Raw genomic sequence first — 57,671 nt, forward strand, 5'->3', positions numbered from 1 at the left:
ACAAATGTTGTTATTGCATACTTCGTAAGTTTCACAATCAGGATTACTAAAGTCACATCCAGGTTTTAGTGTGCATTCGTTATTTGTGCATTCGTGATCATCAGCGCAGTTGTCGTCAGTATAGCACATGTTATTTTCTAATTCACAAATGTTGTTATTGCATACTTCGTAAGTTTCACAATCAGGATTACTAAAGTCACAACCTAGTTTCAAAGTACAAGCGTTATTTGTGCATTCGTGATCATCAGCGCAGTTGTCGTCTGTGTAGCACATGTTATTTTCTAATTCACAAACGTTGTTATTACATACTTCGTAAGTTTCACAATCAGGATTACTAAAGTCACAACCTAGTTTCAAAGTACAAGCGTTATTTGTGCATTCGTGATCATCAGCGCAGTTGTCGTCAGTATAGCACATGTTATTTTCTAACTCACAAACGTTATTATTACATACTTCGTAAGTTTCACAATCAGGATTGCTAAAGTCACAACCTAGTTTCAAAGTACAAGCGTTATTTGTGCATTCGTGATCCTCAGCGCAGTTGTCGTCTGTGTAACACATATTATTTTCTAACTCACAAACGTTATTATTACATACTTCGTAAGTTTCACAATCAGGATTACTAAAGTCACAACCTTCTTTCAAAGTACACTGGTTATCAACACACTCATTATCCGCAGCGCAATTATTATCAGCGTAACAACCATCCCCAAAAAGAACACAAGAATTATCAGCACATGATTCAAACCATAAACAACTAGGATTATTAAATTCACAACCATCATTTAAAACGCATTCGCCCTCACCACAGTGAAAATCAGAGTCACAAGTTTCAATTACTTGCACGTCCCCCGATTCAATACATTCTGCTTGTGCAGTTCCAGGATTAACACATTCAAAAGAAAAAAAAGTATCATAAACATTTTCAGAATCTAAATCATCACAAAATAATTGATTTTCAAAATAATCAATTCCACAATCTAAATCCACAGAACAAACCGGTTCTGATTCTAATAATAATTGAGATAAATCTAAAAATCCACTTCCGTATTGAACGTCTTTTCCAGGCGCACCTAAATCAAGTGAATTATTTTCAAGAATCTCTTTAACATCATAATGATTAAGTGTCGAATCTTGTTCAAGAATTAACGCAATTGCTCCTGCAACAAAAGGAGTTGAAAATGAAGTTCCAGTTTTTGATGCTAAACCGCCCGTATTTGATGCAGAGTTAACATTTTTACCAGGTGCGGAAATATCAGGTTTAATATATGTGCCAAAATCATCTCCAGAACTAGATGAATGCCAAACCATAGAATCATCTGTCGCACCAACACTAATTACTTCTTCAAAATGTCCAGGCAAGGTAACTCCCTCATAACCACCACAAAAAGAAGATGATGATCCTCCAGGACCACAATTTCCAACAGCAACAACTACAGGAATGCCATCATTAATTGCTTTGTTTAATACATTTCTTAAAACAGGATCATTATTTGATGTTGGAGCACCCAAACTTAAACTAATAACATCCGCAGAATCATCAGTATTAACATCATTATCAGGATTTCTAACCCAATTAATTGCCTTATAAATTTTTGATGTTGATGTTGAAAGTGAAGAATCCATAATTTTAGCATTAATAATATATGCTCCAGGTGCAACACCATCATAACCATATCCAGTTACGTCGTGTTGTTTTCCAGCAGCAATACCTGCAATCGCAGTTCCATGACCATTATTATCATGAGCTGAATCTTCAATATAATAATTTTCTAAAATAATTCTTCCTTCAAACATAGGATGATCATTATCAATCCCACTATCTAAAATTGCAATTCTCATTCCAGTACCATTAATTCCTTGATCCCACAAACTAGGCGCATTTACTGCAGGAATCGCAGCGTCAAGAAGACCAGTATATTCAACATTAGGATAAACTCTAACAACATTTCGATTTCTAGCAAAATTATTGATATCTGCAATATTCACAGTTCCAGAAAATAAATTATTTTCAAGCGAATCCACATTTCTAACTCTATAATCAGTTAATGATTTTGAGTTAAACTCAATTATAACATCAACCTCAGCAATTCCTTTTTTTTGATTATTAGTTATTGAGTCTAAAAGAGACTTATCAATTTTAGAATTAAATTTAATTTGATTTAATTGAATAATTTCATTTGAAACTTTAAAATTGGATTTTATTAAATTTGATTCTCTTTCAATAGAAAATTTTGGTGCAACTGGTAAAGCCAACACAGGTAAAGATACAATCAAAATACAAAGAAGCAAACTTAGAAAAAAATAACTAATCCGTTGAAATTTATTTTTAGTTTTTTTAAACATATTTCAGACCCTCAACACTTTTTAGGAACTTAAATGACAACACAATCAACCAAGCACCCATTTTTGAAAATGATTTAATTATTTAATAAATATTACTATTACCTAATGGTGTCGACCAACTCATCATTTATAAACTTTTCGGTTTATATAAATAGCAATAAATTAAAAACAATAAAACTTATATTGTTTCTTTCTTTAAATTATGAAAAATAGGTAAAAGAGAGGGTGCTAATTGTTTTAAAGTGCTCAAATAAACTCTTTAAACCAAACTTAAATGAGGTAATTATAAAATGGCTAAGAAAAAACCAGGTTTAATGGAAAAAATTGGAAGTTGGGCTTTTATTATTGGCGTAATCATTGCAATTGTTGCAGGATTTTTCAGTATTGGAGCGGTAATGACTTCAATCCTAATAGTATTAGGACTTATTGTAGGTTTCTTAAATGTTACATCAAACGAAACAAACAATTTTCTCTTTGCAGCATTAGTACTAGTTGTAGTCTCAGGATTTGGAGGCGGAATGCTTGGTAATGTTCAAACAGTTGGACCCTACCTACAAAGAATTTTCGCAGCATTATTAACATTTGTTGTTCCGGCAACAGTTATCGTTGCACTAAAATCAATCTATGCTTTAGCAAAAGATGATTAAAATTTAAATTTTTTATTTTTTTTTAAATTTTTTATTTTCTCATTTTTATCGTTTTAAGAAATTTAGTAATTATTTTTTCTAAGTGCGCCCTTAAAAAATAAACAATAATTCCTACAATTAAACTAATTCCTAAAATACCAAATGAAACCATAAAATTATCAGTTGCAACACCTGATCCTACCAGATTTAAAACAAAAAACCCCGGCAAACGTCCAAGAAATGCAATTAAAACAAGTCTTGAAATCCTAATTTTAGTAAGACCCCCAACAAAGCAAATTGCATCATCAGGAAGCGCAGGTAACAAAAAAATCAAAAATAAAGTAAAAAGCCCTTTTTTATGTGCTAATTGATCACATTTATGTAATGTTTCAGAATCAATAATTTTTTCAACAAATGGTCTTCCCAACCACCTTGCCAAACTAAATGCAATAAACGATCCAATAGTAAGACCAATCATACTGTATAATGTTCCAAACCAAGCCCCAAATAAATATCCACTAACAAGACCTGCCAATTGACCGGGAATTGGCGCAATTAATACTTGAAGAATAATAGTTCCAATCAAAATTAACGGAGCCCAAACCCCATAACCTTGAACAAAAAGTATCAACGATTCACGACTGTTAAACACACCAGATAATGGCTCCCAAAAAAATAAACATAGAATTATCAAACTAACTATAAGCAGAACAATTTTAGCTAAAGTTACGTCAAAATGTGATTTAATTGTTGCTTTACTCACCATATCACCCAAATTATAAAGATAAACTATTTAAACATTAGTATGTTTTCCCACATCGAAATAACATGAAAGTTAAATTTATTGAAGCAAAAACAAGTATTAACTTAACTAAGTTTAATACGTCTAAATTACCTAAAAAAATCGGATTACTTACAACAGTTCAATTTTTAGATGAAATAAATCAAATCAAAAAATATCTTGAATCTCAAGACAAAAAGGTATTTCTCGGAGGTCAAGTATTAGGTTGTGAATTTTGCAATGCTAACAAACTTGAATCAAAAGTTGATGCTTTTTTATATGTTGGTTCAGGGAGATTTCATCCAGTTGGTATTGGACTTAGCACTAAAAAACCAGTTTTTACATGGTATCCAGGAGACAATCAACTAAAAGTTATTTCCGCGCAAGATATTGAAAAAATTCAAAAAAAGAAAAATGGAATGCTTTCAAAATTTCTAGTAAGCAAAATAATTGGAGTATTAATTTCTACTAAAAATGGACAGATAGGAGTTCAAGCAACAATGAAGAAAATTTTTGAATTAAATAAAAAATATCCTAAAAAAGAATTTTACTTTTTTATGTGTAATACTCTTGAATTTAATGAATTAGAAAACTTTAATTTTATTGAGTGTTGGATTAATACTATGTGCCCTAGAATTAGTGAAGACATACGTGTTCTAAACTTCTCGGATCTAAAAGAAATAGAATAAATAAATATTAAAAAAATTTAATTTTAAAAAATAAAAAATATTTTAGTTTTCTTTTCTTCTAATTACTACAAATCCCCCAACAGTTAATGCTAACAATAACATTATTGCATAGTCAGAAAATTCAGGAACTTGAGCAGGAGGATCTTCACCTTGACCACCTAATTGTCCGTCAATACTATAATTAGAAAAACTACTAACATCAAAAATAGCATATGAACTACCCCAATCAACTATTTCACAATCAGGTGAAAAACAATAATCCAATTCATTCTTTAATAAATCAGGCTCAATAGACAAATCTAAACCCCAAAAAGTAATACGTGCCGAACCATTTAATTCTAAAGCATCAGAATCATCAATCAAACCAAGAAGATTCTGTTGAACAAAAACAGTATTATCAATACTTAAATTAATATCAGTAGTTAAATTCATACCAGTCCAGTTAATTTCACCATAAGAATTATTATAAATCAAAGTATTATTAAAAGATGAAGCATCCATCAAAGTATAATCCGCAGATGAAATATTATTATTTCGAATTACATTAGACGAGGTATTTTCATCTAATAATATCCCATATGCTCCCAGCGCACTTAAAGTAATAATTGAATTATTAAAAATATTTGATAAAGACCCCCCCGCTAAACCAATTCCTGCCGCAGCAGATCCTGATGTATTAATTGAATTATGCGCAATATAAAAATAAGATTCATTAGCAGGCAAACCAATCCAAATACCATCTCCAACATTACTTGAAGTAGTAATTATATTATTAGTTATGTTAATGTAACTTCCTCCTTGAACTGCTTTGATTCCCGGACCTGAAATTGTATTTACAATATTATTAAAAACTAAATGATTTATGCCCTCGTAAAGATATATTGCAGATCCACTATCATAATCAATTGTAAAAGAATTATCATTAATTTCTACATTATTGCCGTAATCAATATAAAAACCATAATCATTATTCTCAATTGAATTATTGTAAATTAAAGAATTATTAACTGAATCTAAATAAATTGTGCTTGCTTCTGATGAAGTTTCATTATAAAAATTACAACCTCGAACAGTTAAATTATTAATATTACTTGCAGTCATCGCACGTGATAAACCATTACCTGAATGAGTTATATTATAATTATCACAATTAATATCCACATTAGATATTAAAATGTTAAAACAAGAAGATCCATTTGTAGACCAAACTAAATTTTGAGATAAATGATATTCCCCATTTTTTGTCAAACCTGAACCAGGACAAGCTTCAATCGTAAAATAACCAACATCAAGAGTATCGTTCGCAAACAAAGTAGTAAATCCAGTTTTATCACAAGTAACATTCCAATCATATTGTCCTTGGTTTGAAAATCCTCCTGATTTATTATAATAATAATATTCTCCTGATTGTTCATTCATCACATAAGTATTATTTGAATCAGTTATATTACAACTTGCACTTGCAATATGCGCACCACCAGTTGCATTAATATAATAAGCATAATAAACAAAATCTGAATCAGCACTAACATAATTTTCTTCATCAGTATTGTTTATTGTTAAATTTGCATTTCCCTCATAAGCATACCCTGAGAAACTAGTTACATCAATGGTGCAGTTAGTTCCAGAACAAGACGGGTTAAAACATTTATTTTCTAAAATACAACTTTTACCCTCTGATTTAAGTTGATTTTTATTTGAATTGGATCCATAAATAACTTTATTAATATCAAAATTATTAATTCCTGAAAAAGTTAAATACGCAGGATTAGCAAAAGCATTACATTCAGAAGAAGTATTAACAAAAATAAAATCTTCTTCCATCACAAAACAATCATCTAAATCAGTTAGCCCGGATAAATTAACAGGTACACGAAATTTAACTTTTGAAACATTAAAATCATACGTGTATTCAGGAATAAAAGCTAATTGAGACTCATCAGAGGCATTAAATAAAAAAGATACTTGTAAATAAGGTGCTTTAGAAATATCTCGATATTCTTTTGAAGCTAATTCTGCAAATCCGTATCCTATCTGCGTTTCTGTAGCTCGTTTAAGAGCAAGAGTAATTCTTGAATTTGCCAAAGCAAGCTCAAGGTTTAGGGCCTCAGTTACATCCCAACAATGAACTCTATTCATCGATCTTGAAACCATATCAACACTATCTAAATTTGTTAAATTGCAATTAAAACTATTATCAAAACTAGTTCCACAAGGTTGATTATTCCAAGTTATATTTTCTTCAGAAACAAATGCTGCACCATAAACATGATATGCATTAACAGAAGATACAACATTACTTATTCTATGTTCATAAGCACACAATTGAGCTTCATTCGCAGTAATAGAAGAAGTTAATGAAGGAGGAAAATTAAATGTTAAATATGCTCTTGATCTCCGACTACCTCGTTCATAAAGTCGCATAAAATCCCTCGCGCCATAATTCGTATCAGGACTATACTCCCAAACAGACGCATCATCTGCCAAATCAGAATAAGTTAAATTAACAGTTCCATTATATGCAGAAGATAAATTTGTAGCACTACTTCCAATATTACTTGATTGATCTGGAGGAGAATAAGATGAAGCAGATACATGAGTAATATTCAAATAAGGTCTTAACGCAGCAGTTGCATATTCTGAACTTGCTACTGTTGCTCTACCAAAACCTAAATGAGATTCAGACGGTCTTTTTAAAACAAAAGAAACTCTATCATTTCCTGGAACATGTTCTGCATTTATTATATCAGTTACATTCCAACACCTCCATTCATTTATTTCTCCAGAAATAATATCTGTAGTATCTGACGCTGTTAAATTACAATTAGCACTCGCCGAAAAAGTAGTTCCACAAGGTTGATTATTCCAAGTTATGGAAGATTCAGAAACATAAGCATCATAATAAACATGATAAACCCCTACATCACCAACAACATTTCCAGTAGTATATTCGTATAAACAAAGTTGTGCATCTTCTGCAATATTACTATCCGAAACAGAACTAATATCAAAACTGATATAACTTCGAGAATATCTTGTACTTCTTTCGTAGAATGTTAACAATTCTGAAGAATAATAGTTAGCATCCTTACTATATTCCCAAACATAAGAATCTTCAACAATATCATTATAATCTAATTGAGTAAATTCTGCAGAAACAAGTGAAATCATAGAAACAATTAAAATAAACATCATAAATATTGTAGCAGAAATTTTTACTTTCATTTAATGCATCACCTTTTTTAATAATAATTTATTATAAATTATAATTTAATTTATAAACATTTCTAAAAAAAAATTAAATTTCAATTATTAATAATTATTTTAAAATTTACGATGAGTTTTAAAATTTTTTCAAATTATGCAACTTAAAATTTGTCAAAAAAAATATTCAATATTATTACTTTCAAAAAATTGATCAATCCCAATTCATATGTTTCAATCACAAAACATTTATAAACACTAGATCATTTCACTAAACTGAGCTGAGATACCGTTTAAAGGGTGTTGGATTACCAACTTTGGTCTCGGGAGGAAAATAAAATGGCTGAATTTAAAATAGTACTTTCTGACCCTAAAACAGGGAAATCATATCAAAAAGAAGCAAAAGATGACTCTGCTAAACTTCTAATAGGTAAAAAACTTCGTGAATCCATAAAAGGAGAAGTTTTAGACATGACTGGATACGAATTTCAAATTACTGGTGGTTCTGACAGTTGTGGATTTCCTATGAGAATTGACGTTGTAGGACCTGCTAGAAAAAAAATCCTTGCAGTTAAAGGAGTAGGAGTTAATAATGTTAAAGGACTTCCTAACAAAAACAAAAAAGGAAGACGTAAAATGAATGGTATGCGTTCTAAAAAAACTGTTGCAGGAAATGTAATTCATGAAAAAACTGCTCAAATTAATATGAAGATTCTTAAGTATGGTAAAGAACCTTTAGAAAAACCAGCAGAACCTGCAGAAGGCGACGCAAAACCTGAAGAAAAAAAATAATCTTAATTAATTTTTGATTAATTATTTTATCTAAATTTTTTATTTTTTTAAAATTTATTTCTATTCTTACAAAATTAAATCAGAATTAATACCAAATTCCATCTGCGTGAGTCCCGCATGCTTTACACTTCCCCATAAAAACATTATTCGATGTAATATTAAACAAATTTCTTCGAATTAATACACAATCACAGTTTTTACAAAAAGTAGTATCATACTTATCCGAAGGAATATTTCCAATGTATACATGTTTAAGCCCTGCATTTTTTGCTATATGATATGCTTCTTCTAATTTTTTTGGATCTGTGGGTGCAATATCAGTTAATTTATATCGAGGAAAAAATCTAGAAAAATGAATGGGTGTGTCGTCACCAACTTGTCTTACAATCCAATTACACATTTGTTTTAATTCTTGTAAATCATCATTAAGTCCAGGTATTAGTAAATGCGTAATCTCAATCCAAACTCCTCTTTTTTTCAACAAACGAATTGTTTCAAGTACTGGTTCTAAATCTCCACCACAATATTTTTTGTAAGAATCAGGATTAAAAAATTTTAAATCAATATTTGCACCATCAATATATTTGTAAATCTTTTTTAATGGTTTAGGATTAATATATCCATTAGTCACAAGTAAGTTTTTTATTCCTGCTTTTTTTGCGAGTCTCGCAACATCTAAAACATATTCATAAAATATAGTAGGTTCAGTATAAGTATATGAAATTGATTTAGATTTTGTTTGTTTTGCTTTTTTGATTACATCCGCAGGACTCACAAACTGAGTCTCATCTTTTGATTCTCCTTTTTGAGATATTTGCCAATTTTGACAAAATGAACAATGTAGATTACAACCAAATGTTGCAATTGATAGTGATTGAGTTCCAGGAATAATATGATAAAATGGTTTTTTTTCTATTGGATCTTGAGTAAATGAAATTAAATTACCATAAGATAAAGAATAAAGCGTTCCTTCTTTATTTTCTCGAACGTTACAACGCCCAAGTTTTCCAGGAAGAATTAAACAATAATTAGGGCATAATTCACACAAAACTATATTTTCTTCTTTTTTATAATAAAATTGTGCTTCTTTCACGTGTGATTCGTTCATTTGTGATTCTTCCATATATGAATATAAAAGAATTTAGTATTTAAATATTTTCGGGTAAAACCAGACAAATTAAGAAAAATAAAAAAAAATCAATAAACAAAAAAAATTAGTCATCTCCATTCATCATTCCTTTTGCAGCAATAATGCCAGTTGCCGCAGCTCCAACAATATTTCCTGCAACTCCTGCACCATCCCCAGTCATGAATAAATTTTTAACATCCAAAGATTCAAAATACTTATTCGTATTTACTTTACTACTCCTAAATTTTATTTCTGGAGCATATAATAAAGTATTATCACCGTCAAGTCCAGGCAGTGCCTTATCAAGTTTTGCGATTCCTTCTTTGATATTTTGAACTACTCTGTAAGGTAAAGCCATCGAAATATCTCCAGGAACTACATCCATAAGAGATGGCGTAATAAAACTTTTTTTGAGTCTTGCCCAAGTAGATCTTCTTCCTTGCTTTAAATCAACAAGTCTTTGAAGTATAGGTTTTCCCCCTCCAATTGTCGTCGATAATAATGCTATTGATTTCCCATAAAGAGTTGTGTTCTCAACAGGTTCTGTTAATTCAATTTCGGTTACAAACGCGAAATTAGAATTTTCTGACGCATGATCTGAATCCGAATGTCCATTAACACAAATAAATCCGTCATATTCTTCGGTTGCAACTTTTCCTCTTGGACACGGACAAAAAGTTCTAATAGGATCATCAAATGTTTTAGTATGCACCCTAAATATTGCTTCATACATAGCATCAGCATATTTTTTCATAATAATACTTGGGAATTCAACTCGCACTCCAACTTCTACTTTCTCATATGAAAAACTAATGTTATATTTTGAACAAACTTTTTGTAACCATCGTGCATTATAACGTCCTGGCGCAAGCATCACTTTTTTTGCATAAATTTTTTCTCCAGTGCCATTAATAATTACGCCTTTACAAGAATTATCTTCAACAATTATATCAGTTACTTCAGTTTCACATCTTAATTCAATATCTTCAGAGGTTAAATAATCTTGAAAGTTTTTAATAATACTTGGTAAAACGTCACTTCCAACATGTCTTGTTTTTCTTACAAATAGTTGTATTGAATTTTTTTTACATTCATTAACATAATAATTAACTTCATCCATATTTTTTGGATAGTAAGGGGCATTAACTCCAAATTCAGTAAATATTTTATCCACATAGTCTAAATATTCTTGACATTCATGAGGTTCGTATAAATGAAATATTTTTTCATGACTAAGAACTGGTGTAAAATGTAATTTTCCATCAGAAAATGTTCCTGCGCCACCAACACCACACATAACTTCAGATTTTGGCCTATGTTCTATTGATTTTCCTTTCTCAATTAAAAGAATTCTTTTTTTAATTCCTTTCTGTTTACAAATTTTTATGAGTTCATACGCTGCAAACAAACCAGCAGGTCCTGCTCCAACAAGAATTATATCATATAGTTCATGAGTTAAATTTGTTTGTATAGTGGAAGTTTCTTCAATAGCAGGTTTAATATCTGAGCTACCATTTTTAATAGCAGGCATAGAGTTCAACGTATTATTTTCTATTTGAGAATTTTGTTCACTTTCGCTTGGGAAATTCTGCAAAAGCATCACCTCTGATTAGTTAGTATCTGTTAAGTCCCAATAACTGTTCAGATCCTATAAATCAATAAGCGAGTACTATTTAAGAATTACTATAGTATACAATATTCAACTTACTTTGTTTAAAAATAAACAAATATACTAAATAGTGATAACTAAAAAAAGAAAAATACTTATAGATACAAAAAATTAAAGTTAAATTATGACAAGAAAAAGAAAGCAAAGTTGGATTTGGAAATCAATTAAATTTTTAGCTAAACTTATTTTTGTCTATCCTGTAAAATTCATTCTTTGGATCATTAAAAAAATTTGGGAATTACTACAAAAAATTAAAATTTTCAAAAATGATAGAAAAAAGACTAAATCATTAAATAAAACTGAAAAACCAACAAATGACTCTGATAACGCTGAAATCAAAAAAGAATCTACAATCAAAAAATTAAAAACAAAGTTTAACATAAAAAATGGTGAAGTAAATTTTGATCCATTTGATTTAGTTAAAACAAAAAAAGGAAATTTACAAAAATTCGAAAACAAACTTTTTTCAAATAAAAGCATGATAGGTTTAATTCTAGGCGCAAGAGGAACTGGTAAAAGTGCAATTGGCATGCGACTTCTTGAAAATTTTAAAGAAAAAAGTGAAAAAAATATTTATGCAATTGGATTTAAACAAGAATCACTCCCCGAGTGGATTACTGTAGTGCATGGAATTGATGATGTCCAAAATAATTCAGTTCTCTTAATTGATGAAGGCGGAATTGAATTTAGTAGTCGTAAAGCAATGACTACTGCAAATAAACTTCTTTCAGAACTTTTGCTTGTTGCAAGACATAAAGATCTAAGTGTCATGTTTATTACTCAAAATTCTTCAAATCTCGAAGTGAATGCTATTCGCCAAGCAGATTTTTTATTGTTAAAACCAAGTTCATTATTACAAAAAGATTTTGAAAGAAAAAAAATAAAACAAATTTATGAATCTATCGAGGAGGAGTTTGAAGAAATTAAACATACTCTCGGAATAACTTATCTTTTCTCAGACAGTTTTCAAGGTTTTGCAACTAATTCTCTTCCAAGTTTTTGGAGTGACAAAGTAAGCAAAGGATATGCAAAAAAATAGTGGGACTAAGCGAAATAATTAAGCGCAAGTCGAACTTCTTTGAATGATAAACTTTGTAAAGTTTATTAAGTGAAGGATATGCAAAAAAACACAAATATAACTAAGAATTTATCACAACTACCAAATAAAAAATATCATAAAACTACTAAGAACAATCAAAACATTGCAGTTTTTCCATTTCCGAACTTAACTATTCTTCTTGAACGCCCATTCAATACACGAGATTTTGTTCCAGCATATTTTACTGATTTTTGAGTTAGTGAAGGTGCATAAAATAATTTTGAGCCCCAATGAAATGCTTTACACTGAGGAGCACCAGAAGAATCTAAATAACAAGTACCATTTTCATAATCAGTTATTGAAGGAATTTTAGTCGTATATATGCCCGAACCTTTAGGCGGTTCAACAAAACTTCCCACTTTAGAAACATTCAACCAAGAAACTGGAGAAACTTTAGTTCCAACAGCAACATCTTTTACACACGGCTTATTATGATCATACCCCTTCGCAGTTCGATCTAACACGCACTGAGAAATAACTCCCATTATATCCCCAGTACCCATATCTACAACAACGCCACCACTATTACCATGATAACCTGGAACATCAATAAGAAATTTATGCGAATTAAATTTTCCCGAATCAGCATAAACTGAACCGTATCGTATTTCAACATTAGGTTTGTGATTACCCGTCATTCGAGAAGAAATCAATGCAACTTTCATGCCAGCATTAATTTTACCCTCATATAATTTCAATCTTTTTATTCCACTAACACTTTGAGGCAAAGTCAAAACTGCCAAATCTTTATTCCAATCAAAACTATAACTTCCACCCGCAATTTTTAATCTATTATTAAGATGCTCAACCTCACACCCTGCTAATTTTTTTTCATCATCTTTTTTAGTTACTACATGTTGCGCAGTTAATACTTGTTGAGGATTAATAAAAATTCCAGTTGCAGTGGCATTCCCAAATGAGCCACATTGATAAAAAACTAAATTATGCACGACATCCGAGTAAATTGAAAAAGTATCAGTAAATTCTTTAGGTAATTTAATACTTGCATTTTCTAATTCAGGATTTGCAGAAACTTTTAAATCCAGCCCATAGGGGTTAAAAAAAGGCAAAGTTGTGGGATGTTCAAGTCGTCTTTCTAAATCAGGAACTTTATTTGGAACAGGATTAGGTGTATGATTTGGCTCAGGTGCAGGAACTTGAGGAGCAGAATGTGAACTTAAATGATTCCACATATAAGCAAGTTTTCTTGTTGAATCTCCCCCAGTTAACATATTTGCACCCAAAAAAATAAGTGCTAAAGATCCTAATGTAGCAGCAGTTGCATTTAAAAAATTACCAACCCTGCTAGCACCTTTACCAACAGATTTAGCTTCGCGCACAACTGGCTTAGGAGCATAAACTGGCTTGGGAACAATAACTGGTTTTGAACGTCTTGGCAGCGGTTTAGATCTACGAACTGGTTTTGGTCGCATATGATCTGGCTCTTGAACTGGTGGCCTATAACCAAATTGAATTTCGTCAACAGGAGCTACAAGGTCCACAGGAGAATAATCAAAATTAGGTTTAACAGAAGGTTTTTTTTGTTTTTTTCTTTTCTTTCGTTTTTTTATAGGATCTGCAGATACAATTCCTTGCCTATCTAAATCAGCTAATAACGCAATAGATCTAGCTAATGGATCATCTACTGGCAATTCCTCAACACTAACTGGTTTATAATCAAACCTATTATCTTTTCCTTTACCCATATAAAAAATTCTAAAATCACTAGTATATAAAGGTTTCTATTAAGAACTACTACATAGTGGTTAAAATAAACAATTTGCAACTAAATTCTACATACAAACCATTAAATAAAACAAAATAACCCTAAAAATTAATGAGATTTAAACAAAAATTCAAAAAAGAGACAGTTCTAATTACTGGTGCTTCAAGCGGAATTGGCTTAGAACTCGCAAAAATATATGCCAAAAACAATCACGATTTAGTAATAGTATCCAGAAACAAACTTAAACTCAATGAAATTTGTAAAGAATTAAAAAAACAAAACAACATAAATTGCCACATCATTAGTGCAGACTTATCAAAAACACAAGAAATCACTCAACTTCACCAAAAAATTAAAAGACAAAAACTTCCAATATCAATTCTCATAAACAATGCAGGGTTTGGAACCTACGGATTATTTCACCAAACTAAACTAGAAAAAGAGCTTAACCTAATTGATCTTAACATAAAAGGATTAACTCATTTAACAAAACTTTTCACTCAAGATTTTTTAAAAAAGAAACGAGGCAGAATTTTAAATGTTGCATCAATGGCAGCATTCCAACCAGGACCTTACATGGCAGTTTATTATGCATCAAAAGCATACGTCCTAAACTTTAGTGAAGGAATCGCAGCAGAACTTGAAAATACTCAGGTTCAAATTTCAACTCTTTGTCCTGGAGCCACCAAATCAGGGTTTCAAAAAGCATCGCATTCAGAACGCGCAGGAGTCATGCAACAAAAAATTATGTCAGCTCGTACCGTTGCAAAATATGCATATAAAAAATTCATGAAAAAAAAAGCAACAAGAATTATAATTCCTGGATTCAAAAATAAACTTATGGCAATTGGTTCAAAACTAACTCCAAGAAAAATGATAACACGAATTATTAAAAAACTTCAAAAACCAACAAATAAAATAAAAAATAAATTTAATTAAAACCAAAATAATCAATATTCTTAAAGCTATATATTTCAATCAACTTAACTCAATCAACACATTAGAAAATGCTCATTCTTATAAATTAATAAAGCAATCTCCGCGACACTATGAATAAATTTTATGCAAAAATCAATTTATATCAAAAAGGTAGAAATGATCAGGTTCCACCAGGAATAATTAGAATTGCAGTAGCTCAAGCTAACGAAATTTATGTTGCCCAATTTGAAACACAATTAACAATTTCCGAAGATACAACTATCCAAGGAATTGCAAGTACTGGACCAATCGAACCATTAATTGAAGCAATGCGTCATGTAGAACTTGCAGAATATTATGAACGAGCTCAAGATCCAGAATATGATATGGACCTTAACCCATTAGAACGACTCATACATGTAGATGTTAATGTAGACCAATCATATTTGAATAGAAGAGGAATATCACTTGCTGAAGAAGCAAAATTCCAAGAGCGCCTTAAATATGTGAGTGAAGTATTATCTAAACCCGAAGATATGATGGTTTGTTTAATAATGAAAGGAACAAAATATGTATTTTAACTAATCATTTACTTACCCCAAATATTCTTGATAAATAACTTTACCACAAGCTTTGCAATGAGATGCATCTTCATCATGATATACTAAACCACATTTTTTACAAATTGCTTTTTTCTTTTTAGTTTGCAACCATTCTTTTATCACCTGACTTGCTTGCCAAGGAATTAACATAATTCCAGATATAATCATCAACACTGTTGCCCATTTTCCCGCATCAGAAACAGGAGTTATATCCCCAAAACCAACAGTTGTCAAGGTAACAACTATGAAATAAAAAGCATCACCAAAATTACTAACGTTTGGATTAACACCATTTTCTATTGTAAAAAATACGCCTGATGCAACAAAGAAAATTAAAAATATAGTAACTACCAATCTAATCACTTTAAGAACATGCCAAGTTATTTTTCCAAAGAAAAAATATGGGTCTGCAGTAAATCTCAAAAATCTAAATATTCTAAATGTTTTTATTATTCTTAAAATTCTCACAAAAGCTATATTAAAACTTTGTTCAGGATTAAACATAATCAATAATGTTGGTAAAATCGCAACAAAATCAATAATACTATACAAATCAGTTATTTGTTTAAATCGCTTTTGTGATGCATAAATTCTTGCAAAATATTCAACAATAAAAATTATTACTGTAATAACTTCAATTTTCCAAAGCAAAGCTCTCATTGCTTGAGAAATATCATATGTTTCTATGACAAATATAATACAAATTAATAAATTTAAGAATAAAATAAATGCGTCAATTGATTTTCCAATCCGAGTTTCACAATCGATTAAGTAGAATCTAAGTTTTTCTCTAAATGAATTAGGAATTTTAATCGAATCATCATTTTGATTAGATTCTCGATTAGATTTTTGTTTAGAAAACTTATTAATTCGCTTATGATTTAATCTGCGCTTAGATTTAGTTGCCATTTAACACTTAAAAATTAATTAACCAATTTAAATCTTTGCATATCTACTTCAAAACTTTTCCTGTTTCTAAAAACCAAAGGTAAAGATCAAGTTCTGCCATATTTAATTTGGATTTCTCACCCAACCTCAAAAGAACAGATTCAATTACTAAATAATTTTTTGGAGTGATGGTTTTTGGTCGTTTAATTAATTCTTCTCGCTCCAACAAATCAATTATGTGAAAATCAAGTATTGCTAAATTTTTATATCCAATATTTCTTAGAAAATGACTTGATTCTTTCATCCCCACACCTTTAACATTTTGTCGGATCCAATCACGAGCATCAATTTCAGAATCAAACTCCAATAACTTTTTTTTAATAACTTTCAGATATTTTCTTGCTTCAAAAATATATTTCGCTCGAGTATTTGGAAACCTATGCCCTAACTCTTTTAATTTTTTTGCAAGTTGAGTTTCTGATAAAGTCAAAAAACCTTTTCCAATTTCTTTTTGGATCTGAATGCTTTTCTCTGCTTGAAAATTTGCAGTCATCAAACAAAAACACAATTCTAAAAATATTTGTGAATCATTACCACGTCCAATTTGTTCAAATTCAGAAAGTCTAGTTTCAACTACGGTTTTAATATCTGAATTTTTCAACTCTTTTATTTTTTTTAGAACTTGTTTCATTTCAAAACACCAAAAATAAAAAAAACTTAAAACAACAAAAACTAAACAAACAAAAACAAACAAAAAAAATAAAATAAACAAAAAAAATAATCTCAATCAGGAAAGTTTAAACACTATTTTAAACATTTTAACAAAATATTTCCAATGCCAAGCGATATGAAATACAGAAATTATAGCCATCGCAATTCCCGTTTCAACATGCAACCACAATGCATTAAATGAAAAATTCATGGGCCAACCATAATTAATTCTAGTAACAAGTAAAATTCCAATCAATCCAGATATTAGAAAAGTTATTAACAATAAAAAATTCCAAATTCTTTGATGTGTTACTAAACGTATGAATTTTATTTTAACAAGAGATCTAGTCATACCATAAAAAACAACCAATAATAAAGTCAGAGGAATAAAATTATATTTGTTTCTAGTTGGAATAAATTGTTTCGGTTCTTCAGATCGTACTAATTCCACACTCGTTTCTTGAGATAATTCGCAAAGTCCATTATGATTTGAATCAACAAATGCACCGCATTTTCCCACACAGTCAACTTCACCGAACGGACAATCAACTGCAAAAACAAAACCTGTACAAAATAAAATAAGAAATAAAAATAAATTTAAAATAAAAATTTTTGTTTTCATAAAGTTCAACTCAAATTCAACTTAATTTTCTGTTTTCCAATGCCCATGTAAATTACAAAATTCTCTTGCAACCACTTTTTCAGCATCAACACAAAATTCAGCTACAGGCTTATCTCCAGGTTTTAAGTATTGTCTATAAACTTTCCCATCTGCAATAAGCTCTATCCATTCAATTAAATGTTCTTCTTGCATTGGATGTTCTACAGATCCAACAGTCACCCTATAGCCATTTTCAATTTTTTCAATTACAGGTACGTGTTTTTCTTGCGCTGCATCAACTGTATTTTCTGCAAGCATTTGCATTTGTTGTCCACAACAAACAAGTTCTCCTGCACCTTCATGTAAAACTTCAACAATATTTCCGCAAACATTACATTTGTATACTTGATTTCGTTCTGTCATTTTAAAAAAACCTCCATAAAAATTAATTTATCATCAATTCAAATCACATCTAAGACAAATAATAATCAATTAGTCCAATCTTTGTTCAGATAATTGTAAATGATCAGTTTCGATTTGAACTAATGCACCAAAAATTTGTCTTAACCGAGGATTATCTGATTCTTTTGCACACTCAGCATAAAATTTTATTGCCCTATCTTCTCGTTCGTGTGACTCTTGCAAACAATCTTGCGTTGAAACTTGACAAGTTTCTTCAACTTTTTTCAAATCTTCTTTTGAAAGTTTTAGAATTTTACGCCAAATCGATGCATGTTCTGATTCTACTTTTTTAAGTATTTTAAACAATTGCCTAGCTTCAGAATCATTTGCTTTTTCTGCAGCACAAGCATAAAACGCAGCATTTGATAATTCAATTTCAAGTGATTTTTCAACATTTGCTCGATCTTTAGAACTTAATTCTACATCAAAAGTTTCATCATAATCTTTTGCTTCAATCATAAATCCATGTACTGCACCGCAAAATGGACATCTTGAAGGAACTTCTTCGCCAATATAAGAATCTCCACATATTTTACATCTGAATAATTTTATCATAATTTTACCCCTTTATTCTTTTTTATCAAAAAATTTACTAAAAAACATATTAAAAAATATGAAAACAATATAAATACTAAATTTATTCTTTTTATAGTTTATTGTTTTAACTGAAAAGTAATTTAATCCATAAACAAGAGAATTATAGCACAATATTTATAAATAGGTCCGCAATTCTGTAGTAGTTATAATTAAACATATAATAGGTGGTCCCATGGAAATAAATATTCTTGAAGATTCAAAAAACAAACTAGCTTTTGAGATTATTGGAGAATCTCACTCATTGTGTAATTCTCTTAAAAGTGCATTATGGAAGGTTAAAGGCGTAAAAATCAGCGGATATAATATCAGCCATCCCTTAGTTGGACAACCCAAAGTAATTGTAGAAACTGAATCTGGAACAGCTCCAAAAAAAGCAGTTGCTGAAGCTTGTAAATTAATGAAAAAAGATAATGATGCATTCATCAAAGCATTCAACAAATCTTTTAAATAATTTTTAAAATGCTTTCTAAAGCAGAGGGTCAAGAATTAATTAAATCTGCACGTTCTGCCATTTTTTTTGAATTAAATTCAACAGATCCTTATCTAAAAGTTTATGAAACTAAATTTGAAGAAAAACAAGGTCTTTTTGTAACATTAAATAAAAATAATGAGCTTCGCGGATGCATAGGTTTTCCACAACCAATTCTTCCTCTAAATCAAGCAATCATTGAAGCTGCAACTGCCGCAGCATTTGAAGATCCACGATTTCCCCCAGTAACAAAAGAAGAACTTGACAAAATTCAAATCGAACTTAGTGTTCTTAGCGTTCCAGAACTAATTAAAGTTAACAGTCCAGAAGAATATTTAGACAAAATAAATATTGGCATTGATGGATTAATTATTCACGCACAATTTACTTCAGGACTTTTACTTCCTCAAGTTTTTACAGAACATAATTGTTCTCCACTGCAAGCGTTACAAATGCTTTGTCAAAAAGCAGGGTTAGGAATCAATTCTTGGAAAGACCAATGGAATAAAGAAGAAGAGTCCATTCAAATTTTTAAATTTCAAGCTCAAATTTTTGAGGAAATACAAAATGAGTCCTGAAGAAATCCACAATCAAATTCGTGAAGATGCTAGAAAAGAAATTGAATTAGAAGACCACACACACAAAAAAGTTCATACTCGACTCAGTTATTTTTCTAAAATAATTATGGGTTTGCTTCTTGTTTTATTACTTATTTTAATGATTCTTCCATACTACAGCATAAAACTTAATCCAGAACCAAAAAATATTCCAAGTATTTCTGAAGTTACGCCTTCAAACATTCAAGAATTTGTCACCAATTCAACAATTTTTGCAGATAAAAAAAACATTTTTAAAAATTTTCAACCATCAAATCCCTTAATCAAACAAATTGCTAGTAAAGTAGTTAGTCAAAGTTGTCCGTCAGGAAATAAAATTTGCCAAGCAAAAGCAATTTATTATTTTGTTAGAGATAATATTAATTATGTTAGCGATCCTCAGTCAGAATATATTGAAGATCCATTAGAAGTTATTTACACAACCGGCGCAGATTGCGATGGAATGGCAGTACTCCTTGCATCACTCGAAGGCGCTATTGGAATTAATGCAGGTTTTGTTTTTATTCCCAATCATGTTTATGTTCAAATTTATCTTCCTGATGCTTCTTGGAAATATAAAGATTCGGATGGTTGGATTAATCTTGATGCTACTTGTAAAAATTGTGCATTCGGAGAAATTCCTGTTTCTTCTCAAAAATCAGATAAAGATTATTTTAAGAATATATAAAAAAAATCTATTTATTTTTTGTTTATTCATTAACACACACCACAAATCCATTTTTTCTAGGAGTCCCATTTATTGTTCCTGCTTTTATTGTTGCAGCAGTCGTAGGATTTGTTTTTTCAAGTGCTCTTAAATAACGCATATGCTCTATTGGCGATGGCCCAGTTCCATTTTGTAAAAAATACCAATCAATTCTAAAATCAGTTATATCAACATCTAATTTTCCAACAACAAATGAATCCACTTTTGCCCTAAATTCAGGCGTTTGCAAAAAAGTTTGATTAGTATCTTTATGTAGCCCTTCAGTCAAATAAAATGCAGCAATCTCGGAGGCTACAAATCCATAAAATGCAGAATCACTTAAACCAAGTGCTAGCAAGGGAGGAACTAATAAATCTAAAGTTACTAAATTAATCAACTTTTTATATTCAATAGACCCCGTTTCTAACTCATCACACACTAATTCAACTTCAGGCCTGTCAGGATCAACATAAAATGCTTCAAATATTTGCTCATCTGGAAGTTCAAAGCCCAATCTAACAATAGGAAATTTAAGTTTAGAATCTAAATCATGTGCAGATATGCTTGCAACTAAGTCTTCTAAATAGCCCATAGTTAAGTCTAGTTTACGATCATAAAAATCGATAATATCAACGCCCATTTCTACAAAAAATACCATCTTATTTAAAAAATTAAGTATTATACTTATTATATAGTAGAAACATACAATAAAATAAATTAAAATAAATTAAACTATTAAAAATAGGATAAAGCACCAATATCATTCTAAATAAAATAGCAACACCTATAAACGAACCTGGCCTCAATCAATCACAATCAATTTCTGGAGGAATTTAAAATGGAATGTGACAATTATCACAAATGTATAAATAATGCTAGCCCATACTTGTATTCATCATTTAGAATAATTATCGGTGTTTTGTTCTTTTTACACGGCGCAAAAAAACTATTCGGACTCGGTGGAGATCCTATTGGTGCAATCAACTTATTTTGGTTTGCAGGATTATTTGAAGTTATTGCAGGATTGTTTTTAGTTTTTGGATTTTTTTCTCGTATTGGAGGAGTTCTAGGAGCTGCAACAATGTTAGTCGCATATTTTATGGTCCACATAAAAAACGGATTACACCCATTTACGAATGGAGGAGAATTAGCTCTTGTTTTCTTTGCAACATTTTTAGTAATAATTGCGCAAGGTAATGGAATCTGGAGTTTAGAAAAAGCCATTTGGAAAAAAGAACATTGTTAAAAAAAAATAAAACAAAAGACTACTAATTCAAAAAAAAAACAGATTACAAAAAAATTACTGTTATAATAGCGACAAGTCAAACCAACAGGTTTAAATTATTTAATTTTTTATTATTTCTATTAGGAGGAAATCACCATGAAAACATTAATTATTTTCGCACACCCAAACACAAAGGGCCATTCTAAAACCATATTAACTGAAATTAAAAAATACTTCAAATCACACAAATTAGAGTATGAACTATTAGATCTTCACAAAATAAAATATGATCCAGTCCTGCACGAAGAAGAACACTACACTGCAGGAAACAGAAACATAACCAAACAAAATAAAGAATTCCAACAAAAAATTAGTGATTCAAACAATTTAATTTTTATCTATCCCATTTGGTGGGGCACAATGCCTGCAATCTTAAAAGGTTTCTTTGATAAAATTTTAACTCCAAGATTCGCATATGAGTACAAAAACAAAATTCCTACAGGCCTATTAAAAGGCAAACAAGCAACAATATTTATGACTACAGGCGCCAAACGTTGGATGACTAGAATATTTATGGGTGATCGATCAAAAAAACACATCGAATCAGACATTCTAAGATTTTGCGGAATTAAATCTAAAACTTACTATATAGATAATTGCACTAAATTAACAGAAGATCAAGAAAATAAAATCAAAACAATAGTTAAAAAAGGCCTAAATAAGCTATATAATACATAAAAAACACAAATTACTTGTTTTTTCTTTTATTTATTTTAAACCATTTATAAACTATACAACCACAATCTTTTTAATTAGTAGTACTATTGTTAAGTTTATACAAATTCAATCATAATATTGGGGGTTATAATTATGAAAGAACGAAGCAGCAAATCACGTTTAATTGAAATTATTGCATTATGTTGTTTAATGACAGTTTTATTGTTTGCCACAGGATGTAATGAAGCAGCAAAAGACACAGAGTCAACTCAACCAATTATTGCAGAACCAATGCAGACTCAAACTACAACAATTCAAGAATCTGTTGAAGTAATTACACCTGCAATTAAAGAAGTCTCAATGATTATTACTGAATCTAGATTTGATCCAGAAACAATTACTGTTAATCTTAATGATTTAGTAAGATTAAATGTTTATTCAAAAGCTAATGATACTATGAGTCTTGCAATAACCACATTTGATGTTGATGAATTAATAAATCCTGGCGAAGATTTAACAATCGAATTTAAAGCAGACAAAAAAGGAACATTTGAATTATATTGCAACCATGATTGTGGAAAAGCAACAGATGCTCTAAAAACTGAGATTATTGTTAATTAATAATTATTGATTAAATAAACCAAATAATAATCTAAATTTTTTACTTATTTTCTTAAATTACACTAAAATTTAAACATAGTTGCGCATTATACCAAAATATTTATAAATCATTATTTTTTCTTAAGAATTATTCGATATCACAGAAATCCCGTTAACTATTGTCTTCGTAGGCGAATAGGAGGGTGGAGTTGATCGTATGAATAAAGAAAACGTTAAACAAGCTTTAAAAAAGTTAAATGAAAGTTCTAAAAAGCGTAATTTCAAGCAGAGCCTTGATTTAGTCATAAATCTAAAAGGTTTAAATCTAAAAAAAACAGATAATCATGTTGATATGTTTGTTCCGCTTCATTTCTCAAAAGGTAAAACAGCTAAAATTTGTGCTTTAGTAGGTCCTGAATTAAAAGATAATGCTAAAGAACACTGCGATTTAGTAATTGCTGCTAAAGATTTTGGAGAATACCAAACAGATAAGAAAAAACTCAAAAAATTAGCTCAAAATTACGATATTTTTATTGCTCAAGCAAATATCATGCCAAAGGTTGCTCAAGTTTTTGGGAAAGTATTTGGTCCTAAACAAAAAATGCCAAATCCTAAAGCAGGATGTGTTGTTCCTCCTAATGCTAATGTATCTGCACTAGTAGAACGACTTAAAAAAACTGTTAGACTAAAAGCAAAAACTGCTTTAAACATTCAAACAATTATTGGTAATCAAGATCAAAAAGAAGAAGAGATCATTGATAATATAATTACAGCTTACAACGCACTTGTTCATGGACTTCCTCAGGAAGAGAACAATATCAAAAACGTGTTAGTGAAGTACTGCATGTCAAAAACTGTTATAGTTCCACATAGATAAGGTTAATAGAAAATGGCATACGTAAGCGAACAAAAAAAAGAAACAGTGAAAGAGTTAGTTGAACTTATCAAAACTTATCCTATTATTGGAGCTCTTAACATGTCCGATCTTCCAGCAAGACAAATCCAAAAAATGCGTGAAAATCTTCGTGGTCAAGTTGTTATTAAAATGACTAAACGAAGACTCATGAAAATTGCATTTGAACAAGCTGAAAAAGATAAAAAAGGCATTTCAAAGTTAAATGAAAAACTTATAGGGATGCCCGCACTTTTATTTACTAAAGATAATCCATTTGCAATTTTTAAAACTCTTAATAAAAATAAATCATCCGCACCTGCAAAAGCAGGTCAAATTGCACCTAAAGATATTATTATTCCCGCAGGACCTACAAGTTTTGCACCTGGCCCAATTATTGGTCAACTTGGTGCGTTAGGAATTCCAACTGGAGTTGAAAATGGAAAAGTTGCCGTTAAAAAAGATGCAACAGTTGCAAAAGAAGGAGATAAAATCAAAAGTGAACTTGCAGGAATCTTAACAAGATTAGGTATCGAACCTATGGAAATTGGTTTAGCACTTACTGCAGTTTATGAAGATGGAATGATTTATGATAAAAACGTCTTAAATATCGATGAAGATGAATATATCAACAATATAACTCAATGTCATACTTGGGCTTTCAATTTATGTATGGAAGCTGGAATATTTAATAAAGAAACAATTGGTCTTATGCTTACTAATGGAGCTTCAGACGCTAGAGCATTGTCTATCGGTCAAGGAATTATGACTAAAGATACTGCTCAAGACATTCTTGCGAAAGCAGAACGTCAAGCAAATAGTTTGAAGAGTCAAATTAAAGTTTAATGATCCTTACGGAGGTTTTACAAAATGGAATACGTATACGCAGCAATGTTAATACATAAAGCAGGCGGAAAAGTTGAAGAAGCAACTTTGAAAAAAGTTTTAGAAGCAGCTAATGTAACCGTTGATGAAGCTAGAGTTAAAGCAGTAGTTGCAGCTCTTGACGGTGTGGATATTAATGAAGCTATTGAAAAAGCAGCTATCGTTGCAGCTCCGGCAGCAGCACCAGCAGCAGACGCTTCAGCAAGTGCACCTAAAGAAGAAGCAAAAAAAGAAAAGGAAGAACCTAAAGAAGAAGCAGCTGCAGGACTTGGCGCTTTATTTGGTTAAATCTAATAATTAGCTTTAAATTTTTTTTATTTTCAAAATTTTTAAATAATTTATATGGGTGTTTTTAAACGCCTCACTACAAAGTTAAGTGTAAAAAATGGGAAACGAAGAAGATAAAAGTAAACTAATTGAAGACGTTAGCAAACAAAAAGCTGAAGTTAGTGAAGTAAAGACCGAGTTAAATCAACTTAATGAAGAAAAAGAATCTTGGTTTTCTAAAAAAAGAGATTTATCTTCTAAAATTCTTGATATTTCTAAAAAAATTAAAGAACTAAGAAATAAAAGAAACAATTTAACTAAGTATGTTCGTGAATCGAAAGAAAAACGAAGAGAATTGAATTCTAGTTTACAATCAAAGCGAGATGAAATTAAAAAACTTGCTAAAGATAAAAAAGACGCTCAGAAAAAATTAGGTTTAAAAGAAGATCCTTCAAAATTAAAAAAAGAAATTGAAGGTCTTGAATTTAAAGTAGAAACTGAGGGTATGCCTTTTTCTAAAGAGCAAAAAGTTATGAAACTTATCTCTGAAAAGAAAAAAATATTAAAACAATTTACTCAAATTTCAGGAGTATTTAATCAAATTCATGAATTCGGCAAAGATTTAGATAAGACTAAAACTAAAGCTGATGAAACTCATAGAAAAATTCAACAAAAAGCTGAAGAAAGTCAAAAGTATCATGAAGAACTTATTGAATTATTCAAAGAACTTGATGAATTAAAAATTAAAGAACAAGACGCTTTGAAAAAATTTGTTGACGCTAAAAATAGATATAATGAAATTGCATCTAAATTTAAAGGTAAAATTAGCGGTATGCGAGAAGCTTCAGGCAAAATGTATGAAATGAAAACTAAAGAAAGAGCTAAGAAAAAAGCTTCAGATGCAAAAAAACTTGAAATTAGCGAAAAAACTGTTGAAGAAAAAATTAAAAAGCGACAAAAACTTACTACAGAAGATTTACTTGTTTTCCAAGCATCAAGTATTAAAGAACCAAAACCAGTTAAAAAAACAGTGTCTAAATCTAACTCAGAAGAAAAAACATCTAAAGAGTAGATTTAACAACACAATTCTTAATTCTATTAAAAATATACCAAACTTTTAAAAAAGTCAATCATTAATAACCAATAATATACTATTTTTATGAGGTTAAAAAATGAACAAAACTATTGTTTTATTAATTTCTGCACTTGTTTTAGTACTAATTTTTGTTACAGGCTGTAGTGAACCTTCTTTTTGCGGCAACAATATAGTCGAGAAAGGAGAAACTTGTGAAAAAAACGAATGTAGTTCTAATGAATTTTGCAACAATTGTCAATGCACGCCAATTCCTGCAGTACCAGGATTTCCAGAGGAATAAAAAATGAAAAAAATAATATTTTTACTACTTACTTTAACTATCCTATTAGCAACTATCGTTAGTTCGTATGAATTAGTTCAAGTTAAACCAAATAAATTTGCAACTGAATCTTTTCCTTACAATAAAATTTCAGTTGAGTATCAAAAAGGATGGAATTTAATTCCTGCATCAACGCTGCATTATAGTTTTTATGATGGAGAAGATTATAATAATTATGATTCAGTTCAACAATGGAGAAAATCTTGGAAATATATTTATCTTCCAATAACTAAATCATATATTGGAGTAAAAGATAACTCAGAATTTGTAGGTGTTAATTCTATGGAAGAAGCAGGTCAATTATTAAAATCTAATTATGAAAATAGAATGACCTTAAGTCTAGCTGCTCAATGGATTTTTTTTACTGAAAATACAAAACTTAATTATTATACTTCGCCTAATGCAGATTTAAAATCGGGAGGAGAATATGCTCAATATGAAAAAGGTTGGAATTTTTTAGTAATCCCAATAGAATTATCTGAAGGAGATATTGGTTTAGAAGATTGTGAATTTTCAAAAATTTATCAGTGGGTCAGTTCAACTCAGAGTTGGCAAACATCATCAACAAACCAAATGCTTTCAAAAATCGGAAAAGGATTTGCAGTTTATGTTAAAAATGATTGTGCACTGGGTTCGGGTTTAAATCCAGGAACTCCACCATCTTTTCCAAACTAAACATATAATTAAGTAGAATTTATCAAATAAAATTTTTTATTTTTTTATTATATTTTTAACAGAAGTTAATTAATAAAAATTATTCTATTTTCATTATTTCTTTTTTAACTTCAATAATTCTTTTTTCTTCATCAATTTCAAACTTAACATCTAAGAATTTTTCACAAACATAAATATTTGATCTAGTATGATTTGTTATTTCACTACAATTTATTTTTCCACCAAATACGCCAAGAAATGGAATTAAATTATCTGCTAAATAACTATCAACCGAAGATCCGGATTTAATATTTTTATCTATTTCTTTGGCAGCGTTTTCTCCTACTTCTTCAGCACGAATTCCTTTCTTACCAAGAGCTGATCCTCCAAGTCGAATAGGATTAATAACATCAACATCATCATCACATTTAGAAAATACTGCCCACAAAGTAATTCCACTTCCAGGACTTAATGTTTTTCTATATTCTGAACGTATAGTTATTGGACAATGATATTTTTTAGATAAAAATGAATGTGCCGCCCTTGCTTGTCTTTCTGCAACTTGAGCATTGGATAATTCTTGAGATGCATGACTAATTCCTTTTATTTGCATAATAATTCCTTGAGCCTCACAAATCAATTGTGGTGCTTCTTTTAATTTTTCTAAATCAAACTCGTATTTTCCTTTAATTTTTAATTCAATTTCCCCATTTCCTTTTGGAAAATATCCTCTATTAATTAATTTACATTCAATATCTGCATATTTTTTTAAGTGAGGTAATACTAATTGATTAAAATAATCATAAGGCATACTCCAGTTAACATCAGTCCCACCAGTAAGTTTTAATTTAACTTTTCCACCTGATAATATTGAAGGTAACAGTATTGATTGAAGAAGTAAGGTCATAGCACCAGCTGTTCCAATATCTTCAGTAATTGTAATTGGTACTTTTATTTTACCAGGTTTAAATGTTAATGATTCCACTCCAAGTTCACAGGAATCAATTTTAGCAGAACATAGTTTTTGCAATGCATGTATACAATGCAAGTGTTGTGCTTTAAGACCGGGTTTTTTTCTTCCAGCACGTATGTTATTAGCACTAAATTCTTTGCCTGTAAGCGCAGATAATGCGAGTGCCGTTCGAATTATTTGCCCTCCTCCTTCTAAATGATTCCCGTCAATTTGTATCATACAATATAAAGAAAAATTCATAATTTAAAAATTATCCGGGTTTTAACCTAAAATATTTCATCAAAAAGTCAAAAAAAGCTACAAATACTCAAAAAGTAATTCAAAGCACAAAAAATGCTCAAAAATCAATAAAACATAGCTCTAAAGTATCTTAAAGTGTTAAAAAGTGTTTTAAAGTCTTTAAATTTATTCTAAATAAGTTTGTTTTTAAACAAAATTCAATTTATTAGTTTTAGAGGTGAAGATAATAATAAACCCAAAAGGTGATAATATGACTTCAATTGCAAATTTAGCACAAACATTATCTATTGATGATTTACTTAATGCAAGTCCAATAGCAACTCAACCTGCAACTTATGTAATTTACAAACCAGCAGTTATTGAAACTCCAAATCTTGCGCAAACAAAATTAGAAAAAGCTTGGTTTAAAGAAGGAGAAAAAATGAGCACTGCAAAATATTGGAAACAATTATTAAAACGAGATCCAAATAGATACCAAAATTTAATTTATGATATGGACTAATGAAAGACATAAAGTGACCACTTAAGAGTGACAAAGAACCGAAAACTTTATATATCAGTAAAATCCATCAAAACACATGTCACTTGATGATATTTTATTAGGAATTATGCAATCTAAAGAAGGTTCAATCCTAATAGTTGATGATTTCTGCGATTTTAATCTTTTTGGAGATATAGCTTATGATCACGTTCCAAACGAAGAAGAAATCGAAAAATTTGCAAGAGAAAAATTAGGAATCGATCCACTATCAATGGATTCCAATAGCAAAGGAAACACAATTTTCATAAGAGATTTTACTCATGATCAGATCCACCAAGAAAATTCAACATATAAAACATACAAACAAATCAATCCAAATCCAGATGTTATCCTAGTTAATGCAAATCAACAAACATTTGTGAATTTAGCAGATTTACTTAAATCAATTTCAACATTTAAAAAACTTGAAAAAGAATTTCCAGAAAGCGAAGTAATTTTATATTTCCCAAATTATGAACATGAGGCCCTTAACAACACAATAAAACACGTAACAAAAACATTAGGCTTTGACTTAGATGAAATGAATGTGAAATATTTTAGTCAAAAAACATATCCAACTCTAATGCACATGCTTTGCTACGAAATAACAGGAACTATGCATGGAAGACACGGACGCGAATCATTATCAGCATTACAACACGAATATAAAAATCAAATGTGGGACAACTATGTGAACTTCATAGATACATCATTAAATAATGGAAATCAACAAACCCATATGCCTTATCAATTTCTAATTTTAAGTGATCGTGAAAAAATTCTCCTAGGAGAATACCAACCAAACAATCGCAAAGTAACAGTCGCAGCATTAGACGAAGAAGTCAATCAAGATTTGTTAGATAAATGTGCTGCAATTTTTGTAGATAATTCTTGGGAACCAAATCATCCCACTGCAATGGGAAACGGAATAGAACGATTAAGAAAACTGCGAACACAATTAAGAGATAGACAAGTTCCAATTATTTATCAAACAGGTCATCCACTTAGCAAATTTAGTGAACAAGAAAAACAAGAACTTAAGGATCTTGGAGCAATTCTCGCAACAAAAGATTTATTTCCAAAAGTTTGTAGAGGACAAACTAGCGCACAAAAAGAAAGTAACATAGGCGAATTAGTTAAACACAACTCCCAATTAAAAAAATATGTTTCTCAAGTTTATGATTTTAATAATGGCAATTTATTAGGCGAAAACGAAACTTTCGTAGTTTGCTCAAAAATTGTTGATGAAACAAAAGAACCAAATCAAGATAAATTAGAATTATTTAAAAAATTAGGAATAACTGACGGAATTTTTTCTCACAGAATGTATGTCCTATCAATGCTGCATACAGAATTAAAAACAGAGGTAAATAATCCAACATTTAAACCAACAGTGAAACAATTTTTTTCATATGACAGAATTAAAGAAGAATTAGGCGACCTAGTCGAACCATTCGAAAAAGTCTACACAAACATAACAAAAAACAAAGCGCATTACGAAAAAAGAACCATCACACATAATGATGCCAAAGAAGATAATTGGTTTGCATCCCAAGTTTTAGGAGATTTTTCAGGAGCAGCGCCAGGACCAGAATACAAAGACTTAGCTAGATCAATGTTAGATGAAGAAGACGAATTTACTTTTGCAACAGACATATCAAAAGTAGATGAACAAATAAATAATTACTTTAAATTAAGAACTCATGCAGATTCAGAATTCACCCTAAACAGCACCACATTTAGAAGACGAGTTCATGAAGCTATGTTAACTGAAAGTTTAAGACTAGCATGCTTTATGAAAAAAGATTATAAAAAACGAGAAAAAGTAGAAGGTTATCTAAAAGTAGCTAAAACATATCATGAATCACTCCAACAAAATTCCTAACATAGGAGATGTTGTTAAATAAATTAATCGGGATAATTCTCCAAAATAATATAATACAATTGTTCCTTCACCTTTAGATTTTTTAAGCAAAGAATACACTTCACCATAAAGCACCTTACGACAAGAATTATTAACTTTTTCTAAACCACTCAAATCTTTCTTAAAAAATGAAGAATATAATAAATCAAATTCTGATTCTAACTTATTAAAAAGTTTTAAACTTTCTTTAGAAATAACCAGACTTTTTTGTTTAGCCAAAAATTTACATAAATGTTTTAAACTACTTTGAATCAAAATTAAATAAGTATAAACTCCCCAATGAAAATTTATTCTTTCTTCAGTAAATTTCTTTTTTGAAATATTTCGCCTACAAAAATTATTGTACTGCCCAACTTTTGAAGTTAATTTCTCAACTCGCTTCAAATTATTAACTTGTCCCTCTGCCAAATCTAATTTTACTAATTCAAATGTTTCTTTTATCAACAAAAACATTCTTCTAACTAAAGTTTCTTGTTTTTTTCCACTCGGTTCTGCAACATTTTCAAGAATCAAATAATCAGTACCTTTCCCAGTAATTTCCACCCCCAATAAAAATTCTTCAACAGAAGTTTCAACATATTCAATTTGTTCTTTATTTACTCCCACCAATTTAATTTTATCATAACCCAACCTATACAAATCACTTAATTGAGTTCGTATAATTTTTTTCTCACTTGATTTAAGATCAATTGTAATTTCTTTTTTATCCAAAATAGTTTCAGCAGAAAATAACAATCCCTCGCCAACTTCGAGAATATCTATTTCATTACCTGGCTTAAGGTTTTTCAAATCTATCCATTTTTTAGGTAGATACACAGTCATTCCCCCTCCACCACCTTGTTTTATGAGTTTACGCTTCATAATTCTTTACTTAGAGCTCTTCTTATTTAAATTTTACGTTTTTCATATCCCGAATATGATTAATATGAGAAAGATATTAATACCTAAATTTTTTACTATATAGTAACAATAAACCTTGTGTTGAGGTTGAATTAGTATTTAAAATTATGTTGGAGGAATTAACATGACAAAATTAGAAATCTTAGTTATTGATGATAAATTAGAGAATCGTGAATCTGCAAAACAATTACTTGCAGAACATAATGTTGATGTCGCAAGCAATTTAGTTGAAGCATTGACTTTAATGGGACATAAAGTAAATTATGAATCAGACATTGAACCCAAAAAATATGATGTTGTTTTGACAGATATGATGTTTCCAATGGGTGGAAGAAGATCACAAGATATTGTAAACATGAGTCAAGAAGGAGAATGGCAAAGACATGAAGACCAACCTTTAGGATATTCAGTGGTTCTTTTTGCAGCAAAACAAGGAATAGCTTATGCAGCAGTTCTTACAGGAATGAATCATCACACAGGACCAATATCTGCAACTTTTGATTTATTCTATGATCGAGACAATGAGCATCAACGACAAGAGTTCACAATTAATGGAACTAAATGCATCATGTTTGATGAAAGAGATCACTCTTCTATTTACACACTTACAGATGGAACTCTAACAGACCAAAGCCCATACAGAGTTTCAGAAGATCAAAGATCTCAATATGTGCAAGAAGGAAAACATGGTTTCAAAACTGCAAAAAATTGGAAAGCAGTTCTTGATGCATTAAATGTTGAGAAATAATTTTTCAAATTTTTTTATAAATTTTTTTGTAATTTTTTTATAATTTTTTTAAAATTTTTATTGGAGGGCGTAAAAATGAATGAAACAGATGGAGACAAAAAAAGAATTATTGTAGGACTATTTAGTCCATATTTATATGAGAACATGTCTGAGCGTTTTGATAGCAAATATATCACAATGCAAAAAGAAAAGTTCGGATACGAATCAGAAAATCTTAATGGAACAAAAACTCTTTCAACAGACAAATTTATTGTTAGACTTGATCGTCAGGGAGATCACGAATCTAGAGGGCCAGATGATCTTACACTAGGAATAATTGGATCTACTGATGCTGCAGAAGATGATGTGAGAAGTTGGAAAGGTTCAGGATTAGTAGTTGCTAGATTTAGTATTTTTTATGGCAACCCAAGTCAATATACAGGAAACTATCCTGAAGAATCAGGTTATTCACTAGACTTTCCAAAAGATATTGCAACTGTAAGAGAATTTTTACATGATGATTCAGTGCTAGATGCTTTAGTTGCTAGAGAAGAATCACAAATTAGAAGCGCAATTGAATCATTTAATTCAGGCGTTGCAAATCCAGTATTAGTTACTGATTATTTACACTATGCTTTGAGGTGTAGAAAATGAGTTATAACAAAGACAACTCAACAAATCAAACTCCTATTGATGACTTAATAAACGCAATGTATAGCTCAACAGGATTTTTAAAACCAGGAGAAAAAATTGATCCGTTTGCAGCAACTATGATTGATAAGGGTGGGATAAGATCTTTATTCAATCCAGGAGTCAGTTACCAAGATTTTAGAGATGGAAGAATATCAAAATCAATTTTGATTGTAAATAGTGCTTCTGAAGTTAGAAATAGATTACGAAAATCATTAGATGGAACAGTGTTTACAGTTCATGCTGCTGCAAACTATCAAGATGCATTAAAAATTATTGAATCGCATCCTGGGTTTAGGTATGCAGTTATTGATAATATGCTTCCAGTTTCTAGAGGAGCACAACCAGAACCATTTGCAGATGTTTTGTATGACAAAATTACAGAAAAATCTTCTGAGGCTAGAGTTTTTGTTGTTGGTGAAAATGTCGAACAATTAACTAGAGATTATATCCAAAGAATGCCAATTGATTCAACGTCAACTAGAGACATTTGGAAAACCCTGATCAAAGATTCTGAAACATATGTTCGACCAAAAGACAATGACGCAGAACCTAAAAATAATGGCGAATAAAATGAAAATAATAATTACTTCAGACACTCATAAAGAAAGAGAACAAATTGAAATGGTTAAACAATATGCTATTGATAATGGCATTAAAACCATTGTTGATTGTGGAGATCTCCACGGAGAAATTGATGCATTCGCAGGAATTAATCTTCATTCTGTTTTTTGGGATGAAGCTTCTGGCGGAATGGATCGATGGGAATTTTCAAGCGAAATGAGATCAATTGATGCTACAATGCATGAAAATGGAAGTACTTTTGTTTTAGATAATACTGCAATTTATATTAGACACAACTTAGCAGATTATGAATCTCAAATTCCTCAAATAAGATTTAATCAAGCAAAAACTGCGCTGGATGATCTCGTGACAAGAGAAGAACAGGATCTAAAAAAATTAGTTTTATTTGGGCACACCCACAAGTTTCATTTACATAAAGATGAAAATGTATTGGCATTAAATCCAGGATCACTAGGATTATCTGAACCTAATGCATTTATTGTTTTTGATACAGAAACAAGAGAAGTTGAATACAGAACTAAAGACACAACAATACTCAAAATTAATGATTACGAAAACACAGACGTAGTACAAATAAGAGATTTGATAGTAAATGATAATGGAAGTATCAATAGTTATATTGCAAGATCTAATGATGACCAAGAAAGATTAGTTTTTCAAGAAACAAATTCACCCAAGTATAAACGAATCAATCATGTGCACGCAATTATTGATGATTATGATACTCCAAGAACTCTTGAAGAAAAAGCATTAGGTGTAACAAAAAACAATGGAAAAGAAGTAGTTGTTTTTGAAGGTAAAGAAACTGCAGAATATGATTCAATTATAAAAATTACTGATGTGCATGATGCAATAACTAAAAAAAGAACTGTTATGTTTTTAGCAGAAAAGAATGGTCAACAAGTATGGGCAACTCTGAATGGAAAAGAAACAAATGCTTATGGACTGTTTGATGAAACTCCCAAATTATTTGATGGTGAAGTATTTTATATTGCAAAGCGAGAAAAAGAAGATGACAACGTCAATCACACACGAAATAGAAAAGAACAACCAAGTATTTTAGTTAGAGGATGGAGTGATGAATCAACCGAATTAATGGAGTATAAAATAATTAATTTAAACAAACTAACTGTAACAAATTCAGATATTGCAATAGTTGCAGGAAATAGTTGGGATTCATCTTGCGTCAACCATAATGGTCAAGAAACAGAAACATATGATTCAATTAGAGATGTTACTTTTTTAGACAATAAACTAGCATTTGTAGCTCGAAACGGAGATGAAGAATTTGTTGTTTATGATGGCTGCGAACAAGATCATTACCAAACACCAAGTAAATGGGATCGAGCGATTAGCAATATTACATTAGTTGATGGAAAACTTACTTACAGCATTATTGAAAACAATGAAGAAAGAGTTATTTGTGATGGTGAGATGGTTGCAGGTCCTTTTCCTAAAACAGATTATTATGCACCAATCAAAAAATTAGATGAGTTGGATGGAGAATTAATTTGTTTAACAAAGAATAATGGAGTCGTGCAAATTCACTACAAAGGTCAAACAATTTCATTTGACAAAGATAGCTACAAATCACACAGAGAACAACTAGAAGTAATGTTTGCGAATTGAATTAAATCTAAAATTTTTTATTTTGTTTTTACTTTTTATTAATTATTTCTAAGTTATAACCAGAAATTTTATTAATAAAAACTAATTTAATCAAATTTATGAACTACAAAGTAATTGGATATGGAAGCTTAATCAGTCACGAATCATTAAAAAAAACTATTTCGGACAAATGTTTTACACCAGTAATTATTAAAGGGTATAAACGAATTTTTAATTTAGCAGTTAAAAGCGATCAAGGACCTAATGTTCTTAATTTGGCTAAATCAAAAGATCATGAGTTTAATGGAGTTTTATTTGAATTAGATGATTCCGAATTAAATGCACTTAAACGCAGAGAGTACCATTATAATTTAGAAGAAACAAAAGCTTATGATTTTACAACTAAAAAATTACTTGGCATGAGTTTAGTAGTTATTGATTATTATGTGTGCATAGATCATTTGCATCGTTGTCCTAACAAACCATATTTTATTTTATGTCGTGAAGCAGCATATGAAATTAGCGAAAAGTTTGGTAAATTTTGGGATGAAACAACCTACACATCGGGAAATGAAAAAATATCTGATTGGATTAAAAAAAATCCTAATTATGATACAATAAAAAAAGAAAAAAAGAATTAAAATGCTTGAATTCCTCGACTCAAATAAACAAGAAATTCTTTCAAACTATCCTTTTACTAAAAAATATTTACAAGGTAAACTAAGTTCTAATGTATTCTTAGATGATGTTTTTGCATTTCGAAATGAGTTAGAGGGCAAAGGATTCACCCCTGAAGATTTTAAAAAAATTCATGAAGAAGTTTCCAAAGTAAAACCTAAAAAACGAAGTTGGTTAACTAAGTTACTTGAATTTTTATTTCCCCCATTAATTACTAAACAACTAATGAATAGGATAAGACAAGATGTGCACACACCACAAGCAGTAATTAAACATCCTAGAACAAAATTAAGTATTGTAGAAGCTCAAAAAATACAAAATGATTATCACACTCTAGCAGAAACTCTTCATAAAAGTCCTTGGATGAAAAAAATAACTATTGAACAAATTCAAACTTGGTCTTCTCAATTTTATTGGACTGCTTTTGACAATGCAGAAAAAGAATTAAAAACGAGTCCCACAAAAAAAGTACACAAAATTGTTGCGTTGCATTTATTCAGAGAATTAGAAGGAAATAAAGATCCTAAAAATACAATTAAATGGATGGCATTTAATTTTGGTCAAGCAGGAGGTAGAGTAAAAAAAGCTCATCCTGGAATGGTTTCTGAATACATTCGTCGTTTTGAAAGAGGAGATTACTTAATAAAAGGTTTTGATAAATTACTTCATTTTATGACTAGTGCAGCAATCACCATTTATTATGGCCCTAAAAGAGCTTGGAGCGTTGGAGTATTTAGAGAAGCATTAGGAATCATAAAATGGATAAAACCTGAGAATTTTCACGACACAATTCACGACCACAAAGCAAATCAAGATGGAATTGAATTTGCAAAAAGTTTTCTAAAAAACAAATAACTAATAAACCCTAGTTTAGAAAAACTCACTGGACATTGGACTTCTACGCGTAGCACTTATAATTAATATTCAATTTATTAAATATATGAAAAAAACAATTAATGTTAAAGGAAAAGAAATTAAAATTTTTAGTCAAAAAGAAGACGAATACATTTCTTTAACAGATATTGCAAGATATAAAAACCCAAAAAGAACAGATTACTTAATTTCGAACTGGATTAGAAATAGAGAAACGATTGAATATTTAGGTCTGTGGGAAAAACTTAATAATCCTCAATTCAATCCCATCGAATTCAATGGGTTTAGAATCAAGTCAGGATTAAACAGTTTTATACTATCATCCAAACAATGGATTAAAAAAACTGGAGCCATAGGGATAATATCCAAAAGTGGCAGATATGGCGGAACCTTTGCCCATAAAGATATAGCATTCGAATTTGCTACTTGGATTTCTATCAAATTTAAACTTTATTTAATAAAAGAGTATCAAAGATTAAAAATTGAAGAAAATGAAAAATTAAAGTTAGGATGGAATGTTAAACGTGAATTAGTTAAAATTAATTATGCAATCCACACAAATGCAATCAAAGAGAATTTAATACCTCCTGAGATTTCTTCAAAAGAAGCAAAAATCGTATATGCTTCAGAGGCAGATATTTTAAACAAAGCATTGTTTGGTAAAACTGCAAAAGAATGGTCAAAACAAAATCAGATTCATAAAGGAAATATAAGAGATTATGCAAACATCACTCAATTAGTTATTTTAGCCAATTTAGAATCCTTAAATTCAGAGTTTATCAAACAAAAAATTTCTCAATCAAATCGATTAATTAAGCTAAACCAAATAGCAATTTATCAAACAAAAATTTTAATAAATACTTATCAAATAAAAAAACTAGAAAACAAAGGGTGATAATATGAAAGTAGTTGAAAAACCAAATTTTAAAATTGCAGGAATTGGAATTATTACAACAGTTCAAAAGTGCAGTCAAGATCTAAAACCAGGTTGGGATAAGTTTATGAGTCGAATTTCTGAAATTAATCAAGTTGATCCTTCAAAAGTTTTAGGCTTTTGCAAAGCAACAGATAAAGATGATTGTAGTTTTAAATATATTGCTTGCGCAGAGGTAGCAGAGGAATTTATAGCTCCGGAAGGAATGGAAATCACCGAAGTTCCTAAAAGTAAATATTTAGTTTTCACACACAAAGGCCCAATTGAAAAAATTGGAGAAACTTATGGCGAGATTCAAATGTGCGGAGTTCCAAAATCAAACATGAAACAAAATGGTCTTTGGTTAGAAGTTTATCCTCATAACTATGATCCCTCAAGTAATGATTCTGAAATGGAAATATTAGTCGGAGTAAATTAGTTTTGACCAACTAAGAAAATTCAGATTGTAAAAACTATTTAAAAATATAGAAATAAAATCATTTTTTTTAAATATTTATTTTTTACAACACTTAACTGAAGTCTTAGACCCGTGAAGTGCCATACCAATTGCGATAACTAATGGTATTATTACAACTAACCATCCAACTTCAAGTGCCCATATAGGATATCCTTCGTAAGGCACAGTAAATTCATGATACATTTGAACTACGAGTAAAATAATTAATACAGCAGGCATGAAATATTTAATCACATAATCCCACCACGCGCCAAGATGCCAATCACTTACCGAATTAATATATGTTCTCAATTTCTCAGGTCCATAAATCCAGCCAATTGCAATGCATTCAAACAGTCCAACCAGCACAAGCCCAAAATGAGATAAGAAATGATCCACAATATCTAAAAAATAAAGTCCTGCTCTGGTTGTAAAAATAATTCCTAAAACAAATGCAGATCCACAAACAATCATTGCAAGTTTTTTATGAGTTGCTTTAAAAAAATCGCCTAACACTACAATTATTCCTTCAACCATAGAAAATGCACTATCGAGTCCAAGAGTTAGAAGAGTTAAAAAAAATAAAATTGAAAACAACCAAGGAAGTGGCATCATAGACAATGCTTGAGGAAATACCACAAATGCAAGTCCTGGTCCTGCAGTTGCAACATCTGCAACAGTCGAAGCAGTTGAGTGTGCCATGTAACCTACAATTGCAAAAACAACAAATCCTGCAAATAAACTTATTGCAGCATCAGAAATTGAAGTGATATAACTATTTTCAGTTATATCTTGTTTTTTATCATTATAACTTGCGTATGCAATCATTATTCCAAAACCAATACTCAAAGTAAAAAATACATGTGATGCTGCAGCCAACCAAAGATCAGTACTTAATAGTGCATTAAAGTCAGGTCGAATATAATAATAAATTCCAGTAAGAGATCCTTCAAGTGTTAATCCCCTAATAAGTAAAACTCCTAACAAAACTAAAGGTAAAGGAACAAGTATTTTTAGGGATTTTCCAATACTATCAACACCTTTTCTAACACAGTAATAAATTGCTAACCAAACAACTCCTAATGCTAAAAAAAGCCACCAATTAACTCCACCTATTTGAGATATGGAATCAGTTAATTGCAAAACATTCCCAAAAAAATAACCTTCTGCATCTCCAACCCAAGGAAGATTAAATGTGAACGATTTAACAAAATATACAAGTGCCCATGCAAGTATTGCCGCATAATAAACAACTACAATAAAACTGGCAGTAATAGCTAAAAATCCTATACCTCCAAGTCTATGATGTACATGTTGAAATGCATGAATTGCGCCTTTTTGTAGTTTTTGTCCTAATGCAAATTCTAGAATTAATAAGGGAGTTCCAAGAACCATAAGCGCAATTAAAAATGGTATTAGAAATGCGCCCCCTCCAAATTTATAAGTTAAATATGGAAACCTCCAAACATTACCAAGTCCTACTGCACTTCCAACTGCTGCAAGGATAAATATTGTTCGACTACTCCAACGATCTCTCATATTAACACCTAGTTTTAAAAATTATTTTTTACGTCTAACTGCTTTTTTCTTCACAGTTTTCTTTTTAACAGCCTTTTTCTTTGTAGCTTTCTTCTTCACAACTTTTTTCTTCACTACTTTTCGTTTAACAGCCTTTTTCTTAACAACTTTCTTTTTAACAGCCTTTTTCTTTGTAGCTTTCTTCTTCACTACTTTTTTCTTAACTGCCTTTTTCTTTGAAGCTTTTTTCTTAACTGATTTTTTATCAACTCGAACAGTTCCAGTTTTACTAAGACTTGATCTTGCTTTTCTTAATTCTTCAATGGATTCTGTTGCTACTTCTTTCACTAATGCTTCAACTAAATGAGCACTTTGTTTAATTAACGGTTTTGCTTTTTTCATTCCTGATTTAGCATGCCTTTTTAATTCTTTTTTTGCAATTACTTTTTCTTTGTTAAACTGTGCAACAACTTCATCAATTTTTTGTCGAGCTAATTTTTCATCCACTCCTGACTTTTTAACTATTGTTTTCATTTCTTTGAAGAATTTTTTTCCTTCAACTTTCGCAGTACTCAAACCTTCTTGTAAAACATGTTTTAATCTTTTTTTCATCTCTACACACCTCTTTTTTAAATTTTAACCTAAATAAAATCACATCAAGTGACTTTTTTCTCTCAATATACTTATTGATAACAATAAAAATAAAACTAAAGATATACTAAGTCCAAAAAATGAAAATGCATTTATTCCAAACATTTGTGGGCCTGGTTGACTAATCATTATGGCTGATGCGATAACCAGTGCACTTATCAAGATACCAAAACTCAATCTATTACTGGATCGATCCATCTCTCCAGTTAACACTTTCACATTATTATCAAGCACAACAACATCTTGCTCCATTTTATGCATGAGTTCCTTAACTGCTCTTGCGTCTTGAGGAATATCATCTAATATTTCTTTGAATTCCATCCCTCTTTGCATTAACTTTTTCTTAATATGTTCTGGATTTAATTTTTGTTGTTTTAATTCTGCAACTAATGGTTTTGATCTTTGCACTAAATTAAATCGAGGATTCAATTCTTTTCCAAGTCCTTCTATTGTCACTAAACTTTTTGCCAACAACACAAAACTTGATGGTAACTTTAATTTATTTCGCCTAGCAACAGAAATAAGTTTTGAAAAGAATTCTCCAACATTAAGTTTACTTAATGGAGTATTATGATAAACTCTTAAATTTTCACGAAGATCATGTTTTAATAAATCTTTGTCACATCCGGGTCCAGCAATACCCAGTTTTAAAATATGTTTTACAATCCCATCAAGGTCTCCTTCAATCATAGAAACATAAAGCATGCCAATTTTATCTTTCATTACTTCGTCAATTTTTCCAACTATTCCAAAATCGAGCATTGCAAGTTTACGGTTTTTTAACAACAAAAAATTTCCAGGATGTGGATCTGCATGAAAATAACCTTTAAAAAATACTTGCCGAACTACATTATCAAACAACTTATTTGCTAAATCTCTTTTGGTTTTTGGTTTTAACCGAGAAACATCAGTTAATGGTTTTCCTTCAATATATTCCATCACGACAATATTTGCAGTCGTGTATTCCCAATAAACTTTAGGTATAATTATATCTTTTGTATTTTCAAACATTTGATAAAAATTTTGTAAATTCTTTGCTTCATTTAAAAAATCTAATTCTTTCATAGTATACTGTTCAAATTCAGATATGATTTGATGAGGATCAATAAGTTTTGGTTTGTGATTTTTTAAATATATATTCACGAGTTTTTTCATAAGACCAATATCTGATGAAAATTGTTCAAGTGCATCAGGTCTTTGAATTTTAATTGCAACCTTTTCTCCACTTCTTAAAACTGCATAATGTACTTGACTAATTGATGCTGCAGCAATTGGTTTTGGAACAAATTTTCTAAAAAGTTTATTTGGTTTTTTTCCAAGTTCTCGCTCAATTATTTGTTTAGCACACTCGCAAGAAAATTCAGGTACGTGATCTTGTAATGATCTAAGCGCAATAGTATATTCTTCAGGGATAAGATCAGGCCTAACACTAAGTAGTTGTCCTAGTTTAATAAAAGCCCCCCCTAGTTCTTCAAATATTTTAACGAGTCGTTTTGGACCAATATGTTTTGGTAAAAAATTTGATTTATTTAATTTAGAACTTAAAGGCGCATATTTTTTTGCTTTAATTTTATCTAGAATAAAACCTAATTCATGCTTAACTAGCACAGTAGAAATCTGTTTAAGTCGTTTAATTTCCTGTTTTGTAAACAATTTTTCCCCTCTTTTTCTAAATAAATAATTATTAATATAATAAACTAATATTGTAAACAAGTATCATTTAACCATTAATTTATCATAAATTACCTGATTTTATTTAAAAATGATTTTATCATATTTAAAAGTTTTTATAAATACACTCTCATTTAAAAAACGGTAACAAAGTTATCATAAAATCATAAAACCCATGTGCAATAATTGGAGCAAGTATTTTTCTACCTCTAAATAACCAAAGTAAATTATATGCTAAGCCCCCAATAAATGCATTTAAACTTTGAAAAACTGATCCAAACATATGCATAATCCCAAAAAGAAATGCACTCAAAACCACTGCAACAAAAAGATTGCTAACTTTCTCAAGCTTAATCAACAAAAATAATCTAAAAACTTCTTCAGCAGGACCTACAAAGAAAAAATACAAAAAGAAATTTAAAAGTAAAAATTGAATATTGAGTCCACTAGGAGTTAATTCTCCACTAGCAGCATATCCAGTTATATCTGAAATACTTAAATGATAATCTAACACTTGTTCTGGAATATAACTTGTAGTCACATAAATTACGAGCCCTAACAAAACCAAATCCACTAAAAAAAATAAAATTCCAATAATCGCATCTTTTTTGATTTCACTCAAATCAAATCCAAAATCTGAAAATGAAACATCAGTTAATAAAATCAACAAGACTGCAAATAAAATAATGTATAAATCCCAAATATAATTTCGAACATATTTTTCTATTTCATCGTCACCAAGACCCAAATAATCCCTGCTTGGTTCTTCAATATATTCAGAATAAACTCCATTAATTGATCCTCCTTCATTAAATATTTCTGGAGCTACAAAAAAGCCATAACTAAGAAAAAGCATTATTGGCAATAATACAATAATTATAATCCAAGTTTTATTTTCCATTTAATTAATACTCCACATTAACATTCACTCATCAACTAAAATCAAATAACTCAAGTACCCTACTCATATCAGTTTCTGAAACAACAATAAATGTATCAGTCCAACAACTCAAAGTATGATAAACATTTATTCCCGCATCACTTAAAACCCCATATAAGTATGCCATAACTCCCGGTGTTGTTTCAATTTCTTTTGGGGATTTTACAATTAAACTTACTAGCCCTTTTATTTCATGAATAATTGAACTTTTAAAAGTTTGTTTTATCTCGCCCGAATATTTTTCAGTAGTAATTATAGTAATTGAATTTACTCCCTCAATTGCATTAAATAATCCTTTTTTTCTTTTAATTATTTTTTCAACTTCAATTAATTTATCAGGATAAAGTTGTTTTTCTAAAACCAATACAACTGATTTTGTTTTAATTTCAATTTCACTTTCGCGTAAAACCTGCAATATTTGTTTTTCACTTGATTTTTCTAATTTCAATTTGTGTTTGTAACGTCTAGCAGCAATTAGTACTGCCTCCATTCCAACTCCTCTTGGAAGTGATTTTTTAGTTTTCAACTCTTTAAAAACTAATCGCGCAAGCGCAGAATAATTCAATAAGCCTGATTTCAAACAATCCTTAATACTTTTATGCTTACGAATATACTCTTCAGTAAGCTTTGTTACACTAACCATGCACTCACTAAAACAATTCAAGTATTTAAACTTATTGATTTTTGTTCGAAATAGAACATAATTGTTTAATTTGTTCGAATTCAGTCGATAAATATTTAAATTAAAAACCATTCACATACACATAGTAGTGATTGAAATGAAATATTTAAAAAAACAAAAACAAAAAATTATGCCAATTAGACGGCAGTAGTTCTTTCTCATAGTCTTTAATCCAGAGACAATAATACTAAAACAGTCTCTAAATTATTTTCCAAAATAATTACAAAATAGTTCAAAAAATAATAATAAATAAATTTCGAAAGGAGATAAAAAAATGAAAAAACTAAATTTAGAAACAATAAGTGAAGATTATGTAGTTTATGTGCTAACCACACCTCAAAACGCAAACCATCTAAATACAGAACCTCTAGGTCTTGAAGCGAAAATAATTGATGCGACCAATCTTGAAAGTTCAACATTTCTCGAATTATTACATCAACTAGATGGAATATCTTATGGAAATAAAGAAATGGCAATGGATAAATGGGTAACACTAGATTGCGGAATATTACCTTCTGCATTTATCGGGTTAGCACTGCCAGCAGATAAATTGCCCCCCGAACTAAAAGCACAATATGACCTGCCTCCAAATTACACAGGCCTAGTACCAATTTCCGAATTTTGCGCAATTCCAACTGCAAATCCAGAAACTTGGATAACTCATACACTAGCATCAGCAATACCAAACATAGGAGTTGGAACTTATACTGAAGCCATAGGTTTTTCAATAATTCCTGCAAAAAATATTTTGATTGTTGCACAGTATGACAACCACAGTTTAAAAGTTCACTCAAAATTTGGAGTATTAAAATTAATAAGTGCTACGACTCCTGCACATTCTCAAGCAGACATGACTTGCATTTATGAAATTCCAGCACCATCAGATCAAGAAATAACACAAGTATTAGAAACAAACAAACCATTAACAACTCCCTCTCCAAGTTATTATTTGGAAGCAAACGATACACAAACAAAACAGGCAATGCACCAAGAAATTAAACAAGGAACTGCAACCCATTACATAGTGTATCCAGGGATAATTACTGGACCAGAAACATTAGTTCCAATACTTAAAAAACAAGTGTCAACTAAATTAGAACTTAAATTCGTAGAAAATACGTAAAAAAATCTTTTTTATTTTTTGTTTTTAATTATTATTTTAATATAGTTTAATTTATTAAAGAATAAATTAAATCAGATATTTTTTTAGGATCATGTCTTAATAGTTTTAAATTAGATAATAAATTTTTAGAAATAATATTAATACCATTAAATTTTAATTTTTCAAAATCAACAACCACAGGGTATGCTTTTTCTTTAGCATATTTATCCAAAGTTTCTCTAGGTAAAATTACTTGTGAAAAATCATTACAAATAACATGATCAAATCGCACTCCTGAATGTAATTTTACAACTCGCAAAAAATCACTCGCACAAAAACCAGTTGACTCACCATGTTTTGTCATCAAATTACAAACATAAATTTTTGTAGCTGAAGATTTTTGTAACGCATCAGAAATTCCTTTTACAAGCAAGTTAGGAACTAAACTTGAATATAAATCTCCCGGACCAATAACTACTAAATCAGCATATTCAATTGCTTTAATTGCACCATAATGAGCATTTGCTCCCGGTTCTAAAAACATTTTATCAATTTTAAGATTTGGATCATGTTTCGGAACATCGATATTTGTCTCTCCCTTAACAACCGCACCATTTTCGAGTTCTGCACACAAATTACATTTATCAAGCGTTACTGGAATCACAAGCCCTTTAATTTTTAGAACTCTTCCAGCTTCTAAAATTGCTTGTTCTTCACTTCCCGTCAATTGTGTTAAAGCAGTTAAAAATAAATTTCCAAAACTGTGACCCTTGAGTCCACCTACAGGAAATCGGTATTGAAATAAATCTTTCATAAGTTCAGAACTCTCAGATAATGCAACTAAACATTTTCTTACATCTCCAGGAGGCAAAATACCATATTCATCCCTTAAAACTCCCGTGCTTCCACCACTGTCCATCATAGAAACTATTGCAGTTACTTTACACTCTTTTTTTTTCAATCCTCTAAGCAAATTAAAGATTCCGCTCCCTCCTCCGATTACAACTATTTTTTTCATAACGCACTTAAAAGTATAATATATTTTTAAATAGCACTAAAAAAATATTTGTAGAAGTCTAAATAAATTAAAACTAAACCATACTAATAACCCTGCAAAAATACTCCAAAATACACTAAGAACCAATCAAAACACACCAAAAAACAACCAAGAATTCTTAACTTCTATAGTATATAAGCCTCTGATCCTTTTATAAAACTGCGTATTCTGTAATATATATTTACAAACCCACATTTTACAAAATATAAGTTTAAAAATCTAGCTATCTTAATATATCCAATGGAGCACAAAACCTATAGCTGGACTGCTTTTTTCCAAGATTATTGGAAAATGCTCAAAGGAAGAAGGGCAAAATTCTTTTTGTTTACAGGATTTAGTGCATTATCAAATCTTATCGTATTTGCAAACACATTCGTATTAGGATTAATCATAGACTACTTTACAACCTACAATTTACAAACGCCAAAAACAGAATTCTACATTTTAATTGGCATTTTAATTTTTTTAGGTGGCTTTCAAGTTTGGCTAAGATTATTTGGAAAAATTAGAATTCAAGCAATTGGAGCAGAAATTAGAAAAGAAGCAAGACTAAATGCATTAACAAATCTTATGGACAATGATTTAGCATGTCATGAAAAAGAAGAAACAGGAAGTAAAATACACAAAATAAATGATGGTGGAGAAAATATTTTTGATGGAATTCGCACATTTTCAAACCAAGGATTACACATAATAACCAGATTAGTTGGATGCGCAGTCATGTTTTTTGCATTAAACATCAAATACTTAGCATTTGCAACAATTTTTTCCATAATTTATCTTGCAGGAGAAACCTACTACAACAAACAACTAATAATTTGCAGAGATCAATTAAATAAAATTAAAGAAAAAGTTAGTGGAAAAATTCATGAATCTACATCAAACATGTTAACAGTCAAATCATTAGGACTTAAAGATATTTTAACAAAAAAAGCCACAAACTTAGAAAAGATTTACTACACAACTTGGTTAAAAACAAGAGATGTTAGCCAAAATAAAAATAAAACAATCAAAATATTTTCTGCAATAACTTATGGATTATTTATACTAATGCTCGGACTAGACGTGATGAATCAAAAAATAACAGTCGGATCAATTTATGTATTTGCAAGTTATTTTAATCACTTAAAAAATGGACTTCACGACTATAGTAATAACATCAACATATTTATCAAAGTAAAAAGTGCCATTGGAAGATTTATGACTTTATTTAACAACCAAACAAATAACAACAACGGCAAAAATAACATCACTAAAAATTGGAAAACAATTGAATTCAAAAATATAACCTTCAAATACAAAGACAAAACAGTTCTAAAAAACTTCAATCTAAAAATTAACAGAAATGAAAAAATTGGTTTAGTGGGAAAGTCAGGATGTGGAAAATCAACACTTGCAAAACTTTTACTTCAACTATACACTCCAAATAAAGGAACAATTCTTATTGACAACAAAAACCTAAACAGTTTTAGCAAAAAATCAATCACAAACGAATTTAGCATAGTACTTCAAGACTCAGAAGTATTTAATTTATCCCTGCAAGAAAACATAGCAATTGCAACAAAAAATAAAAACAACAAAAAATTAAAAGAATCACTGCAAATTGCTCAACTCAACAAATTAATTAGTCAACTACCCAAAGGAATCAATAATTTAGTCGGTGAAAAAGGATATCAAGTAAGCGGCGGAGAAAGACAACGAATTGGAATTGCAAGAGCAATCTACAAAAATACACCCTTATTGATTTTAGACGAAGCAACCTCTGCACTCGACAGTAAAACAGAATCTAAAATACAAAAAAGTCTTGATAAAATAAACAACCAAACATTATTAGTTATTGCACATAGACTTTCAACACTAAAAAATACGGATAAAATAATAGTGCTTGACAAAGGAAAAATAGTTGAGAATGGAACATTTCAACAACTCATTGACAACAAACAACAATTTTATCAATTACACAAAATACAAAATAGAAATTAAACAAAACCAAAAAAAAAGATAAAAAAAGTAAATAACAACCAATCAAATTATTTTTTTATTTTTCTGAATTTATGATTAATCAAATATTATTTCAAAAATACATTGCCAAAGTCTTTATGATATATTGTTTCATCTTCAGTATTTGCATCCTTAATCAAAGTCTCAATTTGAGTTATTCTTGAATCCATTTGATCACAATAATATACTGCAACCGCTTCAGGAAATGATGGAGTTTTACTACTGCCATATTCACCCATGTGAGTTATAATCATATGAATTAATTTCATTTTTAATTCATCCGCAATTCCAACAGAAGTGCAAGCTTTCTCAACTATATCAACACCAATACTTACATGTCCAAGTAACATTCCTTTTTTTGAAACTCTAATACTTGTTTTTACTTCAAATTCTTCTAACTTTCCAATATCGTGAAGAACTGCTCCCGCAATTAGTAGATCTAAATCAAGGTTAGGATGAACTTTATGAAGTCCAACAATTAATTTAACTACAGATAAACTATGTTCAAGTAATCCACCAAGCCAACCATGATGAACATACATTGCAGCAGGGCTAAATTTAAATTTTTTTTCAAATTCAGAATCATTAAAAAAATAATCGAGCACACTTTTAATCTCAGAATTTTTTACCAAACCAATAATTTGTTTTAATTCAGAATACATTAAATCAACATCTTGTTCAGTTACACGAACAAAATCTTCAGAACTATATTCATCAGAACTTAAAACTTTAATTTCGTTATGTTCATTGGTTGCAATTTCTAAATTATTATTCCATTCAGATACTCTTCCTTGAACAAAAACAACTTCATCTTTTTTAATTGAATCATATAATGTCTGAACTACTTGCTCATCATTTGGCCCCCAATATTTTAACATAATTTCTTTTGTTCGATCTCCCAATCTTAATTCAAATTTATACCCATTTTTATATTGTTCAACTGGTTTTTTGAATTTAACAACAAACACATCATTAATTACATCATCTTTTTTCATTTCTTGAATAAATTGATTTTTTCGGTTCATAATTATCACACCATAATTTAAACACTCAAAAGTTTAAAAATTTATCCCTAATACCTCATTTTTAAATCATCCAGCCATTTAAAAGTAATAATACTAAAGACCCCAAAATTTTATAAAAAATACATCTAAAATATAATAATATAAGACTAATTAACAGCATCACCAAATAAGAATTATAATGGGGGCAACACATATGCATGACAGATTATTCACCGGAGTTACAAGACTAACTAATGAAGATAAAAGGCATTCTTTAGAAGATGTTTTACAAGGAAGACCTGAAGCAGAAGTGGCAACAGCATTAAAAGCTGCAACAAATACAGGCGAAATCGCAAGAGTTTATATGGCAATGCCAATAGTTCCAGGAGTTACAAATCCAATTTTTAATACTGCAGGCCAAACCTTATTTGCACACCCAATTGGTGCGGAAAATACATCAGGAGTTTTAGAAGTTAGAGAAGGAATTTTTCCTTTAGAACAAGCAGGTTTTTCTTTTATTGATCACGGCCCATTATATGGTGATGGAGTTTTTGAAGGAGTTCTTCATTTTGCCAAACCAGGATTACCCGAATTATTAAGAAATGATGAAACCATTTTTTTATTCAGAGAACATGTCAATAGACATTACAAAGGATTAACCCAATGGGGAATAAAACCATATCTTTCCCAGGAAGAATTCGGATGGAGAATTTTACAAACTGCCCTTGAAGTAAAAGAACAAGCAGCATCCGATCAATCATTATATTTTAGACCTTTAGTTCTCTCAGGTATTGGCGATCTTGGCGCAGGAAGAACAAAATGCGTCTTACCAACAATGGGAGCATTAGTTGCAACAATCCAATTATACCCCTCAGAAACGTATAGAACAGGCATTAAATTAGGAATCTCTTCAGTAGTTGCAAAAGATCCACGCTCACTCGATCCAAATGTTAAAGGAACCCAATATGCACAAAATATTCAAGCATTTCTTCATGGAACAAATGGGGGAGAATTTAAAGAAGCTTTAATGTTTAATGGGGATGGATATTTAACTGAAGCAACTGTGGATAATATTTTCTTTGTTATTAAAGAAAACGGCTGGGAAACAGATCCAAACAAAGTTGAAATCATAACACCACACCCAAAAATCTGCCTTAATGGATTAACAAGACGAATGATTTTACATCTTGCAGATCACGATCCAATATTAAAATCAGAAGCAGAAAAACTAGCAAATCATGATTCTGCAATTTATGCATCAACACATAAAGGATATCAAATTGTAAATGATGCTATGCTCACCGCACAAGATATGTGGGCATTAATTGAAGATCCCAATACAGAAATGTTTATGACTGGAACTGGTTGTGGACTCATGCCAGTTATTGGAATTAAAGATAAACAAGTAGGTGATGGGCAAGTGGGACCAGTCACAAAAGGTTTTTTAGCAGATATTACTGTTGCCATGAGACATAGAGATTATGGATTAAGACTAGATGTAACTGAATCCGAATATTTAGATTACATGCGACAACCAGATTTATTTTAAATTACTTCAATAAAATAATCACAAATAAATCTAAAACACAACTCTAAATTACAAATAATTCTAAATTTTTTATTTTTTTCTTATTTATTGATAATATTAAGAAAATAATATAAATAACGACCTCCTCCTAATAACATATGAACCTTAAAAAGATACGTGCAGACTTTCCTTTGTTTGAAAGAAAGATTAGAGGAAAACCCGTTGTTTATTTTGATAATGCATGCATGAGTTTAAAACCTCAGCAAGTAATTAATGCACAAAACGAATATTATGAAGACTTTCCTGGCTGTGCTGGAAGAAGTGCACACAAAATTAGTGGCGAAGTTAATGATGCAGTTTACAAAGCAAGAAAAAGTGTTCAAAAAATTCTAAATTCAAAAAAATCTGAAGAAATTATTTTTACAAGAAACACTTCAGAATCAATTAATTTAATAGCACATTCACTAGAATTAAAAAAAGGAGATATCGTAATTCAAACTGATAAAGAACATAATTCTAATCTTATGCCTTGGCTACTAAAAAGCAAAGCAGGACAAATAAAAAAGATAGTTATGAAATCAGACAAAAATAATGAATTTAATCTAGATTCATTTCAAGAAAAAATGTCTAATCTAAAAAATAAAGTTAAACTAATTTCTATGGTTCATTCATCAAATCTTGATGGGACTACAATTCCTGCAAAAGAAATTATTAAAATTGCACATGAAAATGGAGCATTAGTTCTTTTAGATGCCGCGCAAAGTACACCACATAAAGAAGTTAATGTAAAAAAACTCGATGTTGATTTTTTAGCTTGTTCAGGACATAAAATGCTTGGACCCTCAGGAATCGGCGCCCTTTATGGAAAAGCACACCTGCTAAATAAACTAAAACCATTTATTGTTGGCGGAGAAACTGTTAGTGAAACAACTTATGATTCTTACGAACTTGAACCAATCCCTGAAAAATTTGAAGCAGGTTTACAAAATTATTCTGGAATGATAGGATTTGGTGCAGCGTGTGATTACTTACAAAAAATTGGATTTAGAAGCATCCAAAAACAAGAGTTAAAATTAAATAAATTAATGACTGATTCACTTCTGCCTGAAATTAAAGAGCTTACATTAATTGGACCTAATGATCCTAAACTGCGAGGTGGAATTTTTAATTTTAATGTTAAAGATATGGACCCACACCAAATTGCAATTATTATGGATCAATCTGAAAATATTATGATGCGTAGTGGTGCTCATTGCGTTCATAGTTGGTTTAATGCGCACAAACTTAATGGGAGCGCTAGAGCCAGTATGTATTTTTACAACACAGAAGAAGAAGTTGAATTATTTTGTGAAACATTAAAGAAAATTTTATTCTAAACCCAATTAAAAAAATCAGCACACCTAAAAAAAATCAAGAACATATTCTGGCACTGCCAACGTCCCTAGTCTATCACGTTCAGCATCACCAGATAAATTTCCATGATGATCAGTTCCACCAGTAACGATCATCCCCAGAGATTTTGCAAATGCCGCATATTGTTCAGATTCTTGAGGAGTATGATCCCAATAAAAACATTCTACTCCGTCAATATGATCTCGCATAGAATCAAGAATTGCAAAATGAACATTAAAATCAGAAGAAATTTTTCTAAAAGAATATGCACCTAAACCATTGGGGTGTGCCACGACTAATTTTCCTCCTGCAGATCGAATAAGTTCTGCAGCAGTTTCTAACAGTAAATCTCTTTTGGCAACATCACATTTTTTTAAATATCTATCAAATGCTTCTTGCATTCCAGTAACAATTCCTTTTTGTAAAAGAACTGCTGCTAAATGGGGTCTTCCAATAGCACCATCAATACTTTGTTTCATCGCAGCAAATTCTGCTTCAGCAATTATTGATTCGCCATCTTGATGTAAAGCCGCATTTAATCGAGAATAAATCTCACCCGCTCTCCATTCTCTATGTTTTTGATTTTTAGAGAGTTCATGAACAAGTGTTTTATTAGTATGATCAAACCCATATCCTAAAAGATGTAATTCAAAACCTTTTTGTCCATTTTTATAAAGTGGATGTCGATAAATTACACTCAATTCAGTTCCAGATATAAACTTCAATCCAACTTTTGAAGCTTCTAATAATCCTTCAGCAACTGCATCAATACTATCATGATCAGTTATAGAAAATAGTTTTAATTTTTTTTGGTGTGCTTGCAAAACTAATTGTTTTGGAGTTTGAGAACCGTCAGATTTTGTTGAATGCGTATGTAAATCAATCATCATTTTTACCTCATAAAAAACGATTTTATCACAAATATTTTACAACCACAATAATTGTAGCTTAACTCTAGCAATCATATAATACTAACAATCTCAACTATATAAATTTAACGCACATACCTACGGACTAGTGGCGACAAAACCGAAAAGGTTTTAAATTCCCTTAAATAAATAAGAAAAATGAATCTTTACAAAGAACTAACTTTTGCAAGAGAAGCCATTCTAAGAGCCGAAACAGAGATCCGACAAGTAAGAAAAAGCGGAAATTTTGATGTTCGATTCAAACCAGATGGTAGCCCATACACTAAAGCAGATCCTTTAGCAGAAAGATTAATTCGAGATTATTTACTCACAGAATTTCCAGGAGATGGATTTGAAGGAGAAGAATTACCAAAAATTCAATCAACAAATGGCAGAATTTGGCGTTGTGATCCCATTGATGGAACTTGGAGCTTTATCAATTTTGAAGATACAGTTGCAACCGCACTATCTCTTCACCAAATTAATCCAGATGGTTCTGAAAAAGTAGTTCTAGCTTTAATTAATAATTTATTTAGTGCAGAAAAATTATACATTGCAGGAGAAGGAATAAAAACAACTCTTGATGGAAACCAATTACCCGACATATCAAGAGATCCTTCAAAATTAATTGTTAATTATAATATTTCGCCAAATCACTCTTCAGATATTTCTGAAATAATGAAATTATGGACTCCAAAAGGACCAATAGTAAAAGCAGTTTCGATACTGGGTTCTGCAGCATATTCACTATCCCACATCGCAAAAGGATCACACGATATTTACGTAACAAGTCTTGCAAATCCATTTAAAGTTTGGGATGTTGCAGCAGGAATTTATTTAATTCAAAAAACAGGCGGAGTCGTAACAAATTTAGACGGAGACCCAATAACTCAAGATGAAACAGTTATTGTTGCTGCAAAATCTCCAGAACATCACGCTCAATTCTTAGAACACATTACAAAAACAGAATTTGGTAAAAGATATCAAAGATAAAAAAAAACTCAAACTAAAATAATCACAAAATAATACAATTACTAATTCTCAATTAAACTTTCAATAAAAACTAAAATCACCCAACTCAAACAATCATAAATATACAATAAAAAAATACTGCAATAATCGAAAAAATTGTTGGCAAAATTCCAGCTTTTATGAATTCTTTCACACTTATTCCAGTCGCATTATATACCAGCGCATTAGGTGCAGTTCCAGGAGGTAACAAAAAAGTCATCGATACTATAAGTACCATAGGAATAACTAATACTTCAGGCCTAACTCCAATTGTTGCAGATATCCCAATTAAAACTGGAGTGAGAATTCCCGCAGTTGCAGTATTAGAAATAAATTGAGTAATAACCATCGCCAATAAAACAAAAGCAAATGCAATCCACAAGGGATTTTCAAATCCAGTAATTTGCAAAAACTTTTCAGCAACCCACGTTGCAGCACCAGTAGTTTCTAATGCTTTGCCTAAAGATACAGTTCCTGCAAGTAAAATTAGAACACCCCAATCAGTTTGTTTTTGAAAAAATTTCCAATCATAAACAAATAAAAACATGAGAACTCCACCAATAAGACCAACAGTAATTGTTGATAAACTATGCAAAAAACTTGTAAGCCACAAAACAACAGTAAGAATTGTAATTGAACATGCAATTTTTTCTTTACGACTCCAAGGGCCCAAATGTTTTAACTTAAATTTCTCGATTTCATGTTTTGGTTTAAAATATATTAAAAAAGAAATATATAATAAAAAAATCATAATTAACATAAATGGAAATCCAATTCTAAGCCATTCTAAAAATCCAAATCCTAAAGCCTCTGCCGCAATAACATTAGGAGGAGTTCCAATTAAAAAACCCACACCCCCAACATTCGCACCAAATGCAATTGATAAATAAATTGCAATTTTATTAAGATTAGTTTTAGAAGTAATCTGCTTAATAATTGGAAGCATCATAATAACTGTAGTAGTATTTGACATAATCATCGAAAGTCCAGCAGTTATAATTAAAACCCCCAATATAACAGATCGTTCAGTATGACAATATTTCAACACTTCATGTGCGACCCGCTCGTCAAGTCCTGATGCTTCCATACCAATTGCTACAAGAAACCCAATAAATATTAAGAAAAATGATTTTGACCCCAGCCCATAAAGTGCAACTGATGCGGGAACTGCAGAAGTTAAAAATAACATGAATATAATAATTATTGCAGTTATACTCATATGAGTAATCTCAGTAGATAACATGTAGGCTGCAATTAAAAAAATAATAACTGTTGTCCATGCTTGTTGACTTAAGCCAAGAGGGGGCGACTGAAAAAAATAAAGAGATACAAAAAAGAATATGGGAACTAATTTTATAAATAAAATAAGATTAGAATTACTAATAAATTTATCTAATATACTAAATTCATTCTTCACCATCTTTTTCCCCTAAAAAATTTAAAATAAAAATTTAATAAAAAAACAAGTTAAATTACTTGTTAACAATTAATTTTAGTTTCTTCACCAATAGTACAAACAATTTTACTGTTAGTTATCCTATATGAATCAACACTCCCATCATCAACTTTTGCTTTACAACAAATATTATTTGCAGAATTTTCAATTATAGATTGGTATTCTAATTCTAAATTATCAATATTAGAATCAACATTATTAAGTTCTGCTGGTACATCTGCAAGTTGAGTTTCAACTTCTACTAATTTTTTATCACTCTCAGTTTGAACTTCAGATAATTCAACTTCATGTTCTGCTTTAATTTGATCAACCTTTGAAGTTAACAAACTAATCTCGCTCGAACACTCCAATTGAGAAGTTTTCTCAGTAGAAATTTGAGAGATATAATTTTCATTTAATTTTTTACAAGTATCAAGTTCTGTTTCTTTAACTAAATTATCAGAATTTACTAAATCTAATTTTTGTAATAAATTGGATACAGTAATATCCATATCACTTAATTGAGATCTTGCTTCAAATCCAATCATTGCAGGCCTAAATATAAACGCAATAACTAAAACTAAAACTCCAATTATAATTAACATAGGATAAAAATATTTTTTATTAGTTAATTTATTATCAGACTGAGTTGAAACAACGCCTCCAGAATATTTACGTTTAGCTTTTGTTCGCTTACTAGATTTTCTACTAGCGCTAGATTTTCTACTAGATTTAGAACCCGCATGTTTACGATCCATATGATCTTCTAATTCTTTTGACCAATTAGGTTTGTTTTTTTTCATTAGTAACCCCTTTAAACATATTAAATAATAATTTATATTATACTAATATTATAAGTGCTAATATATAAATATTATCAAATTAATATACAAATCTTAATATACTTACATATATCAATAAATAATAAGAATAATCTACAAACATTAATAAATAAATACTTCAATTAATACCTTGGTGATACTAAATTATGATTAATCCACCAATCAAAACTCAAACTACTCAAAAAAAATTATTGAAACGATTAATAATTGGAATATTTTTAACACTAATTTTATTCATACTACTAGGTTGCGAACAAAAACAAATTCTTAAAATTGATGATATGATTTTTGAAATTAAAGAAGATCAAGTTATTCAAACAAATATTGATTCAGATCAAACTGCATCATTCGGAGTAATTTCTGACCCGCATGGAAAATCAGAAAACGTAGCTGCATTTTCAAGAATTTTTTTACAAAAAAAAGTTGATGGAATCATTCTTCTAGGAGATTATGCAAACAATAAAGCAACAATTGATCCAAACCATTTATTTGATTTTGATGATATTTATTTTTGCATAAAAGCCGCAGCTCAAACAAACCTGCCAATTTATGTCATTCCAGGAAATCATGAATATAAAAAAGATTATTTTCAAGCATTAGAAAAATTAAATAATGAACACCCCAATGTTTTTGATATGACTAAAATAAGATTCATTCATGGAGAAGATTTTAATTTTATTAGTAACCCATACGGGAGTGATTTTACTTATGTACTAGGACATTTTGAAGGAGACATAAAAAGTTTCGAAGAATACATTAATTTACTCAACAATACTAATCCAGTCATTTTATTATCTCATCAACCTCCAAGATGCAATAACAAAGAGGGAATTGATAGAACCAATAAAGAAATTAATGTTGGCGATAATACAATTAATATTTTAATGAGAAATAATAATATTAAATTTAGTCTTTCAGGCCACATTCACGAAGCAGGTCGAAAAGGAGTAGATTCTCAATGCCAATTAATTCCAGAAAATACTTTCTCAACTACTATGTTATTTAATCCAGGAACTGCAACCGAATGGACTTACAACAATAACGAAACATTATCGGCATCCGCTGCAATCATAACTATCAATGGTTCTCAAATGAGCTATGAACTTTTTAAAATAGAATAAATTCTAAAAATAAATTTAACATATCGTCTCAGAACTGTGACAATAAATCAACACATAATTTTAAATATGTTACGCCTACAAAAAAATTGACATTATGACAGATAAAAGTCAGATTATTAAAAAAAAGCACATGCCTTCAAATTTTGAAGATTGTGTAGAACTATTATATTCAAATTTATTTTGTGATGAACGTAGAATGCTCACTCTTTTATTTATGAATGGTGAATTTAGAACTGCTGCAAATATTAATTCTCAGTTAAAAACTCAAGGAATTGATTTTTGTCGAAGACCTCATGAATTTCAAACCAGAGTGCTAGATCATTTATTATCCGCAGGAGTATTAGATGTCAAAATTAATGGACAAGGAAAAACATACAGAGTAAATGAAGCAGGCACACAATTAGTTCAACCATTAGTAGGGCATATTTTATGGGAAGTATACACAACACTCGAT

General features: G+C 30.1%; 59 protein-coding genes (1 of these 59 running past the window's edge). 35 read left to right on the plus strand and 24 right to left on the minus strand.

Annotated features, from left to right (window positions below; translation table 11 throughout):
* Nucleotides 1–2,346, minus strand: a 2,346-nt coding sequence (locus tag HN587_07255; protein ID MBT7903633.1) for a S8 family serine peptidase, incomplete at its 3' end; no start/stop codon positions are given.
* 290 nt (nucleotides 2,347–2,636) lie between these two features.
* Between HN587_07255 and HN587_07260 the strand changes: the two genes are divergently transcribed.
* Complete coding sequence (locus tag HN587_07260) at nucleotides 2,637–2,993, plus strand: hypothetical protein (protein ID MBT7903634.1); 357 nt, start codon at nucleotides 2,637–2,639, stop codon at nucleotides 2,991–2,993.
* A 31-nt stretch (nucleotides 2,994–3,024) separates the two neighbouring features.
* On the opposite strand, the gene HN587_07265 is transcribed toward HN587_07260, so the two are convergent.
* Nucleotides 3,025–3,738 (minus strand): TVP38/TMEM64 family protein, encoded by a 714-nt coding sequence (locus HN587_07265; protein ID MBT7903635.1) that lies wholly within the window; start codon nucleotides 3,736–3,738, stop codon nucleotides 3,025–3,027.
* 62 nt (nucleotides 3,739–3,800) lie between these two features.
* Here HN587_07265 and HN587_07270 point away from each other — a divergent pair, with 62 nt between their 5' ends.
* Entirely contained in the window at nucleotides 3,801–4,442 is a 642-nt protein-coding gene (locus HN587_07270) for a hypothetical protein (GenBank protein ID MBT7903636.1), read from the plus strand.
* A 42-nt stretch (nucleotides 4,443–4,484) separates the two neighbouring features.
* Here HN587_07270 and HN587_07275 read toward each other — a convergent pair whose 3' ends face one another.
* Entirely contained in the window at nucleotides 4,485–7,667 is a 3,183-nt protein-coding gene (locus HN587_07275; protein MBT7903637.1) for a DNRLRE domain-containing protein, read from the minus strand.
* A 318-nt stretch (nucleotides 7,668–7,985) separates the two neighbouring features.
* Between HN587_07275 and HN587_07280 the strand changes: the two genes are divergently transcribed.
* Nucleotides 7,986–8,438 carry a 30S ribosomal protein S6e gene (locus tag HN587_07280; GenBank protein ID MBT7903638.1) on the plus strand — a complete coding sequence of 151 codons (453 nt, stop codon included), beginning with the start codon at nucleotides 7,986–7,988 and terminating at the stop codon, nucleotides 8,436–8,438.
* 85 nt (nucleotides 8,439–8,523) lie between these two features.
* Here HN587_07280 and amrS read toward each other — a convergent pair whose 3' ends face one another.
* A complete protein-coding gene (amrS, locus tag HN587_07285; protein ID MBT7903639.1) occupies nucleotides 8,524–9,561 on the minus strand; it encodes an AmmeMemoRadiSam system radical SAM enzyme in 1,038 nt (345 codons plus the stop codon).
* 91 nt (nucleotides 9,562–9,652) lie between these two features.
* Entirely contained in the window at nucleotides 9,653–11,161 is a 1,509-nt protein-coding gene (locus HN587_07290; GenBank protein MBT7903640.1) for an FAD-binding protein, read from the minus strand.
* A gap of 199 nt (nucleotides 11,162–11,360) precedes the next feature.
* Here HN587_07290 and HN587_07295 point away from each other — a divergent pair, with 199 nt between their 5' ends.
* Nucleotides 11,361–12,275, plus strand: coding sequence for a hypothetical protein (locus HN587_07295; protein MBT7903641.1), 915 nt, complete (start codon nucleotides 11,361–11,363; stop codon nucleotides 12,273–12,275).
* A gap of 155 nt (nucleotides 12,276–12,430) precedes the next feature.
* On the opposite strand, the gene HN587_07300 is transcribed toward HN587_07295, so the two are convergent.
* Entirely contained in the window at nucleotides 12,431–14,041 is a 1,611-nt protein-coding gene (locus tag HN587_07300) for a trypsin-like peptidase domain-containing protein (GenBank protein ID MBT7903642.1), read from the minus strand.
* A 131-nt stretch (nucleotides 14,042–14,172) separates the two neighbouring features.
* Here HN587_07300 and HN587_07305 point away from each other — a divergent pair, with 131 nt between their 5' ends.
* A complete protein-coding gene (locus tag HN587_07305) occupies nucleotides 14,173–15,000 on the plus strand; it encodes an SDR family oxidoreductase (GenBank protein MBT7903643.1) in 828 nt (275 codons plus the stop codon).
* A 110-nt stretch (nucleotides 15,001–15,110) separates the two neighbouring features.
* The gene (locus HN587_07310; GenBank protein MBT7903644.1) at nucleotides 15,111–15,560 is read left to right on the plus strand and encodes a hypothetical protein; all 450 of its coding nucleotides are present in this window, start codon (nucleotides 15,111–15,113) and stop codon (nucleotides 15,558–15,560) included.
* A gap of 12 nt (nucleotides 15,561–15,572) precedes the next feature.
* On the opposite strand, the gene HN587_07315 is transcribed toward HN587_07310, so the two are convergent.
* The 5 genes from HN587_07315 to HN587_07335 form a co-directional block, all read right to left on the minus strand.
* Nucleotides 15,573–16,490 (minus strand): ion transporter, encoded by a 918-nt coding sequence (locus HN587_07315; protein ID MBT7903645.1) that lies wholly within the window; start codon nucleotides 16,488–16,490, stop codon nucleotides 15,573–15,575.
* A gap of 43 nt (nucleotides 16,491–16,533) precedes the next feature.
* Complete coding sequence (locus HN587_07320; GenBank protein MBT7903646.1) at nucleotides 16,534–17,160, minus strand: N-glycosylase/DNA lyase; 627 nt, start codon at nucleotides 17,158–17,160, stop codon at nucleotides 16,534–16,536.
* Nucleotides 17,161–17,256: 96 nt separating this feature from the next.
* Nucleotides 17,257–17,802, minus strand: coding sequence for a hypothetical protein (locus HN587_07325; GenBank protein ID MBT7903647.1), 546 nt, complete (start codon nucleotides 17,800–17,802; stop codon nucleotides 17,257–17,259).
* A gap of 21 nt (nucleotides 17,803–17,823) precedes the next feature.
* Nucleotides 17,824–18,204: a desulfoferrodoxin gene (locus HN587_07330; GenBank protein MBT7903648.1), complete on the minus strand. Its 381-nt coding sequence runs from the start codon at nucleotides 18,202–18,204 to the stop codon at nucleotides 17,824–17,826.
* A gap of 69 nt (nucleotides 18,205–18,273) precedes the next feature.
* Entirely contained in the window at nucleotides 18,274–18,798 is a 525-nt protein-coding gene (locus HN587_07335) for a ferritin (GenBank protein ID MBT7903649.1), read from the minus strand.
* Between the two features lie 214 nt (nucleotides 18,799–19,012).
* On the opposite strand from HN587_07335, the gene HN587_07340 reads away from it, so the two are divergent.
* From HN587_07340 to HN587_07350, 3 genes are read left to right on the plus strand one after another with little or no spacing between them, the layout of a single operon-like run.
* Complete coding sequence (locus HN587_07340; GenBank protein MBT7903650.1) at nucleotides 19,013–19,291, plus strand: DNA-directed RNA polymerase subunit L; 279 nt, start codon at nucleotides 19,013–19,015, stop codon at nucleotides 19,289–19,291.
* Nucleotides 19,292–19,299: 8 nt separating this feature from the next.
* Nucleotides 19,300–19,887 (plus strand): TIGR00296 family protein, encoded by a 588-nt coding sequence (locus HN587_07345; GenBank protein MBT7903651.1) that lies wholly within the window; start codon nucleotides 19,300–19,302, stop codon nucleotides 19,885–19,887.
* Entirely contained in the window at nucleotides 19,877–20,593 is a 717-nt protein-coding gene (locus HN587_07350; GenBank protein ID MBT7903652.1) for a transglutaminase domain-containing protein, read from the plus strand. The genes HN587_07345 and HN587_07350 overlap by 11 nt, the downstream gene beginning before the upstream one ends.
* A gap of 22 nt (nucleotides 20,594–20,615) precedes the next feature.
* Here the strand turns inward: HN587_07350 and HN587_07355 are convergent, their stop codons facing one another.
* Nucleotides 20,616–21,251 carry a hypothetical protein gene (locus tag HN587_07355; protein ID MBT7903653.1) on the minus strand — a complete coding sequence of 212 codons (636 nt, stop codon included), beginning with the start codon at nucleotides 21,249–21,251 and terminating at the stop codon, nucleotides 20,616–20,618.
* Nucleotides 21,252–21,449: 198 nt separating this feature from the next.
* Between HN587_07355 and HN587_07360 the strand changes: the two genes are divergently transcribed.
* From HN587_07360 to HN587_07400, 9 genes are all read left to right on the plus strand, one after another.
* Nucleotides 21,450–21,857: a DoxX family protein gene (locus HN587_07360; GenBank protein MBT7903654.1), complete on the plus strand. Its 408-nt coding sequence runs from the start codon at nucleotides 21,450–21,452 to the stop codon at nucleotides 21,855–21,857.
* 135 nt (nucleotides 21,858–21,992) lie between these two features.
* Nucleotides 21,993–22,574, plus strand: a complete 582-nt coding sequence (locus tag HN587_07365) for an NAD(P)H-dependent oxidoreductase (protein MBT7903655.1) — start codon at nucleotides 21,993–21,995, stop codon at nucleotides 22,572–22,574.
* Nucleotides 22,575–22,706: 132 nt separating this feature from the next.
* The gene (locus tag HN587_07370) at nucleotides 22,707–23,174 is read left to right on the plus strand and encodes a hypothetical protein (protein ID MBT7903656.1); all 468 of its coding nucleotides are present in this window, start codon (nucleotides 22,707–22,709) and stop codon (nucleotides 23,172–23,174) included.
* A 196-nt stretch (nucleotides 23,175–23,370) separates the two neighbouring features.
* Nucleotides 23,371–24,030, plus strand: a complete 660-nt coding sequence (locus HN587_07375; protein ID MBT7903657.1) for a hypothetical protein — start codon at nucleotides 23,371–23,373, stop codon at nucleotides 24,028–24,030.
* A 12-nt stretch (nucleotides 24,031–24,042) separates the two neighbouring features.
* Nucleotides 24,043–24,891, plus strand: coding sequence for a 50S ribosomal protein L10 (locus HN587_07380; GenBank protein MBT7903658.1), 849 nt, complete (start codon nucleotides 24,043–24,045; stop codon nucleotides 24,889–24,891).
* A 24-nt stretch (nucleotides 24,892–24,915) separates the two neighbouring features.
* Nucleotides 24,916–25,218: a 50S ribosomal protein P1 gene (gene rpl12p, locus HN587_07385; GenBank protein ID MBT7903659.1), complete on the plus strand. Its 303-nt coding sequence runs from the start codon at nucleotides 24,916–24,918 to the stop codon at nucleotides 25,216–25,218.
* A gap of 97 nt (nucleotides 25,219–25,315) precedes the next feature.
* Nucleotides 25,316–26,269, plus strand: a complete 954-nt coding sequence (locus HN587_07390; GenBank protein MBT7903660.1) for a hypothetical protein — start codon at nucleotides 25,316–25,318, stop codon at nucleotides 26,267–26,269.
* Nucleotides 26,270–26,369: 100 nt separating this feature from the next.
* The gene (locus HN587_07395) at nucleotides 26,370–26,573 is read left to right on the plus strand and encodes a hypothetical protein (protein MBT7903661.1); all 204 of its coding nucleotides are present in this window, start codon (nucleotides 26,370–26,372) and stop codon (nucleotides 26,571–26,573) included.
* A 3-nt stretch (nucleotides 26,574–26,576) separates the two neighbouring features.
* Nucleotides 26,577–27,287 (plus strand): hypothetical protein, encoded by a 711-nt coding sequence (locus HN587_07400; protein ID MBT7903662.1) that lies wholly within the window; start codon nucleotides 26,577–26,579, stop codon nucleotides 27,285–27,287.
* A gap of 79 nt (nucleotides 27,288–27,366) precedes the next feature.
* Here the strand turns inward: HN587_07400 and HN587_07405 are convergent, their stop codons facing one another.
* The gene (locus HN587_07405) at nucleotides 27,367–28,458 is read right to left on the minus strand and encodes an RNA 3'-terminal phosphate cyclase (protein MBT7903663.1); all 1,092 of its coding nucleotides are present in this window, start codon (nucleotides 28,456–28,458) and stop codon (nucleotides 27,367–27,369) included.
* A gap of 271 nt (nucleotides 28,459–28,729) precedes the next feature.
* On the opposite strand from HN587_07405, the gene HN587_07410 reads away from it, so the two are divergent.
* The gene (locus tag HN587_07410) at nucleotides 28,730–28,981 is read left to right on the plus strand and encodes a hypothetical protein (GenBank protein MBT7903664.1); all 252 of its coding nucleotides are present in this window, start codon (nucleotides 28,730–28,732) and stop codon (nucleotides 28,979–28,981) included.
* Between the two features lie 76 nt (nucleotides 28,982–29,057).
* Nucleotides 29,058–30,884 (plus strand): hypothetical protein, encoded by a 1,827-nt coding sequence (locus HN587_07415; protein MBT7903665.1) that lies wholly within the window; start codon nucleotides 29,058–29,060, stop codon nucleotides 30,882–30,884.
* Here HN587_07415 and HN587_07420 read toward each other — a convergent pair.
* Nucleotides 30,864–31,784, minus strand: coding sequence for a hypothetical protein (locus HN587_07420; protein MBT7903666.1), 921 nt, complete (start codon nucleotides 31,782–31,784; stop codon nucleotides 30,864–30,866). The genes HN587_07415 and HN587_07420 overlap by 21 nt on opposite strands.
* Nucleotides 31,785–31,947: 163 nt before the next feature.
* On the opposite strand from HN587_07420, the gene HN587_07425 reads away from it, so the two are divergent.
* From HN587_07425 to HN587_07460, 8 genes are all read left to right on the plus strand, one after another.
* Nucleotides 31,948–32,571: a response regulator gene (locus tag HN587_07425; GenBank protein ID MBT7903667.1), complete on the plus strand. Its 624-nt coding sequence runs from the start codon at nucleotides 31,948–31,950 to the stop codon at nucleotides 32,569–32,571.
* Nucleotides 32,572–32,646: 75 nt separating this feature from the next.
* A complete protein-coding gene (locus HN587_07430; protein ID MBT7903668.1) occupies nucleotides 32,647–33,204 on the plus strand; it encodes a hypothetical protein in 558 nt (185 codons plus the stop codon).
* Nucleotides 33,201–33,812, plus strand: coding sequence for a hypothetical protein (locus tag HN587_07435; GenBank protein MBT7903669.1), 612 nt, complete (start codon nucleotides 33,201–33,203; stop codon nucleotides 33,810–33,812). The genes HN587_07430 and HN587_07435 overlap by 4 nt, the downstream gene beginning before the upstream one ends.
* Nucleotide 33,813: 1 nt before the next feature.
* Nucleotides 33,814–35,454 carry a hypothetical protein gene (locus HN587_07440; GenBank protein ID MBT7903670.1) on the plus strand — a complete coding sequence of 547 codons (1,641 nt, stop codon included), beginning with the start codon at nucleotides 33,814–33,816 and terminating at the stop codon, nucleotides 35,452–35,454.
* A gap of 98 nt (nucleotides 35,455–35,552) precedes the next feature.
* A complete protein-coding gene (locus tag HN587_07445; GenBank protein MBT7903671.1) occupies nucleotides 35,553–36,074 on the plus strand; it encodes a gamma-glutamylcyclotransferase in 522 nt (173 codons plus the stop codon).
* Nucleotide 36,075: 1 nt separating this feature from the next.
* Nucleotides 36,076–36,966, plus strand: a complete 891-nt coding sequence (locus HN587_07450) for a hypothetical protein (protein MBT7903672.1) — start codon at nucleotides 36,076–36,078, stop codon at nucleotides 36,964–36,966.
* An 85-nt stretch (nucleotides 36,967–37,051) separates the two neighbouring features.
* On the plus strand, nucleotides 37,052–37,879 hold the full coding sequence (locus tag HN587_07455) for a KilA-N domain-containing protein (GenBank protein MBT7903673.1): 828 nt from the start codon (nucleotides 37,052–37,054) through the stop codon (nucleotides 37,877–37,879).
* A 4-nt stretch (nucleotides 37,880–37,883) separates the two neighbouring features.
* Nucleotides 37,884–38,336, plus strand: coding sequence for an AraC family transcriptional regulator (locus tag HN587_07460; GenBank protein MBT7903674.1), 453 nt, complete (start codon nucleotides 37,884–37,886; stop codon nucleotides 38,334–38,336).
* 75 nt (nucleotides 38,337–38,411) lie between these two features.
* On the opposite strand, the gene HN587_07465 is transcribed toward HN587_07460, so the two are convergent.
* The 5 genes from HN587_07465 to HN587_07485 all read right to left on the minus strand — a co-directional run bounded on the left by HN587_07465 (nucleotide 38,412) and on the right by HN587_07485 (nucleotide 43,777).
* Nucleotides 38,412–39,893: a sodium-dependent transporter gene (locus tag HN587_07465; protein ID MBT7903675.1), complete on the minus strand. Its 1,482-nt coding sequence runs from the start codon at nucleotides 39,891–39,893 to the stop codon at nucleotides 38,412–38,414.
* Between the two features lie 21 nt (nucleotides 39,894–39,914).
* The gene (locus tag HN587_07470) at nucleotides 39,915–40,196 is read right to left on the minus strand and encodes a hypothetical protein (GenBank protein ID MBT7903676.1); all 282 of its coding nucleotides are present in this window, start codon (nucleotides 40,194–40,196) and stop codon (nucleotides 39,915–39,917) included.
* A 327-nt stretch (nucleotides 40,197–40,523) separates the two neighbouring features.
* Nucleotides 40,524–42,176 (minus strand): AarF/ABC1/UbiB kinase family protein, encoded by a 1,653-nt coding sequence (locus HN587_07475; GenBank protein ID MBT7903677.1) that lies wholly within the window; start codon nucleotides 42,174–42,176, stop codon nucleotides 40,524–40,526.
* 148 nt (nucleotides 42,177–42,324) lie between these two features.
* Entirely contained in the window at nucleotides 42,325–43,095 is a 771-nt protein-coding gene (locus tag HN587_07480) for a CPBP family intramembrane metalloprotease (GenBank protein ID MBT7903678.1), read from the minus strand.
* 31 nt (nucleotides 43,096–43,126) lie between these two features.
* Entirely contained in the window at nucleotides 43,127–43,777 is a 651-nt protein-coding gene (locus HN587_07485; protein ID MBT7903679.1) for an ACT domain-containing protein, read from the minus strand.
* A gap of 313 nt (nucleotides 43,778–44,090) precedes the next feature.
* Between HN587_07485 and HN587_07490 the strand changes: the two genes are divergently transcribed.
* Nucleotides 44,091–44,939: a hypothetical protein gene (locus HN587_07490; GenBank protein ID MBT7903680.1), complete on the plus strand. Its 849-nt coding sequence runs from the start codon at nucleotides 44,091–44,093 to the stop codon at nucleotides 44,937–44,939.
* Between the two features lie 46 nt (nucleotides 44,940–44,985).
* On the opposite strand, the gene HN587_07495 is transcribed toward HN587_07490, so the two are convergent.
* Entirely contained in the window at nucleotides 44,986–45,936 is a 951-nt protein-coding gene (locus tag HN587_07495) for a YvcK family protein (protein ID MBT7903681.1), read from the minus strand.
* Between the two features lie 279 nt (nucleotides 45,937–46,215).
* On the opposite strand from HN587_07495, the gene HN587_07500 reads away from it, so the two are divergent.
* Nucleotides 46,216–47,958, plus strand: a complete 1,743-nt coding sequence (locus HN587_07500; protein MBT7903682.1) for an ABC transporter ATP-binding protein — start codon at nucleotides 46,216–46,218, stop codon at nucleotides 47,956–47,958.
* Between the two features lie 86 nt (nucleotides 47,959–48,044).
* On the opposite strand, the gene HN587_07505 is transcribed toward HN587_07500, so the two are convergent.
* The gene (locus HN587_07505; protein ID MBT7903683.1) at nucleotides 48,045–49,001 is read right to left on the minus strand and encodes an HD domain-containing protein; all 957 of its coding nucleotides are present in this window, start codon (nucleotides 48,999–49,001) and stop codon (nucleotides 48,045–48,047) included.
* Nucleotides 49,002–49,194: 193 nt separating this feature from the next.
* Between HN587_07505 and HN587_07510 the strand changes: the two genes are divergently transcribed.
* A complete protein-coding gene (locus HN587_07510; GenBank protein MBT7903684.1) occupies nucleotides 49,195–50,529 on the plus strand; it encodes a hypothetical protein in 1,335 nt (444 codons plus the stop codon).
* A 137-nt stretch (nucleotides 50,530–50,666) separates the two neighbouring features.
* Nucleotides 50,667–51,884: an aminotransferase class V-fold PLP-dependent enzyme gene (locus tag HN587_07515; GenBank protein MBT7903685.1), complete on the plus strand. Its 1,218-nt coding sequence runs from the start codon at nucleotides 50,667–50,669 to the stop codon at nucleotides 51,882–51,884.
* Nucleotides 51,885–51,908: 24 nt separating this feature from the next.
* On the opposite strand, the gene HN587_07520 is transcribed toward HN587_07515, so the two are convergent.
* On the minus strand, nucleotides 51,909–52,787 hold the full coding sequence (locus HN587_07520) for a PHP domain-containing protein (protein ID MBT7903686.1): 879 nt from the start codon (nucleotides 52,785–52,787) through the stop codon (nucleotides 51,909–51,911).
* A 180-nt stretch (nucleotides 52,788–52,967) separates the two neighbouring features.
* On the opposite strand from HN587_07520, the gene HN587_07525 reads away from it, so the two are divergent.
* On the plus strand, nucleotides 52,968–53,801 hold the full coding sequence (locus HN587_07525) for an inositol monophosphatase family protein (protein ID MBT7903687.1): 834 nt from the start codon (nucleotides 52,968–52,970) through the stop codon (nucleotides 53,799–53,801).
* Nucleotides 53,802–53,886: 85 nt separating this feature from the next.
* Here the strand turns inward: HN587_07525 and HN587_07530 are convergent, their stop codons facing one another.
* Both HN587_07530 and HN587_07535 read right to left on the minus strand, forming a co-directional pair.
* Nucleotides 53,887–55,239, minus strand: a complete 1,353-nt coding sequence (locus HN587_07530) for an SLC13/DASS family transporter (protein MBT7903688.1) — start codon at nucleotides 55,237–55,239, stop codon at nucleotides 53,887–53,889.
* Nucleotides 55,240–55,298: 59 nt separating this feature from the next.
* The gene (locus HN587_07535; GenBank protein ID MBT7903689.1) at nucleotides 55,299–56,057 is read right to left on the minus strand and encodes a hypothetical protein; all 759 of its coding nucleotides are present in this window, start codon (nucleotides 56,055–56,057) and stop codon (nucleotides 55,299–55,301) included.
* 185 nt (nucleotides 56,058–56,242) lie between these two features.
* Here HN587_07535 and HN587_07540 point away from each other — a divergent pair, with 185 nt between their 5' ends.
* Both HN587_07540 and HN587_07545 read left to right on the plus strand, forming a co-directional pair.
* Nucleotides 56,243–57,217: a hypothetical protein gene (locus HN587_07540; GenBank protein ID MBT7903690.1), complete on the plus strand. Its 975-nt coding sequence runs from the start codon at nucleotides 56,243–56,245 to the stop codon at nucleotides 57,215–57,217.
* A 94-nt stretch (nucleotides 57,218–57,311) separates the two neighbouring features.
* On the plus strand, nucleotides 57,312–57,671 hold the 5' end (the start) of the coding sequence (locus tag HN587_07545) for a hypothetical protein (GenBank protein ID MBT7903691.1). The gene runs 681 nt beyond the window's last position; 360 of the gene's 1,041 nt are visible here — the first part of the coding sequence; its start codon is at nucleotides 57,312–57,314; its stop codon lies off the right edge, out of view.

Source organism: Candidatus Woesearchaeota archaeon (genome assembly GCA_018675335.1).
Classification (GTDB): Archaea; Nanobdellota; Nanobdellia; order Woesearchaeales; family UBA11576; genus JABJCP01.

Excerpts from the sequence above, each read along its gene's own strand:
- HN587_07305 (MBT7903643.1), top strand. The coding sequence starts at position 14,173 with ATGAGATTTAAACAAAAATTCAAAAAAGAGACAGTTCTAATTACTGGT.
- HN587_07275 (MBT7903637.1), bottom strand. The coding sequence starts at position 7,667 with ATGAAAGTAAAAATTTCTGCTACAATATTTATGATGTTTATTTTAATT.
- HN587_07310 (MBT7903644.1), top strand. The coding sequence starts at position 15,111 with ATGAATAAATTTTATGCAAAAATCAATTTATATCAAAAAGGTAGAAAT.
- HN587_07465 (MBT7903675.1), bottom strand. The coding sequence starts at position 39,893 with ATGAGAGATCGTTGGAGTAGTCGAACAATATTTATCCTTGCAGCAGTT.
- HN587_07375 (MBT7903657.1), top strand. The coding sequence starts at position 23,371 with ATGAATAAAGAAAACGTTAAACAAGCTTTAAAAAAGTTAAATGAAAGT.
- HN587_07325 (MBT7903647.1), bottom strand. The coding sequence starts at position 17,802 with ATGAAAACAAAAATTTTTATTTTAAATTTATTTTTATTTCTTATTTTA.
- HN587_07520 (MBT7903686.1), bottom strand. The coding sequence starts at position 52,787 with ATGATTGATTTACATACGCATTCAACAAAATCTGACGGTTCTCAAACT.
- rpl12p (MBT7903659.1), top strand. The coding sequence starts at position 24,916 with ATGGAATACGTATACGCAGCAATGTTAATACATAAAGCAGGCGGAAAA.
- HN587_07355 (MBT7903653.1), bottom strand. The coding sequence starts at position 21,251 with ATGGGCGTTGATATTATCGATTTTTATGATCGTAAACTAGACTTAACT.
- HN587_07340 (MBT7903650.1), top strand. The coding sequence starts at position 19,013 with ATGGAAATAAATATTCTTGAAGATTCAAAAAACAAACTAGCTTTTGAG.
- HN587_07360 (MBT7903654.1), top strand. The coding sequence starts at position 21,450 with ATGGAATGTGACAATTATCACAAATGTATAAATAATGCTAGCCCATAC.
- HN587_07370 (MBT7903656.1), top strand. The coding sequence starts at position 22,707 with ATGAAAGAACGAAGCAGCAAATCACGTTTAATTGAAATTATTGCATTA.
- HN587_07395 (MBT7903661.1), top strand. The coding sequence starts at position 26,370 with ATGAACAAAACTATTGTTTTATTAATTTCTGCACTTGTTTTAGTACTA.
- HN587_07270 (MBT7903636.1), top strand. The coding sequence starts at position 3,801 with ATGAAAGTTAAATTTATTGAAGCAAAAACAAGTATTAACTTAACTAAG.
- HN587_07380 (MBT7903658.1), top strand. The coding sequence starts at position 24,043 with ATGGCATACGTAAGCGAACAAAAAAAAGAAACAGTGAAAGAGTTAGTT.
- amrS (MBT7903639.1), bottom strand. The coding sequence starts at position 9,561 with ATGGAAGAATCACAAATGAACGAATCACACGTGAAAGAAGCACAATTT.
- HN587_07500 (MBT7903682.1), top strand. The coding sequence starts at position 46,216 with ATGGAGCACAAAACCTATAGCTGGACTGCTTTTTTCCAAGATTATTGG.
- HN587_07460 (MBT7903674.1), top strand. The coding sequence starts at position 37,884 with ATGAAAGTAGTTGAAAAACCAAATTTTAAAATTGCAGGAATTGGAATT.
- HN587_07530 (MBT7903688.1), bottom strand. The coding sequence starts at position 55,239 with ATGGTGAAGAATGAATTTAGTATATTAGATAAATTTATTAGTAATTCT.
- HN587_07490 (MBT7903680.1), top strand. The coding sequence starts at position 44,091 with ATGAAAAAACTAAATTTAGAAACAATAAGTGAAGATTATGTAGTTTAT.
- HN587_07405 (MBT7903663.1), bottom strand. The coding sequence starts at position 28,458 with ATGATACAAATTGACGGGAATCATTTAGAAGGAGGAGGGCAAATAATT.
- HN587_07525 (MBT7903687.1), top strand. The coding sequence starts at position 52,968 with ATGAATCTTTACAAAGAACTAACTTTTGCAAGAGAAGCCATTCTAAGA.
- HN587_07430 (MBT7903668.1), top strand. The coding sequence starts at position 32,647 with ATGAATGAAACAGATGGAGACAAAAAAAGAATTATTGTAGGACTATTT.
- HN587_07495 (MBT7903681.1), bottom strand. The coding sequence starts at position 45,936 with ATGAAAAAAATAGTTGTAATCGGAGGAGGGAGCGGAATCTTTAATTTG.
- HN587_07400 (MBT7903662.1), top strand. The coding sequence starts at position 26,577 with ATGAAAAAAATAATATTTTTACTACTTACTTTAACTATCCTATTAGCA.
- HN587_07485 (MBT7903679.1), bottom strand. The coding sequence starts at position 43,777 with ATGGTTAGTGTAACAAAGCTTACTGAAGAGTATATTCGTAAGCATAAA.
- HN587_07345 (MBT7903651.1), top strand. The coding sequence starts at position 19,300 with ATGCTTTCTAAAGCAGAGGGTCAAGAATTAATTAAATCTGCACGTTCT.
- HN587_07440 (MBT7903670.1), top strand. The coding sequence starts at position 33,814 with ATGAAAATAATAATTACTTCAGACACTCATAAAGAAAGAGAACAAATT.
- HN587_07510 (MBT7903684.1), top strand. The coding sequence starts at position 49,195 with ATGCATGACAGATTATTCACCGGAGTTACAAGACTAACTAATGAAGAT.
- HN587_07505 (MBT7903683.1), bottom strand. The coding sequence starts at position 49,001 with ATGAACCGAAAAAATCAATTTATTCAAGAAATGAAAAAAGATGATGTA.
- HN587_07335 (MBT7903649.1), bottom strand. The coding sequence starts at position 18,798 with ATGATAAAATTATTCAGATGTAAAATATGTGGAGATTCTTATATTGGC.
- HN587_07265 (MBT7903635.1), bottom strand. The coding sequence starts at position 3,738 with ATGGTGAGTAAAGCAACAATTAAATCACATTTTGACGTAACTTTAGCT.
- HN587_07260 (MBT7903634.1), top strand. The coding sequence starts at position 2,637 with ATGGCTAAGAAAAAACCAGGTTTAATGGAAAAAATTGGAAGTTGGGCT.
- HN587_07365 (MBT7903655.1), top strand. The coding sequence starts at position 21,993 with ATGAAAACATTAATTATTTTCGCACACCCAAACACAAAGGGCCATTCT.
- HN587_07295 (MBT7903641.1), top strand. The coding sequence starts at position 11,361 with ATGACAAGAAAAAGAAAGCAAAGTTGGATTTGGAAATCAATTAAATTT.
- HN587_07535 (MBT7903689.1), bottom strand. The coding sequence starts at position 56,057 with ATGAAAAAAAACAAACCTAATTGGTCAAAAGAATTAGAAGATCATATG.
- HN587_07435 (MBT7903669.1), top strand. The coding sequence starts at position 33,201 with ATGAGTTATAACAAAGACAACTCAACAAATCAAACTCCTATTGATGAC.
- HN587_07300 (MBT7903642.1), bottom strand. The coding sequence starts at position 14,041 with ATGGGTAAAGGAAAAGATAATAGGTTTGATTATAAACCAGTTAGTGTT.
- HN587_07540 (MBT7903690.1), top strand. The coding sequence starts at position 56,243 with ATGATTAATCCACCAATCAAAACTCAAACTACTCAAAAAAAATTATTG.
- HN587_07315 (MBT7903645.1), bottom strand. The coding sequence starts at position 16,490 with ATGGCAACTAAATCTAAGCGCAGATTAAATCATAAGCGAATTAATAAG.
- HN587_07330 (MBT7903648.1), bottom strand. The coding sequence starts at position 18,204 with ATGACAGAACGAAATCAAGTATACAAATGTAATGTTTGCGGAAATATT.
- HN587_07420 (MBT7903666.1), bottom strand. The coding sequence starts at position 31,784 with ATGAAGCGTAAACTCATAAAACAAGGTGGTGGAGGGGGAATGACTGTG.
- HN587_07445 (MBT7903671.1), top strand. The coding sequence starts at position 35,553 with ATGAACTACAAAGTAATTGGATATGGAAGCTTAATCAGTCACGAATCA.
- HN587_07450 (MBT7903672.1), top strand. The coding sequence starts at position 36,076 with ATGCTTGAATTCCTCGACTCAAATAAACAAGAAATTCTTTCAAACTAT.
- HN587_07415 (MBT7903665.1), top strand. The coding sequence starts at position 29,058 with ATGTCACTTGATGATATTTTATTAGGAATTATGCAATCTAAAGAAGGT.
- HN587_07390 (MBT7903660.1), top strand. The coding sequence starts at position 25,316 with ATGGGAAACGAAGAAGATAAAAGTAAACTAATTGAAGACGTTAGCAAA.
- HN587_07425 (MBT7903667.1), top strand. The coding sequence starts at position 31,948 with ATGACAAAATTAGAAATCTTAGTTATTGATGATAAATTAGAGAATCGT.
- HN587_07515 (MBT7903685.1), top strand. The coding sequence starts at position 50,667 with ATGAACCTTAAAAAGATACGTGCAGACTTTCCTTTGTTTGAAAGAAAG.
- HN587_07455 (MBT7903673.1), top strand. The coding sequence starts at position 37,052 with ATGAAAAAAACAATTAATGTTAAAGGAAAAGAAATTAAAATTTTTAGT.
- HN587_07480 (MBT7903678.1), bottom strand. The coding sequence starts at position 43,095 with ATGGAAAATAAAACTTGGATTATAATTATTGTATTATTGCCAATAATG.
- HN587_07280 (MBT7903638.1), top strand. The coding sequence starts at position 7,986 with ATGGCTGAATTTAAAATAGTACTTTCTGACCCTAAAACAGGGAAATCA.
- HN587_07320 (MBT7903646.1), bottom strand. The coding sequence starts at position 17,160 with ATGAAACAAGTTCTAAAAAAAATAAAAGAGTTGAAAAATTCAGATATT.
- HN587_07410 (MBT7903664.1), top strand. The coding sequence starts at position 28,730 with ATGACTTCAATTGCAAATTTAGCACAAACATTATCTATTGATGATTTA.
- HN587_07350 (MBT7903652.1), top strand. The coding sequence starts at position 19,877 with ATGAGTCCTGAAGAAATCCACAATCAAATTCGTGAAGATGCTAGAAAA.